The sequence below is a fragment of the Bradyrhizobium sp. P5_C12 genome (genome assembly GCF_054049735.1).
This window is the reverse complement of record NZ_JBFULU010000025.1, coordinates 1-55,704: the sequence shown is the minus strand read 5'-3', so window position 1 is coordinate 55,704 and position 55,704 is coordinate 1. Positions and strand designations below refer to the sequence as shown.

Genomic DNA, 55,704 nt, shown 5'->3' with positions numbered 1-55,704 from the left:
GCTGCTGGCATGGCCGCGGATTCAACGGCTGCGGACTTGCAAGGAGATAGATGCCGCCGAACCGGCTGCGGATGGTCTGCCCTTGTCCGCTCGCAGGAAAGAAAAAGGTTGCCATTCCAGATTGCCGGCGCAGAAATATCGACCACAACGAACAACAATCGGGAGGTCGTCATGCGTTTGGAAGGCGGATGCTATTGCGGCGAAGTGCGCTACGTGGCCGAGGGCGACCCGCTGATGCAGGCGCAATGCCATTGCCGCGAGTGCCAGTACATCTCGGGCGGCGCGCCCAACACCTTCATTGCGATGCCGGCGGCCGGCTTCAGCTACATCACCGGGCAGCCCAAGCAGTTCACGCGCAAGGACCTCGAGCGCGCGGTGACGCGCGAATTCTGCGCCGAATGCGGCACCCACCTCGTGACCAAGGTTCCCGGCCTGCCTGCTGCCGTCGTGAAGGTGGGCACGCTGGACGAGCCGTCCCAGTTCCAGCCGCAGCTGGCGATCTACACCTGCGACAAGCAGGCGTTCCACCAGATTCCGTCGGGCATGCCGGCGTTCGAGAAGCTGCCCGGGCACTGACGCCCGCGAACCAACCCCGCCGGGAACATTATCAGGCGGCGACGGCGCGGTCGTCCGCCTCGACCACCCGATCACGACCGCGACGCTTCGCGGCATAGAGCGCGCGGTCGGCGATCCGCATCAGCTCCGGCAGCCCGGCGTCGGCGCAGGATACGGTGAAGCCGAGGCTGATGGTCACGCGCTCCAGGTGGTCGCCGAGAGCAATTTCGCGCGCAGCGCAGGCGGTGCGGACCAGCTCCGCATAGTGCTCGGCCTGATCGCGTGTCACCCCGACCAGGAGGCCGGCGAATTCCTCGCCGCCATAGCGCGCAACCAGCACGCCCTCCTTGCGGGCGAGCTGCCGCAGGATTTCGGCCACTTCGACCAAAACCTTGTCTCCGGCCTCGTGGCCGAAGCGGTCGTTGATCGATTTGAAGTGGTCGATATCGCAGACAAAGACGCTGACCGGCACGCTGCGCTTGCGCGCCGAGGTCAGGGCCAGCGCCGCCGCCTCATCGAAGCCGCGCCGGTTGAACAGTCCCGTGAGCTGATCGGTCTGGGAGATGCGCGCGAGCTCGCTGCGGGTCAGCGTCAGATCCTGCATCAGCAGCGCCGAACGATAGCTGAGAGCAGCGGACAGCAAGGCCGAGATCGCCGTTGCGAGACACAGGCTGAAGCCGATGATGTAGCCGACACTCACCGTCGCGCTGAAATCGGTGCCGAGATGCAGCAGCAGCGTCGTCGCGGTCATGACGATGGTCAGCCCCGCAGCGATCGCCGCGCGCTTGCCGGCGTGGCGAAGCACATCACCATGAGTCGAGATCTGAAAGGTCACGCGCCGCCCCGTTGCCGCTGATGGTGCATAGCACCAAGGGCGATGCCGAACTGCCAATGCGTGGACGTTCTTGACGCCGTGGGTTAACAACGCCCGAGGGACTTGTCTCAAATGCCGGGTGCCGGAACCGTGACAATCCCGGGTTCGCCGCGCATCCCGTTGTTATCCGGCATGATTATTCGACTCTGGACGGGCCCGCCTGCCGATGGTTAATCGCGTCTTAACCTCGCCCTATCTATGGTGAACTGAACCGCTTCCCGCCGGTGCTTTCGTGCGACCGGCTGTTCCAAGAGTGCTGGCGTCCAGAATGGCTATAACCGCTTCATCCCGTGCGCCGCTGCTGGAAGGTGGAAGCTCCGATAGCGAACGCTCACCCTTCGTCCGGCTGAACGAGCTGCTGGCACCCCATCAGCCCGGTAAGCCCTTGATTACGCTTGCCGTCGGCGAGCCCCAGCATCCTGTACCCGACTTCGTCGGCCCGGTCCTGGCCAAGCACATCGCCGATTTCGGCCGCTACCCGATGAATCAGGGCACCGACCCGTTCCGCCATGCCGCCGGAGCCTGGCTGTCGTCGCGGTTCAAGCTGCCACGGCCGCTCGACCCCAAGAGCGAGATTCTCGTCCTCAATGGCAGCCGCGAGGGGCTGTTCCTCGCCGCGATCACGGCCGCGCGCTATGTCGGCCCGCGCCCCGGCAAGCCCGCGATCCTGATGCCGAACCCGTTCTATCCGGTCTATGGCGCCGGCGCCCGCGCAGCCGCCTGCGAGCCGGTCTATCTGCCGACCACGGTCGAGAACGGCTTCCTGCCAGATCTCGACGCCATCGACGAGACGACGCTGGCACGCACGGTGGCGTTCTATCTGGCCTCGCCGGCCAATCCGCAGGGCTCGGTCGCCAAGCCCGACTATTTCAGGCGGTTGAAGCAGCTCGCCGACCGCTATGGCTTCGTGATCCTCAGCGACGAGTGCTATTCCGAGATCTACACCCGGCAAGCACCGGGCAGCGCGCTCGAATGCGCCGGCCCCGATTTCACCCGCGTGGTTGCGTTCCAGTCGCTGTCGAAGCGCTCCAACCTGCCGGGCCTGCGCGTCGGCTTCGCCGCCGGCGACAGGAAATTCATCGGCATGTTCCTCGAGCAGCGCAACATCGCAGCGCCCCAGGTGCCTGTGCCGCTCCAGCATGTCGCGACTGTTGCCTATGGCGACGAAGCGCATGTCGAGGAGAATCGCAGGCTGTACCGGATCAAGTTCGATCTCGCCGACCAGATCATCGGCAATCGCTACGGCTATCGCCGGCCCGACGGCGGCTTCTGCGTCTGGCTCAACACGTCCGAGATCGGCGACGACGTATCGGTGTGTCTGAAACTCTTCACGGAAGCAGGCGTGCGCGTGGTGCCCGGCAGCTTTTTGGCGCGGCGCCAGCCCGACGGCTTCAATCCCGGCGCAGGCTACATTCGGCTCGCGCTGGTGCAGGATGGCGAGACCACGGCGGCGGCGCTGCACCGCCTGGTCGAGACTCTGGGTTAGGCGGGGCCCGTGAGCATGTCGACAATCGAACGTGTCATTCCCCTGGTCGGCCATCTGCCGCCCTCGATCCGCGAGGCGCTGACGCGGCGTGTGCGCGAGCTCGCCGGTCTCGGGCTGATCACGCTCTCGGGCGTCGCTTCGGCCGCGCTGATGACCTGGTCGGTCCAGGATCCCAGTCTCAGCCACGCGACCTCGCGGCCGATCCGCAACATTCTCGGCTATGCCGGCGCCATCGGCGCCGACCTCGCGATGCAGATCCTCGGGCTCGGCGCGATCATGCTGATCCTGACCGTCGCGGTGTGGGGCTGGCGCATGCTGACCCACCGCCCGTTCGACCGCGAAGCGCTGCGGCTCGGCTGCTGGATTCTCTGCACGGTGATCGCGGCGGGGTTTGCGAGCTGCTGGCCGCACGGCGGCGCCTGGCCGCTGCCGACCGGAATTGGCGGCGTGGTCGGCGACGCGCTGGTGCGCGCGCCCGCGGTGATTTTCGGACCCGCCGGCACAATCTATCGCATCGTGCTCGGCGTCATCCTGTTCGTCGCGATGGCAGCGACCTTCCTGATCGCCTGCGGTCTCGGCGCGCGCGAGCACGACGAAGAGCTTTCGCAGATCGAGGATGACGATGCGCCGCTCGACGAGGACGAGGGCAGCGAGCGCGGCTCGGTGTCGCTGGGCTGGCTGTTCCATGCGCTGATGAGCACCAAGGCGCGGCTGACCTGGCTACTCGGCACCGCCTATCGCTCGCTGGTCTCGAGCGGACCGAAGCCCCGCGCGATTGCCTTCGATCGTCAGGAGCCGAATCTCGGTGGCGGCCGCGGCGCGCCGCCGATCTCGCCGCAATCCGAGGACGAGGATTACGAGGACGGGCACGACGAGGAGGACGAGGAGGAGGAAGAGGAAGCGCCGGCCGCGCGCGCACCGCGCAAGAAGGCTGCGCCGAAGGCCGCCGCCAAGAAATCCTCCGACAAGTTCGAGCTTCCGTCCGTGTCCGTGCTGGCCGCGCCGAAGGCTGGCGATCGCCAGCCGCTCAGCAAGGCCGAGCTGGAAGCCAATTCGCGCGCGCTCGAAGGCGTGCTCCAGGATTTTGGCGTGCGCGGCGAGATCGTGAAAGCCAATCCGGGCCCGGTGGTCACGCTGTACGAGCTGGAGCCGGCACCCGGCATCAAATCGTCGCGCGTCATCGGTCTTGCCGACGACATCGCCCGCTCGATGAGCGCGCTGTCGGCGCGCGTCGCCGTCGTTCCCGGCCGCAACGCCATCGGCATCGAATTGCCGAACGCGCATCGTGAAAAGGTCTATCTGCGCGAATTGCTGGTCGCCAAGGAAACCGTCGATACGGTGGCGAAGCTGCCGCTCTGCCTCGGCAAGACCATCGGCGGCGATCCCGTCATCATCGACCTGGCGCGCACCCCGCACATGCTGATCGCCGGCACCACCGGCTCCGGCAAGTCGGTCGCGATCAACACCATGATCCTCAGCCTGGTCTACCGGCTGCGCCCGGACCAGTGCCGGCTGATCATGGTCGATCCGAAGATGCTCGAACTCTCCGTCTATGACGGCATCCCCCATCTGCTCACGCCGGTCGTAACCGACCCGAAGAAGGCCGTGGTCGCGCTGAAATGGGCCGTGCGCGAGATGGAAGAGCGCTACAAGAACATGGCCAAGCTCGGCGTGCGCAACATCGACGGCTACAATGCGCGCCTGCTCGAGGTGAAGGCCAAGGGCGAGGAGCCGACGCGCACGGTGCATACCGGCTTCGACAAGGAGACCGGCAAGGCGATCTACGAGGAAGAGAAGCTCTCGCTCGAGCCGCTGCCCTACATCGTCATCATCGTCGACGAAATGGCCGACCTGATGATGGTCGCCGGCAAGGACATCGAAGGCGCGGTGCAGCGTCTCGCGCAGATGGCGCGCGCCGCCGGCCTGCACGTGATCCTCGCCACGCAGCGTCCGTCGGTCGACGTCATCACCGGCACCATCAAGGCGAACTTTCCGACCCGCATCGCCTTCCAGGTCACCTCCAAGATCGACAGCCGCACCATCCTGGGCGAGATGGGCGCCGAGCAGCTGCTGGGCCAGGGCGACATGCTCTACATGGCCGGCGGCGGCCGCATCAGCCGCGTGCACGGGCCTTTCGCCTCGGACGAGGAAGTCGAGAAGGTCGTGCGCCACCTCAAGACGCAGGGACAGCCGGAATATCTCGAAGCGGTCACGGCCGAGGAGCCCACCGAGGACGAGGACGGCGGCGCCGTGTTCGACGCCAGCGGCATGGGCGCCGATGGCGGTGGCGATCTCTTCCAACAGGCCGTTGCCATCGTCAAACGCGACCGCAAGGCGTCGACCAGCTACATCCAGCGCCGCCTGCAAATCGGCTACAACCGGGCCGCCTCGCTGATGGAGCGCATGGAACTGGAAGGCATTGTCGGCCCCGCCAACCACGCCGGCAAACGCGAGATTCTGGTCGAGGAAGAAGACAGCCATATGTGAGGCGGGGGCCTCAGAACACTATTTCACGCAAAAACGTTATCTGCTTTTGGCCGAAATCACGCTAAAAAGGCGGCCAGCCACACAGGACGACGCGTTGATCAGACATCCGGACATTCGATTCGCTGCCTCCATCGCCGCGCGAAGCGCGCGCGTGGCCGGCGTGCTTCTCGTCACCGCCGCGATGGTGACCGCGACGTCCTTCGCACAGGTCGTTTTTGCACAGACCGTGCCGGTGCCGAAGCCCGCGCCGAAGGGCCGTGACGGTGCTCCGCCCTCGGGGGGGCCGTCGATCACGGGCGCGACCCAGGCGCCGCCCAATCCGGTGATTCCGGATCCGCGCCGCAACGTGCCGAGCAGCATCTTCCAGACCTTCGATGCCAACCAGAAAGCACAGGCCGCCAAGGTCAGCGCCTATCTGTCCTCGCTTCAGACGCTGGTCGGGAATTTCGTCCAGGTCGGTCCCGACGGCAGCAAGACGCAGGGCGACTTCTACATCCAGAAGCCGGGCAAGGTGCGCTTCGAATATGATCCGCCGAGCCCGATCGATATCGTCGCCGACGGATCGTCGGTCGTGGTGCGCGACCGCAAGCTCGCCACCCAGGACGTCTATCCGCTGTCGCAGACGCCGCTGCGCTTCCTGCTGTCGGACCGGATCGACCTGATGAAGGACACCAACGTCGTCAACGTCACCGCCGACGACGTCTTCGTCAGCGTCACCATCGAGGAAAAGCAGGCGCTGGTCGGCACCAGCCGCCTGATGCTGATGTTCGGCGCCAAGGACGGCCAGCTCAAGCAATGGACCGTCACCGACCCGCAGGGCTACGACACCACGATTGCGGTCTACAATCTCGATGCGGGCAAGAAGCTCGACCCGAGCATGTTCAAGATCGATTTCACCAATTACGGCCCGTCGCCGGGATAAGCGCTCCGCTGCCGTAGGGTGGGCAAAGGCGCACTTGCGCCGTGCCCACCATCTCTCCTCCTCGCGGTAGGCATGGTGGGCACGCTTCGCTTTGCCCACCCTACGAGAGCTCGCTGTGGACAAGCATTTTCCCGACGCCAATCCATGCTAAGACGCATCTCCATGCGTCTTTCCCTGACAACCTGGAACATCAACTCGGTGCGGCTGCGCATCGATCTGGTCGCGAAGTTTCTCAAGAGCGCGCGGCCCGACGTGTTGTGCCTCCAGGAGACCAAGTGCATCGACGATGCCTTTCCGCTGAAGCGCTTCAAGCGGCTCGGCTACGAGCACGTCGCGCTGAACGGGCAGAAGGGCTATCACGGCGTCGCCATCGTCTCGAAGATTCCGTTCGAGTCCAAGGACATCCGCACCTTCTGCGACAAGGTGGATTCGCGCCACATTTCTGTATCTTTCGGGACGCAGGCGAACATCGCAAAGCCGCTGGTGCTGCATAATTTCTACGTGCCCGCCGGCGGCGACATTCCCGATCCGGCGCTGAACGAGAAATTCGATCACAAGCTTCGCTTCCTCGACGAGATGACGGCCTGCGAGCCGCTGCATCCGCGCGGCGAGGACCGCCACATCCTGGTCGGCGATCTCAACGTCGCCCCGCACGAGAACGACGTCTGGTCGCACAAGCAGCTGCTGAAGGTGGTGTCGCACACCCCGATCGAAACCGAGAAGCTGCAGGCCGCCCTGAACGCCGGCGAATGGATCGACGTCGCGCGCGAGCGCATTCCGATGTCGGAGAAGGTCTACACCTGGTGGAGCTACCGCTCCGCCGACTGGACCGTCGGCGACCGTGGCCGCCGGCTCGATCACATCTGGGTCTCGCGGGCGCTGAAGGATGCGGTCAGCGATTTCAGGATCTTGCGCGACGCGCGGAGCTGGGAGCGGCCGTCGGACCACGTGCCGGTGACGGTGACGCTGGACGTTTGATAAGCCTGCGGAGAAGACGATGGGCACGCCGGCGCCGCCAGAGCACAGAGAACCACCGGTTGGTGCTTGGTGGAATTCCCGTCTCGTCGTCCCGGGACTGATGTTGCTGAGCACGATCCCCTTCTGGTTCGTGCGGACGCCGCCGCTGATCGACTTCCTGGGACATATCGGTCGCTACCACGTGCAGCTTCATCTGGCGGACTCGCCGGCGCTGCAGCGAAACTGGGATTTTCACTGGCACGTGGTTGGCAATCTCGGTGTTGAGCTGCTGATCGTGCCGCTCGCGGGCCTTCTCGGTTTCGACCGCGCCGTTTGGCTGATTGCGCTCGCGCTTCCTCCGCTCATGATCTGGGGAATCGCGCGGATCAGCCGGGCGATGTACGGACAGCTCACGCCTTTCGCCATCGCGGCCGTCTGGTTCACGATGTCCTATCCGTTCCAGCTTGGCTTCGTGAACTATTGGCTGGGCTGTGCCCTGGCATTTCACGTGTTCGCATCCTGGGTCCAGGGAGCACAAAGGAATGGTTCGGCACTACGCGCCGCGCTGTTCGCGGCGGCCTCCTGCCTGGTCTGGTTGGCCCATGCCTATGGCTGGGTCGTTCTGGTCGTTCTCGTCGGCGCCTTTGAGCTCTGCCGGAACTGGCGTCGCGAGCCAAGGGCATGGCCCTCCATGGCGCTTGTCATTCTGCGACGCAGTTGGCCCGTCATGATTCCGGCCGTCCTCATGATCGTTTGGCGCCAAGGCACCGGCGCGGCTTCGACGGGCCATTTCCTTGATATGAGCGCAAAGCTCCTCGGATTGGTGTGGACGCTGCGCGATCAGAATATCGGGCTGGACACGCTGACCCTGCTGCTGGCCATCGGCTTGCTTTATTTTGCAATACGAAGTCGCGACGTTCGGCTGAACCCAGCTCTGCTCGTCGGAGCGGCGATCTTCCTCGTTCTGATCCTGTTGATGCCGGGCCTGATGTTCGGCGCGGTCTATGCCGATGTCCGGCTATGGCCGATCTTCTTCATCGTCGGCCTCACCGCCATCGCGCCCACCGACCGACCGTGGCGTGGCTCCGCCATCGTAGCAGGCATGGCGCTGGCCGTTTTTGGCATCAGGATCGTCGCCATGGCTGTCGGGTTCGCGGCCTATGACGCCAGTTTCGCGCAGCATCTGCAGGCGCTGAATGACGTTCCGCGGGGCGCGAGCATTGCGGTCCTGACACGGCCGCCCTCCTGCGAGCCATGGCGTGCACCGCGTGTGGCGCATCTCGGGTCGCTCGCCATCGTGCAACGGGACGCCTTCGTCAATTCGCAATGGGATGCGTCGGCCGGCCAGCAACTCCTTACGCCGCTCCGTGCGCGCGGCACCGAGTTCAATGCGGATCCATCTCAGTACATCCAGCCGCTTCCGGGCGGCTGCGAGGGCGACCTGAGTGCTGCGCTGGCGCACAGGATCGCGCAAATTCCTCGCGATCGTTTCGAATATGTATGGCTGCTCGACGTCGACGCAGCGCACGTGACGGCCCTGCCGCGATTGCGGCGCCTGTACCAGGGCGGCCGCAGCGCACTGTATCAATTGAACGGCGGATGAGATCTGCGGCGAGGAGAGGGAGGAGGGGTCATCAACTGCGATGCGCGACCACGAACGCAGGACGACGGCTACGTTGTCAGCTTCGCACCGGCCATCAGGATATCGCTGGCGATCTGGCTGGAGCGGATGGCGAATTCGTCGCGGAGGCGCACCGCAGCAGCCGGGTCGCTTTCGAGCACGCGCTGAAACAGGCTGCGCGCGACGCGGATGACCGACGAGTGCTCGATCGCGATCGCGCTCGAGGGCCGCTTCATCGGCACCACCAGCGCGAGTTCGCCGATCAGCGCGCCGGGACCTGCGATCATTTCGGCGCCGGCGCCGTCATCGACCCGAAAGGCGCCGCGCTGGACCACGTAGCCGGCATCGGCGTCGTCGCCGAGATTGAACAGGACGTCGCCGCGAACGAAGTCGCGCTGCTCGGAGCCGATCGCCAGCATGCGCAACGAGGCATCTCCCAACAGGCGCAATGTCGGGACACGCTCGAGAAGCGCTACGTCGTCGTCGATTGACATTCAGGTCCGAGGCTCAAAGGCATGCGATCTAAAACGATTCGCACGCCGCTCAAGCGTATCACGGCACCAGCTTGTAGCCACCGGCTTCCGTCACCAGGATTTCCGGGTTGGCGGCATCCTTCTCGATCTTCTGGCGAAGACGGTAGATGTGGGTTTCCAGCGTGTGGGTGGTGACGCCGGAATTGTAGCCCCAGACCTCCTGGAGCAGGGTCTCGCGCGAGACCGGCATCTGGCCGGCCCGGTAGAGGAAGCGCAGGATCGCCGTCTCCTTCTCCGTCAGCCGCACCTTGCGCGCATTGGCGGCGGTCAGCATTTTGGAGCCCGGGCGGAAGCTGTAGGGCCCGACCGAGAACACGGCATCCTCGCTGGCTTCGTGCTGGCGGAGCTGGGCGCGGATGCGGGCGAGCAGCACGGCGAAGCGGAAGGGTTTTGCGACATAATCGTTGGCGCCGGATTCCAGGCCCAAAATCGTGTCGGAATCGGTGTCGTGCCCGGTCAGCATGATGATCGGGGCCTTGAACCCGCCCTTGCGCAGGGAGCGGACCACCTCGCGGCCGTCGGTGTCGGGCAGGCCGACATCCATCAGGACGAGATCAGGGGAGTTGGCCTTGGCGGCGCTTGCGCCCTTGGCGCCGGTATCGACGGCGGAGGCTTCAAATTCTTCGTGCAGCGATAATTGCTCCACCAACGTATCGCGCAGATCGGTATCGTCATCCACGATCAGGATCTTGCGGGCATTGGCCATAGGGGATCATCCTTTTGGGTCCGGCTCGGCGCGCATACATCCCGCGCCCGGCCGTGATGGGAAAGTTAGGGGTCGCCGTTATTATTGTTGTTCGTGTTGAAGTAGTGGGCTGTTACCGATTCACAAGCCAGAAGCACTCTAACCTAGAATAGCAGGGCGCTTTGATGAATGTCCTGTAATGAATTCGGCATCGCACGTTCACATGAAAAATGAAGTTACTTCAATTGGTTACACGAGGAAACGGCGCTCCGGCCCGCTGGTCGCGATCCGCGTTAAGCCTGCCGCCGGTAATCCGCGCCGGGGCTGGCTGACGGCGGGACAGCTGACAATTCCGGTCGCGTTGGGCCGGGGCGGCATTTTGGCCAACAAACGCGAGGGCGACGGCGGCACCCCAAGGGGCAGCTTCCGGCCGCGGCAATTGTGGTGGCGGGGCGACCGCCACAGCCGCCCGCAGACATTTTTGCCGGCGCGGGCCATCACCGGTGAGGACGGCTGGTGCGAGGACCCCAAAGATCGTCACTACAACCAGCCGATCCGGCTCGGGCGGGAGCAGGGCGGCGACCGACTCAAGCGGACCGACCATCTCTATGACTTCATCATCGAGATCGACCACAACACCAGGCCGCGCATCGCCGGCCGCGGCAGCGCCGTGTTCCTGCATCTGGCCCGCGACAATTTCGGGCCGACTGCGGGCTGCGTCTCCATGACAAGAGGGGCGATGCTACAAGTGCTGCGGCGGATGGGACCGCGGACAAAAATCATCATCGGGTGAGGATACATGCTCGACAGGGATCAGATCGCGGCCGCATCGCGCGTCCTCGTGCAGCATTGGCGCGACGGCAGCAAGCTCGATGCGCTGGAGGCATCCTTGCGGCCGCGGAGCCGCGCCGCGGGTTACGCCGTTCAGGCCGCGCTCGAAATGCAATCGACCGGACAATTGTTCGGCTGGAAGATCGCGGCTACCAGCGAATCCGGACAGAGGCACATCAATGTCGCAGGCCCGATGGCCGGACGCATCTTGAGCGACACCGTCATCGCCGATGGCGGCACAGCTTCGATGCAGGGCAACAGGATGCGCGTCGGCGAACCTGAATTCGCCTTCCGCATGGGGCGCGATCTTCCGCCGCGGTCTGCGCCTTACAGCGTGGAAGAGGTCCTCGCCGCCGTCGATACCTTCCATCCCGCAATCGAGATTCCGGATTCGCGCTTTACCGATTTCGCCAGCGCCGGCGAGGCGCAGCTCATCGCCGACAATGCCTGTGCCCATTTGTTCGTGCTGGGTGCGCCGGCCAAGGCCGATTGGCGCGCGATGGATCTCGTCGAGGAGCGACCCGTGACCATGCTGCGCGATCAGCGCTATGTCGGCCACGGCAAGAACGTGCTCGGCGACCCCCGTGTCGCACTGGCCTGGCTTGCCAACGAGCTGCGCGGGCTCGGCCTTACCTTGAGGGCAGGGGAGGTGGTGACGACTGGCACGTGTCACCCACCGCTGCCGATCCAGGCGGGCGATCATTTCGCGGTGGATTTTGGCGTGTTGGGGAAGGTGTCGGTGGGGTTCGCGTAATCACTGCTGTCGTCCTGGCGAAAGCCAGGACTCACGACCGATCTTCGCTAAACCACTCCCTGGGGTAATGGGTCCTGGCTTTCGCCAGGACGACCAAAATAGACGACAGCGATCACCGATGCCCGAAGATCGCCGACCCCACGCGCACATGCGTGGCGCCGAGCATGATGGCGGTGGCGAAATCGGCGCTCATGCCCATCGAGAGATTCTTCAATCCGTTGCGCGCGGCGATCTTGGCGGTCAGCGCGAAATGCGCGGCCGGCGGCTCGTCGACCGGCGGGATGCACATCAACCCGGTGATGGTCAGCCCATAGCTGTCACGGCAGCGCGCGAGGAACGCGTCGGCCTCGCCGGGCGCGATGCCGGCCTTCTGCGGCTCCTCGCCGGTGTTGATCTGGACGAAGAGCTCGGGATGCTTTTTCTGGGATTCGATTTCCTTGGCTAACGCCTGGCAAATGCTCGGGCGGTCAACCGAATGGATGGCATCGAACAGCGCGACCGCCTCTTTCGCCTTGTTGGATTGCAGCGGCCCGATCAGATGCAGTGCGATATCGGGGTAGGCGGAAGTTAACGACGGCCACTTGCCCTTGGCCTCCTGGACGCGATTCTCGCCGAATACGCGCTGTCCGGCGACGATAACCGGCGTAATTGCATCCGCGGCGAAGGTCTTGGACACCGCGATCAGCGTTACGGAGGTGCGATCGCGCCGCGCCTCCTTGCAGGCACGCGCGATTTCCGCCTCGACGGCGGCGAGCCCGTTTGGTGAATGCCCGGTTAGCGGCGCGGCGTTGGCTTCGGTCATGATGTCGGTCAGCACTGCTTGTTGCGGAGGTAGGTCCAATTTTACCGAGTTCAAGAAAGAGTTTTTGAACCCTTCGCTTTACCTTGCCCGATGGGGTGGGCAGCGAAGATGGCAAGCGTCAGTTTCAACCGCAAACGAGCAAAACTCAAGCAGGTCCTCGGAATCAGGGCGCGGCTTGCGTTGCTCGCGGTGATTCTGGTGGCCCCCTTGATGCTCGAGCGCATCCGTTCGCTCGAAGACACGCGAACGAAGCAGATTGCGCAGGCCGCGGCCGAATTCACCACCGTCGCAAGGCACAGCGCCGACGCGCAGCGTGAAGTGATCTCGTCGGTCGAGACCATACTGAAATCGGAAGCCTTCATCCGCGCCTCCGTCGGCGGCATCAGCAAGAGCTGCGACGTGCTGCGCGCGAGCCTGCCGTCGAACCTTCCATGGATCCGCACGCTTCTGATCGCCGGTCAGGACGGACGCATCCAGTGTGCCACCAACAACATGTATGTCGGCCTCGACCTCAGTGACCGGCCTTACTTCCAGCAGGCCCAGGAAACCGGCCGCTTCGTGCTGAGCGACTTCATCCTGTCGCGGCCGGTGCCGACGCCGACCGTCATGGCGGTTTATCCGGTGTCCGCGTTCAGCGGCGTAGCTGACGCCGTCGTGCTGGCAACGGTCAATCTCGACTGGATGTCGAAGGTCATGAGCAATCTCGGCGGCCGCGCCGGCATCACCGCCGTGCTGGTCGACAGCGCCGGCACCGTGCTGGCCGCGCCGGCCGACCAGCACAGCGCGATCGGCCGTCCGCTCGACAACATGCCGCTGATGTCGGCGATCGCCGACAGGGCGCTGCGTTCGGACCAGGACGAGGGCTCACTCTCTTTCCTCGCCGCCGACGGCTCCCGCCGCGCGGTCAGCTACATCCGCATCGCCGGCACCAACGCCCGCCTGATCGCCAGCATCGACGAGGACAAGGTGTCCGCGGCGGTCAGCCGCGACATCCGCACCGCCTATCTCCAGCTCGCTTTCGTCGTCATGTTCGTCCTGCTCGGCGCGCTGATCGCCGCCGAGAAGCTCGTGATCAAGCCGATCGAGATGCTCGCGGACATGGCCAAGCGTCTCGGCGAGGGTGATTTGTCGGCCCGCGCGGCGCGCAATCGCCTGCCGTCCGAATTCGTGCCGCTGGCGCGCGCGTTCAATGCGATGGCCGCGCAACTGAGCCAGCGCGAACGCGAGCTGATCGCGAGCAACGATCGGCTGACGGTGATGGCATCGATCGACATGCTGTCGGGGCTCGCCAACCGCCGCGGCTTCCAGAGCCGGCTCGATTTCGAATGGATGCGCGCGCAGCAATATGGCAGCGACCTCGCGCTGCTGATGATCGACGTCGACCACTTCAAGCTCTTCAACGACACCTACGGCCACCTCGAAGGCGATTCCTGCCTGACCCGGCTCGGCGAATCGCTGTCCGGCATCGCCGCCGACACGATGGGCTTTGCGGCACGCTATGGCGGCGAGGAATTCTGCCTGCTGCTGCCGAACACCGACGTGACGCGCGCCGTCGAGATCGGCGAACAGGTGCGCGCGGCGGTGCTGAGGCTTTGCCTGCCGCACATCACCTCCGCCCACATGATCGTCACCGTCTCGATCGGCGTCGCCGCGACAAAGCCCAACGAGACCTTGCGGCCCGGCGACCTGATCGAGGCGGCCGACGCCGCGCTCTACGCCGCCAAACACCGCGGCCGCAACAATGTCGTCGAGCACGGCATCATGGTGATCGATAACGGTGCAGCCGCGATCGCGATGGCGGGCTAGCTGGCCGCCAACGCGTTCACGCGTCGAAAGCATTGGCGATGATGGTGGGATTCCCGGTTCCAGCACCCGCACGATTGGCGCCCACGCGTCAATTGGGCACCAAAATGGACCCATCTCCGCAGTGAACCGGACGGCCGGAGCGCGGGACGGGGGAATCTGTCCCAATCCGGCAACCCATTGACCCGTTACAGGCTTTTATGGCCTAGTCCGCCCTCTTTAAGGCGGCCCGAACTCACGAAAACCCAACGATTCCATGACCTCCGAACGCTATAACGCCCGCGACGCCGAACCGCGCTGGCAGGCTGCCTGGGACGAACAGGCGATCTTCGTCTCCAAGAACGACGATTCGCGGCCGAAATACTACGTGCTCGAGATGTTCCCCTACCCGTCCGGGCGCATCCATATCGGCCATGTCCGGAATTACACGCTCGGCGACGTGCTGGCCCGCTTCATGCGCGCCAAGGGGTTCAACGTGCTGCACCCGATGGGCTGGGACGCCTTCGGCCTGCCGGCCGAGAACGCCGCCATCGAGCGCAAGGTCGCGCCGAAAGCCTGGACCTACGACAACATCGCCGCGATGAAGAAGCAGCTCCGCTCGATCGGGCTGTCGCTGGACTGGAGCCGCGAGATCGCGACCTGCGATCCCTCCTACTACAAGCACCAGCAGAAGATGTTCCTGGACTTCCTCCGCGCCGGCCTCGCCGAGCGCGAGAAGCGCAAGGTCAACTGGGACCCCGTCGACATGACCGTGCTCGCCAACGAGCAGGTGATCGACGGCCGCGGCTGGCGTTCGGGCGCCGTTGTCGAACAGCGGGAAATGAACCAGTGGGTCTTCAAGATCACGAAGTATTCGCAGGAGCTGCTCGCCGCGCTGGACGGGTTGGACCGCTGGCCCGACAAGGTGCGGCTGATGCAGCGCAACTGGATCGGCCGCTCCGAAGGCCTGCTGGTCCGCTTCGCGCTGGACCAGGCCACAACGCCGGCCGGCGAGACCGAGCTGAAGATCTTCACGACGCGCCCCGACACGCTGTTCGGCGCCAAGTTCATGGCGATCTCGGCCGATCATCCGCTGGCACAGGCGGCCGCCGCCAAAAATCCCAAGCTCGCCGAGTTCATCGGCGAGATCAAGAAGATCGGCACCGCGCAGGAAGTCATCGACACCGCGGAGAAGCAGGGTTTCGACACCGGCATCCGCGCGGTCCATCCGTTCGACCCGAGCTGGAAGCTGCCGGTCTATGTCGCCAACTTCGTGCTGATGGAATACGGCACGGGCGCCATCTTCGGCTGTCCCGCGCATGACCAGCGCGACCTCGACTTCGTCAACAAGTACAGGCTCGGCAACACGCCGGTGGTGTGCCCCGAAGGCCAGGATCCGAAATCGTTCGTCATCACCGACACCGCCTATGACGGTGACGGCCGCATGATCAATTCGCGCTTCCTCGACGGCATGACCATCGAGCAGGCGAAGGATGAGGTCGCGAAACGTCTTGAAAACGAGCTGCGCGGCAATGCGCCCGTTGGCGAGCGGCAGGTGAATTTCCGCCTGCGCGACTGGGGCATTTCGCGGCAGCGCTATTGGGGCTGCCCGATCCCCGTCATCCATTGCCCGAAATGCGATGTCGTGCCGGTGCCGGATGCCGACCTGCCGGTGAAGCTGCCGGACGACGCGACCTTCGACAAGCCGGGCAATGCGCTCGATCATCACCCGACCTGGAAGCACGTCACCTGCCCCAAATGCGGCGGCAAGGCGCAGCGCGAAACCGACACCATGGACACCTTCGTGGATTCGTCCTGGTACTTTGCGCGCTTCACCGATCCCTGGAACGAGAACGCGCCGACGACGCCCGCGGTCGCCAACCGGATGATGCCGGTCGACCAGTATATCGGCGGCGTCGAGCACGCGATCCTGCATCTGCTCTACAGCCGCTTCTTCGTGCGCGCGATGAAGGCGACCGGCCATATCGCCATGGATGAGCCGTTCGCCGGCATGTTCACCCAGGGCATGGTGGTTCACGAGACCTACCAGAAGGCGGACGGCACCTACGTCCAGCCGGTCGAGGTCAAGATCGACACCGGCGGCAATGGCCGCCGCGCCACGTTGCTGGCCACGGGCGAAGACATCCAGATCGGCGCGATCGAGAAGATGTCGAAGTCGAAGAAGAACACGGTCGACCCCGACGACATCATCGAGACCTACGGTGYCGACGTCGCGCGCTGGTTCATGCTGTCGGACTCCCCGCCGGACCGCGACGTGATCTGGAGCGACGAGCGCGTCCAGGGCGCCTCCCGGTTCGTGCAGCGGCTGTGGCGGCTGGTGAACGAGGCGGCGGAACTCGGCAACGGCGCGCCCGCGGCGCGGCCGGCCTCGTTCGGCCCGGATGCGACCGCCTTGCGCAAGGCCGCCCATGGCGCCCTGGACAAGGTCACCACGGGCATCGAGCGGCTGCACTTCAACGTCTGCCTCGCCCACATCCGCGAATTCGCCAATGCCCTGTCCGAGGCCTTGCAGCGCCCCGGCCAGCCTACCCCGGACCTCGCCTGGGCGATCCGCGAAGCCGGCCAGATCCTGGTCCAGCTGTTCTCCCCGATGATGCCGCATCTGGCCGAGGAGTGCTGGCAGGTGTTGGGCCATGGCGGGCTGGTTTCGGAGGCCAATTGGCCGCAAATCGAACGCGATTTGCTGGTTGAAGACAGCGTGACCCTGGTGGTCCAGGTCAACGGCAAGAAGCGGGGTGAGGTCACGGTTGCAACAGCGGCCCAGAATCCGGAAATCGAGGCTGCCGTTTTGGCCCTCGATGCGGTAAAGCTGGCGCTGGACGGCAAGCCCGTCCGCAAGGTGATCATCGTCCCCAAGAGGATCGTGAATGTTGTCGGCTAGGATCCGCATCGCAGCCCGCCTGCTGGCGGTCGCCGCATTGGCGGCGCTGACGGCCGGCTGCTTCCAGCCGATGTATGCCGATCGTGGCGACGGCACCCCTGGCCTGCGCGACAAGCTGATGGGGGTCGAGCTCCCCCCGATCGCCAAGCCCAATGCCTCCCGCGAAGCCCGGGTCGGCGTGGAAGTCCGCAATGCCCTGGCTTTCAAGCTGTACGGCACGGCCACGGGCATGCCGCCGACCCACCGCCTGGAGATCCGCTTCAACTCCGGCCGGTCGTCCCTGATCGTCAGCCAGGCAACGGGACTGCCGACCAGCGAGAATTACGGCATCGACGCCCAGTACAATTTGATCAACCTGGCGACGGGCCAGTCGGTGATGACCGGCACGACGTTCTCGCGGGTGTCCTATGACATGCCCGGCTCCTACCAGCGCTTCTCCCGCAGCCGCGCCATCCGCGATGCGGAGGATCGTGCCGCCAACGAGATCGCCGAGAACATCAATACCCGGCTCGCCGCGTTCTTCACCGCGGGCACCTGATTCAATTCCGTCATTCCGGGGCATGCGAAGCATGAACCCGGAATCTCGATCTCCAATCTCCGGATTCTCAGGTGCGCAATTGCGCACCGTAGTTCGCCTCTGACGAGGCGCCCCGGAATGACGGGTATCAGACAACATGGTCGCGCTGCGCGGAAAAGAGATCGACGCCTTCCTGGCCCGGCCCGATGCGGGGCGACCGATCATCCTGCTCTATGGTCCTGATGCCGGTCTCGTGCGCGAACGCGCCGATGCGCTGATCGCCTCCGCCGTCGACGACCCCAACGATCCCTTCTCGCTGGTGAAGCTCGACGGCGACGAGCTCTCCGCCGAGCCGTCGCGTCTCGTCGACGAAGCCATGACGGTGCCGCTGTTCGGCGGCCGCCGCGCCATCCGCGTGCGGGCCGGCTCGCGCAGCTTTGCCAGCGGTGTCGACACGCTGGCCGAGATGAGCGTGAAGGATTGCCGCATCGTGATCGAGGCCGGCGAGCTGCGCCCGGAATCGCCGCTGCGCAAAGCCTGCGAGCGCGCCAAGGCCGCCGTGGCGATCGGCTGCTACCCCGACACCGAGCGCGATCTGGCGAAGCTGATGGAGGACGAGCTCCGCATCGCGAATTTGCGCATCGCGCAGGACGCCCGCGCCGCGCTGATGTCCTTTCTCGGCGGCGACCGCCAGGCCTCGCGCAACGAGCTGCGCAAGCTCACGCTCTACGCCCACGGCAAGGGCGAGATCACGCTGGACGACGTGATGGCCGTGGTGGCCGATGCCTCCGAGCTGAAGCTCGACCCGATCGTCGACGGCGCTTTCGCCGGCCGGCCCGACATCGTCGAGACCGAATTCGCAAAGGCCATGATCGCCGGCACCTATCCCGGCGTGATCATCTCGGCTGCGCAACGCCAGGCCGCATGGCTGCACAAATCCGCGCTCGCCATCGCCGATGGCACACCCGCCTCCGCCGTGCTCGATGGCGGATTTCCGCGGCTGCATTTTTCACGAAAGCCGGCGGTCGAAACCGCGTTGCGCAATTTCAGCGTGACGCGGCTTGCCGCCATCATCGAGCAGCTCGCGACCGCCGCGCTCGATACCCGCAAGCAATCCACGCTCGCCGCGGCGATCGCCCAGCGCACGCTGATGGCGATCGCCGCGAACGCAAAGCGGCGGGGGTAAGGCTCGGCTCTCTCCACGTCATTGCGAGCGTAGCGAAACAATCCAGAGTCTCTCCGCGGAAAGATTCTGGATTGCTTCGCTGCGCTCGCAATGACGATGTGGAAGCAGATGTGCGCCACACACTCAGCTGTCGTCCTGGCGAAAGCCAGGACCCATTACCCCAACGAGAGGTTTTGCGAAGATTGTTGGTCCGGTACTGCGACCGGCTCCCATCGAGAGATCACGCGGTATGGGTCCCGGCCTTCGCCGGGACGACCGCGAGGGTCGGCTAAATCGCGCCCTTCGCCAGCCGCTTCATCACTTCGTCGAGCTGGTCGAGGTTGCGGTAGTTGATCTGCACGGAGCCGCCGGGGTCGCGGTGGTTGACGGTGACCTTGAGACCGAGCGCGTCGCTGACGCGCTTTTCCAGATCGATCGTGTCAGGGTCCTTCTCCTTCGCACCGGCGCGCGCCTTTTGCGGCTTGCGTTCCGGCACGCCCTCCTCGTGCGCCAGCGCCTCGGCCTGGCGGACGTTGAGGCCCTCCTCGACGATGCGCTTGGCGGCCGCGAGCGGATCCGGCACGCCGATCAGCGCGCGCGCATGGCCTGCCGACAATTCGCCGGTCGCGATCAAGGCCTGCACCTCGGCCGGCAGCTTGGTCAGCCGCATCATGTTGGCGACGTGGCTGCGGCTCTTGCCGACGGCCTTTGCGATGTCGTCCTGGCTGCGTTTGAACTCGCCCGCGAGCGCGTGATAGCCCTGCGCCTCTTCCATCGGGTTGAGGTCTTCGCGCTGCACGTTCTCGATGATCGCGAATTCCAGCGCATCGCTGTCGCTGATGTCGACCGGCACGATCGGCACTTCATGCAGGCCGGCCATTTGCGAGGCGCGCCAGCGCCGCTCGCCGGCGATGATCTCAAAGCGATCCTGCGCGCCCTTCACCGGACGCACCACGATCGGCTGGATCACGCCGTGCTGCTTGATGGATTCGGACAGCTCCTTGAGCTCGGCCTCCGAAAAGGTCCGGCGCGGATTGCGCGGATTGGGCTTGATGAATTCGATCGGCACCTTGCGCTGCGCGCGCGGCCGGTCGACATGCGCGGCCTCTCCGCCGACGTCGCCGATCAGACTCGCAAGACCCCGGCCCAGTCGCGAACGCGCTTCGTCGGCCATCGCCAGCTCCCTTGGATTCACCAGCAGCACTCCAGAACTGAATTTCGAATTTTCGATCGTAGGGTGGGTTAGCGCAGCGTAACCCACCATTGGCTTGTTCGAGGCGGTACAATTGGTGGGTTACGCCTTCGGCCAACCCACCCTACGGCAGCTTCAATGCGTCGTGCGCAGCTCGCGCTCGCGCTGGATCACTTCGGTGGCGAGCCGCAAATACGCTTCGCTGCCGACGCATTTGAGATCGTAGACCAGCACCGGCTTGCCGTAGGACGGCGCCTCCGAGATGCGCACGTTGCGCGGGATCATGGTCTTGTAGACCTTCTCGCCCATGAACTGCCGGACGTCGGCGACGACCTGGTTCGAGAGGTTGTTGCGCGAGTCGAACATGGTCAGCACGATGCCGTGGATCGACAGGTTCGGATTGAGCGTCGAACGCACCTGCTCGACGGTCTGGAGCAATTGCGACAGACCTTCGAGCGCGAAGAACTCGCATTGCAGCGGCACCAGGATCGCGTCCGACGCCGCCATCGCGTTGACCGTGAGCAGATTGAGCGAGGGCGGACAGTCGATCAGCACATAGGTGTAGTCGGCGTCCGGCGAGACGTTGTTGTTGAGCGAAGAGATCGCATCGCGCAGCTTGAAGGCGCGGCCGGGCGTGGTGCCGAGCTCGAGCTCGAGGCCGGAGAGATCCATGGTCGAGGGCGCGATGTGCAGCCGCGGCACCGCGGTGGCGACCACCGCCTCGCGCAAGGCCGCTTCACCAATCAGCACGTCATAGGTCGAGCAGGAGCGGTTGCGGCGATCAATGCCGAGTCCGGTCGAGGCGTTGCCCTGCGGATCGAGATCGACGATCAGGACACGCTCACCGATCGCTGCGAGCGCCGTGCCGAGATTGATCGCTGTGGTTGTTTTTCCCACGCCGCCCTTCTGATTCGCCAGCGCCAGGATGCGCGGGTGGCCCTGCGGGACCACAGCCTGTTCCTGGGCGGTCTGCTCTTGCTGCGGCTCGTCAATCACGCTCATCGCAATTCCCCATTCGCCCCTGAACGTCTCAGCTGCGCCGTTCGGCGGCATTGAGCTCCACGATCCAGCCGTCTCCGGTACGGCTTTGGTGGAGCTGCGGCTGAATATTCCAATATTTAGCGGCTTCGGTCAATTCAGCCTCTACATCTTGACCCTTCGGAAACAGCGCCTTTGCGCCCTGGCGCATCAGCGGCTCCGCAAAGCCGATGAGTTGATGTAGCGGAGCGAGTGCACGCGCGGTGACGCAATCGACGGGGCCGGTGATTCTATCCACATTATCCCCGATCTCAGCGAGATGTACGACTCCCGGAGATGTGGTGATGCGAATTGCTTCGCGCAGGAACGCCGCCTTCTTGGCGATTCGCTCGACGAGGTGGACGCTGGCGCCCGACGTCCCGGCCATGGCGCAAGCGAGGACGACGCCGGGGAAGCCGCCGCCGCTGCCGAGATCGGCCCAGCGCCTTGCCGATGGCGCGAGGTCAACGAGCTGAAGCGAATCGGCGATGTGCCGGGTCCAGAGATGCGGCAGGGTCGAGGGCGCGACCAGATTGGTCTTCGCCTGCCACTCCCGCAGCAGCGCGATGTAGCGATCGAGCCGGGCCTCGGTTTCACGTGAAACGGATGCGAGCTTCAGCGCTGCGATCTTGTCGGCGGCGATGACGGAGTCCAACGACGGATCGTTGGCGCTGGCCTTGTCGATCTTCGATGTGATCGGTGCAGGTTCGGCTCGGCGCCGGGCGCCCTCACCCGCCGACGGTTTCCCTGATGACGGTCTGCCGCCGGCCGGTCCGCGCTGTTTCACGTGAAACGCCTATGCAATTGCTTTGGAAGTCTTCCGTGCTTCGCGGCGAAGGTACGCCRCAAGGATGCCGAGCGCCGCCGGCGTCATGCCGTCGATCCGGCCGGCCTGGCCGACGGTGAACGGCCGCGCCTTCTCCAGCTTGGCACGGACCTCATTGGAGAGCCCGGGGACCAGCTGGTAGTCGACCTCTGACAGCACCAGCCCCTCGTCGCGCCGGAAGGCTTCGACGTCGGCGCTCTGGCGCTCCAGATAGACATCGTACTTGGCGTCGATCTCCAGATGGGTGGCGATCACAGGGTCGATCGCCGACAGCTCCGGCCAGATCGTGCGGACCTGCTCCCAGCCGATCTCCGGATAGGCCATCAGCTCGAAGGCCGAGCGACGCTGACCATCCCGGTTCAGGGACAGTCCGTGCTTGATCGCCTCGTTCGGGGTGATGGTCAGGGACTTGGAGAGCGCCCGGGCCGCATTCAGGGCGTCCATCTTGGCGCGGTGATGCCGGGTTCGGGCCCCGCCGACGCATCGGAGCGCGACCCCCTTCTCGGTCAGGCGCTGGTCGGCATTGTCGGCCCGCAGGGTCAGCCGGTATTCGGCTCGCGAGGTGAACATCCGATACGGCTCGCTGATCCCGCGGGTGACGAGGTCGTCGATCATCACCCCGAGATAGCCATCGGCGCGGTCGAACACCGTCAACGCGGCGCCACTCGCCGCCAGCGCGGCGTTCAGGCCGGCGACGATGCCCTGGCCGGCGGCCTCCTCGTATCCGGTGGTGCCGTTGATCTGCCCAGCCAGGAACAGGCCGCGCAGACGCTTGGTCTGGAGCGTCGGGTCGAGTTCGCGCGGGTCGACGTGATCGTATTCGATGGCGTAGCCCGGACGGACCATCCTCACCCGCTCCAGGCCGGGAATGCTGGCCAGGATCGCGAGCTGGACCTCCTCCGGCAGCGACGTCGAGATGCCGTTGGGATAGACCGTCGTATCGTCCAGCCCTTCCGGCTCCAGGAAGATCTGGTGGCCGTCACGGTCGCCGAAGCGGACGATCTTGTCCTCGATGGAGGGGCAATAGCGCGGTCCGGAGCTCTTGATCTGGCCGGAGTACATCGGAGAGCGATGAACGTTGGACCGGATCACCTCGTGGGTCGCGGACGTGGTCCGGGTGATCCCGCACTGGATCTGTGGTGTGGTGATCCGCTCCGTCATCACCGAGAACGGCTCCGGCGGCTCGTCTCCGGGTTGCATCTCGACCGCCGACCAGTCGATCGTGGTACCGTCCAGACGGGGCGGAGTGCCGGTCTTGAGCCGTCCAAGAGTGAAGCCGGCGCGCTCAAAGGAGGCCGAAAGACCCATTGCGGGGGCCTCCCCGACACGGCCGGCGGGCCAGTTCTTCTCACCGAGATGGATCAGACCGCGCAGGAAGGTGCCGGTGGTGACGACAACAGCCCCCGCCCCAAGCTCCCGCCCGTCTGCCAGGCGCAAACCAGTCACCCGGCCACCGACCACGATCAGCTCATCGGCCTCGCCTTCGATGACCGAAAGACCCTCGGTCTCGCGGATCGCAGCCTGCATCGCAGCCGCATAGAGCTTGCGATCCGCCTGGGCCCGCGGACCACGGACAGCGGGACCCTTGCGCCGATTAAGAACGCGGAACTGGATGCCGCCGGCGTCCGCGACCCGTCCCATCAGGCCGTCGAGCGCATCGACCTCGCGAACCAGATGGCCTTTCCCGAGACCGCCGATGGCGGGATTGCAGGACATCGCGCCGACGGTCGAGAAACGGTGCGTCACCAGAGCCGTCGTCGCGCCCATCCGGGCAGCAGCAGAAGCGGCTTCACAGCCGGCATGGCCGCCGCCAATCACGATGACGTCGAAGTTCTCTCGCCCTGTACGCATGGGCGGACTTCTAGCTCAGAGTGGAAAAAGCCGGAAGTCAAAACTCGGCGGGCGGTTGTTTCACGTGAAACAGGATACCTCGGAGGACTCCCACGCATTTTTCGCAAAACAACCCCATGCACAGTAGAAGGCGCCTTGAAATGCCTTCTGTTTCACGTGAAACAAATTGGGTCGCGGGAGAAAGATGAGGCGCGAAGGGTTGTTACCTCGGCGCGCGGCCCCGACGAACGACGGCGGCGCCATACTCCGTCATTGCGAGCCACCGGGTCCGCGCGAACGCGCGGCCCGATGACAGGCTCAGCGAAGCAATCCAGAATCCTTCCGCGGAGCTAGCCTGGATTGCTTCGTCGCAAGAGCTCCTCGCAATGACGAGATTGGGGCGCTCATGACTGTCACCGCCGGCATAGCGCGTGTTCCACGTGAAACGGCTTGGAACCCGGCTCAGCCTGTTTCACGTGAAACAACCAAGAAGCGGAACAAGCGCTAATCCTACAATGAAGAACTAGCGCTACTTTCCGATGCAGAATTTCTGGAAAATGGCGCCAAGGACGTCCTCGACGTCCACCCGGCCCAACAGCCGGCCCAGGGCATAGGCTGCGGCGCGCAGCTCTTCGGCGGCGAGTTCCTCGCCCTCTTCTACAAGCTCCAGACTCCGGCGCAAGCTGTCTGACGCCTGGCGCAGCAGGTCCCGCTGGCGCGCCCGGGTCACCAACGCACCCTCGCTTGTTCCAAAGAACTCCGAGGCGAATTTCACCAGCGCGTCGACCAGCTCGGGAATGCCATCGCCCCGGCTGGCCGAGATCCCGAACTCGCCGCCTGGCCCGCCGCCGGCGTCAACGAGGTCGATCTTGTTGCGCACGATCCAGACCGAGCCGCCGGACCGATCGATCTTGCCGGACGCCTTCCGCAGCGATCGCATTGCCTCGGGATCGATGGCCTGCCGTCCTTCCGCCAGCCACAGCACCAGGTCGGCGTCCTCGGCCCGCGCCCGGGCCCGCCGCACACCCTCCTGCTCTACCGGATCATCGGTCTCGCGAATGCCGGCGGTGTCGATCACCGTGACGGGATAACCGTCGAGATCGAGCTGCACCTCGATCACGTCGCGCGTCGTGCCGGCATGCGGCGAAACGATCGCGACGTCGCGGCGCGCGAGCTGGTTGATCAGCGTCGACTTGCCGACATTCGGCTCGCCCGCGATCGCAACCACCAGGCCGTCACGCAGGCGTTCAGAATGTCCCTGCGCCGCAAGGACTTTTGTGATTTCTTCATGCAGCGCTTTGATCGCCTTCACGGCCGGCGCCCTCAGCTCCGCGGGCACATCGCCCTCATCGGAAAAATCGATGCCGGCCTCGATCAGCGCCGAGGCCTCGATGATACGCTCGCGCCAGTCGCGCGCACGATCGCCCAGCAGGCCCTGCAACTGCCGCAGCGCTTGGCGCCGCTGCCGGTCGGTGTCGGCGTGGATGAGATCGTCGAGGCCCTCGGCCTCGGTCAGATCGAGCTTGCCGTTCTCGAAGGCGCGCCGCGTGAACTCGCCGGGCTCGGCCGCCCGGACATTCTGAATTTCAGAAATTGCGGCGAGGAGCGCCGACAGCACGGCACGGCCGCCATGGACGTGAAATTCGGCGACGTCCTCGCCGGTCGCGCTAGCCGGCCCCGGAAACCACAGCACGACCGCATCGTCGATCGGCTGCCCTTTCCGGTCCCGGAGCAGCCGGCGGCCCGCGAGCCTGGGCGCAGGCAGCTTCCCCGCGAGTGTCGTCAGCGCGGGCCCTGCCTGCGGGCCGGAGACCCGCACGACGGCGATCGCGCTCGGAGGCCTGCCTGACGACAGCGCAAAGATGGTCTGGTCCCGCGGGTGCATGGCCTATTTGTCCGGCTACCGGCGAAAAGGCAAATATCGTTTCATGACCGCGAGACCTTCGTTTGCTGCGATTATCCCGCAGCAAACGCTCTATGTTGCGTTGCAGCATAAGGACGCTGCATTTTGCTGCGGGTTTTCCCAGCTCAACCCACCCAGGCGTGGCCGATAAAGAATATCAGTGAGTAAAACCAAATACTTGATTGACATCCCGAGAACCTGTCGGGCGCTCCTTTTGCTGCACTTTGCTGCAGCAAAGCCGCACAAAACGAAAAGGGCGCCCGAAGGCGCCCTCTGATCCCTTGCTGCGGCCAGCTCAGGTGTTCATCGAGTCGAAGAACTCGGAATTGCTCTTGGTCGAGCGCAGCTTGTCGAGCAGGAAGTCGATCGCATCCATCGTCCCCATCGGGTTCAGGATGCGGCGGAGCACGTACATCTTCTTGAGCACCTGCGGATCGGTGATGAGCTCCTCCTTGCGGGTGCCGGAGCGGGAGATGTCGATCGCCGGGAAGGTCCGCTTGTCCGAGACCTTGCGGTCCAGGATCAGCTCCGAGTTGCCGGTGCCCTTGAACTCTTCGAAGATGACTTCGTCCATGCGGCTGCCGGTATCGACCAGCGCGGTCGCGATGATGGTCAACGAGCCGCCCTCCTCGATGTTACGGGCGGCACCGAAGAAGCGCTTCGGGCGCTGGAGCGCGTTGGCGTCGACACCGCCGGTCAGCACCTTGCCGGATGACGGCACCACGGTGTTGTAGGCGCGGCCCAGACGCGTGATCGAGTCGAGCAGGATCACCACGTCGCGGCCGTGTTCGACCAGGCGCTTGGCTTTCTCGATCACCATCTCGGCGACCTGGACGTGGCGCACGGCCGGTTCGTCGAAGGTCGATGACACGACCTCGCCCTTCACCGAACGCTGCATGTCCGTGACTTCTTCCGGACGTTCGTCGATCAGCAGCACGATCAGATAGCATTCGGGATGATTGTGCGTGATCGAGTGCGCGATGTTCTGCATCAGCACGGTCTTGCCGGTGCGCGGCGGCGCGACGATCAGTGCGCGCTGGCCCTTGCCGATCGGCGCGACGATGTCGATCACCCTTGCAGAAAGGTCTTTTCGCGTCGGATCGTCGATCTCCATGCGAAAGCGCTGATTGGGAAACAGCGGCGTGAGGTTGTCGAAATTGACCTTGTGCTTGGCCTTTTCCGGATCCTCGAAGTTGAGCGTGTTGACCTTCAGCAACGCGAAATAGCGCTCGCCCTCTTTCGGGCTGCGGATGTGACCTTCGATGGTGTCGCCAGTGCGCAGGCCGAAGCGGCGGATCTGCGAGGGCGAGACGTAGATGTCGTCCGGGCCCGGCAGATAATTGGCGTCAGGCGAGCGGAGGAAGCCGAAGCCGTCGGACAGCACCTCGACGACGCCTTCGCCGACGATGTCGGTTTCCGCCAGCGCAAGCTGCTTGAGGATGGCGAACAGCAGCTCCTGCTTGCGCATGGTGCTGGCATTCTCGACCCCGTTCTCTTCCGCGAACGAGACAAGCTCGGCCGGCGTCTTCGACTTGAGGTCCTGGAGTTTAATTTCCCGCATTGGGGTGGTCCTGTGGGGTAACCTTGGGAGGGGGTGCGAGGAGGCTCGGAAATGCGGACGTGAGAAGGTAAGGTCCGCAGGTCTGGCAAGGTGAGCGCCGGGTGAGGCTTCAAACCTGATGCGGTGTCCGGCCTCTGGAAAGCTCAGACACAACCACATCCGCCTGCGTTGGGTGGGATATCGCCAATATAGAAAATCGCTCCTCACTCCGCAAGCCGAAGCGCTGAGCGATCGTTCACGATCCTTGCCTAGAACGGCTTCACGATCACCATGATGACGATGAGAATCATCAGGACGGTCGGCACCTCATTGATAATCCGATAGAATTTCTGGGTCCGCAGGCGCCGGTCGGCGGCGAAATCCTTTAGCCAGCGCGAAAAAAAGCCGTGGACCGCGGACAGCGCCAGGACCAGTGCAAGTTTTACGTGCAGCCAGGGCGACGCGAACCAGTGGCCGGACCAGGCGAGGTAGAGCCCGGCGAGCCAGGTGACGGTCATGGCGGGATTGATGATCGCCTTGAGCAGCCGCCGTTCCATGACCTTGAACGTCTCCGACTGCTTCGAGCCGACCTCCGCGTCGCAGTGATAGACGAACAGCCGCGGCAGATAGAGCATGCCGGCCATCCAGGAGATGACGGCGATCACGTGCAGCGCCTTGATCCAGAGATAGACGTTTTCAAACATTCCCAGCATCCAAATTTGCGCCCGGCCTTCCGGTGGCTGGGGATAGTAAGAACTCGTTAAGGTCTTCCAGCGCACAGATATCCATCTGGAGCGCCCTTCTCCAATAAAGAATCTTAGAATCTTAAGGTTTGAGTCTTAGTGACGGTGGATTGGACTCACGCAATGCCGTCCGCCGCTTCACGCGCGCTTGTTCACATCCATCAACATGTCCCGCGAAGGTCCGGCCTGCCCGGATAAGTCGTCCGGCCTCAAGGGCTTGCGCGCGGCTGTCGGCAGCTTATCAAGGGGGTTGTCCGCGCAATCCCGTTTCTGCTTTGCCCGGGCGTCGAAGTTGTTCTGACGGGCAGTGGTGTGAAGAAAATTGGCACTTGTCCCGCCCCTGGTGTCGCGCAACCCTTTCCGAGGGGTTAAGGTCCACAGAAATCCACAAACCACACCGCCTCCATACAAAGAGTTTTTGTGCCGACTTCGAGCAATTATTTCCATCTCCACCTCGTCTCCGACTCAACCGGTGAGACGCTGATCACCGTGGCGCGCGCGGTCGCGGCGCAATACGCCGCCGTGACGCCGGTCGAGCATGTCTATCCGCTGGTACGCAGCCAGAAGCAGCTCGATCGCGTGCTCGACGAGATCGAGGAAGCGCCGGGAATCGTGCTGTTCACGCTGCTCGAGAAGGATCTGGTCTCGAGGCTCGAGGACAAGTGCAAGGGGATCAATGTCCCGAGCCTGTCGATCATCGGTCCGGTGATGCAGTTGTTCGAAGCCTATCTCGGGGCGGCGACGACCGGCCGGGTCGGCGCCCAGCACGTCCTCAATGCAGAATATTTCAAGCGCATCGATGCGCTGAACTACACGATGATCCATGACGACGGCCAGCATGTCGAAGGACTTGACGATGCGGACGTCGTGCTCGTCGGTGTCTCCCGCACCTCGAAGACGCCGACGTCGATCTATCTCGCCAATCGCGGCATCCGCACCGCCAACGTGCCGCTGGTGCCRGGCATTCCGGTGCCGCCGCAACTGGAGACGTTGACGCGGCCGCTGGTGGTGAGCCTGCACGCAACGCCGGAACGCCTGATCCAGGTTCGTCAGAACCGTCTGCTGTCGATGGGCGCCAGCTCCGGCAGCGACACCTATACCGACAGGCAGGCGGTTGCCGACGAGGTCGCGTTTGCCCGCAAGCTGAGCGCCAAGCACGATTGGCCGCTGCTCGACGTCACCCGTCGCTCGATCGAGGAAACCGCCGCGGCGATCATGAAGCTGTACACCGACCGGCAACGCAACCGCCCTTCCGAATAAGTGCTGGCGATGGGTCTCTGGCGCAGCAAATCTCCGTTGATCCTCGCCTCGCAAAGTGCGGCGCGCAAAATGTTGCTGGCCAATGCCGGGCTGGAGTTCAAGGCGATTACGGCCGATATCGACGAGCGCGGCATCCAGGCCGCCTCCAGGCTTTCGGCACCGCGCGACATCGGCCTGTTGCTGGCGTGCGAAAAGGCCAAGGCTGTTTCAGTGCATCATCCCGGCAGCTATGTGATCGGCGCCGACCAGACGTTGGCTCTCGGCGATCGTCTGTTCAACAAGCCCGCAGGCCGCGCCCAGGCCATGACGCAATTGCGCGAGCTCGCCGGCAAGAGCCACGAGTTGAATTCGGCCGTGGCCGTGGCGCGCGACGGCCAGATTATTTTCGAGGACGTCGCGGTGGCCCGCATGACCATGCGCCAAATGTCCGAGCCGGAGCTTTCGGCCTATCTCGATGTCGCCGGCGATGCCGTGACGTCAAGCGTCGGCGCCTATCAGCTCGAGGGCGTGGGAATCCACTTGTTCGAGCGAATCGAGGGCGATCACTTCACCATTCTCGGCCTGCCGCTGCTGCCGCTGCTTGCGTTCCTGCGGCGTGAGCGGCTAGTTGCGGTGTGAATGGCAGAGATGGCTGTGCGCTGATGCGGATTTTGGGACTGACCGGCTCGATCGGGATGGGAAAATCCACCACCGCGAAACTGTTCGCGGAGGCCGGTGTGCCCGTCTACGACGCCGATGCCGCCGTCCATCAACTCTACGAAGGTGAGGCCGCTCCCGCGATCGAAGCCGCATTCCCGGGTACCACCGCCAACGGCAAGGTCGATCGGCCGAAACTGTCCGCGCGCGTGGTGCACGATCCCGCCGCGATCAAGCAGCTGGAGCAGATCGTCCACCCGATGCTCGGTGCTTCCCGCCAGAAATTCTTCGCCGACGCGGAAGCCGCCAAGGCGCCGGTCGTGGTCCTCGACATTCCGCTGCTGTTCGAGACCGGCGGTGAAAAACGCGTCGACGCCGTGGTCGTGGTGTCGACCTCGCCGGAACTTCAGCGCGAGCGCGTGCTGGCGCGGGGCACCATGGACGCGGCGAAGCTCGACGCCATCATCGCCAAGCAGACGCCCGATGCAGAGAAGCGCAAGCGCGCCGATTTCGTGGTGGATACGTCACACGGACTCGAGCCGGTGCGCGCGCAAATCAGGGACATTCTGGCCGAGGTCGTTAAGATGCCGCAGCGGCGAGCCTGATTCGCCGCCTCACACGGCCTCCTAGATTCTCAGATCATGCGTGAAATCGTTCTCGACACCGAAACCACCGGCCTCGATCCGCTGCGCGGCGATCGTCTGGTCGAAATCGGCTGCGTCGAGATCTTCAACCGCATGCCGACGGGGCAGAGCTTCCACGTTTACATCAATCCCGAAAGGGACATGCCGGCGGAAGCCTTTGCGGTGCACGGTCTGTCGGCCGAATTTCTGGCGACGAAGCCGCTGTTCCACGAGGTGGTCGACGAATTCATCGAGTTCATCGGCGATGCGCCGCTGGTGATCCACAACGCCTCGTTCGACATCAGCTTCATCAATGCCGAGCTAGACCGCATCAAGCGCGCGGCGATTCCGCGCGAGCGGCTGGTCGACACATTGCTGCTGGCGCGGCGCAAGCATCCCGGCGTGTCCAACCGGCTCGACGATCTCTGCTCGCGCTATGCGATCGACAATTCGCACCGCACCAAGCACGGCGCGCTGCTCGACGCCGAGCTGCTGGCGGAAGTCTATATCGATCTGATCGGGGCCCGGCAGTCGCAACTGATCCTGGCTTCCGACGGCGAGGATAGCCGCGTCAATGCGGCAGGCGATACACCGCGGCGGCAGCGGCTGGTGCCGCTTGCGCCGCGGGTGACAGATGCCGAGCGCGAGGCCCACCGGGCCTTCATTGCAACGCTCGGCGACAAGGCGATCTGGAACGAGTTCCTTCCCGCCCCAGCCGTCAGTCCGGCCGGTTAGGCCTGACCGCTCGGCTGAGCGGCCATTTGCCGCTCCATGTTCTGACGGTAGAGACCGACGAAATCGACCGGATCCAGCATCAGGGGCGGGAACCCGCCGTCGCGAACCGCGGTCGCGATGATCTCGCGGGCGAACGGGAACAACAGCCGCGGGCACTCGATCATGACCAGCGGATGCAGATTCTCCTTCGGCACGTTGGTGATCCGGAACACGCCGGCATAAGCGAGCTCGAACGAGAACATCACCTTGCCCGCGGTCTCGGCCTTGCCTTCGACCGACAGCGTCACCTCGAACTCCTGTTCGCTGAGGTTATTGGCGCTGACGTTGATCTGGATGTTGATCTGGGGCGGCTGGCCCTGTGACTGGAGCGAACTCGGCGCGTTCGGATTTTCGAACGAGAGGTCCTTGGTATATTGCGCCAGCACGTTGAGCTGGGGAGCCTGGGCCGCCTCGGGAGGGGTGCCGTTACCGTTGGTCATGAAAGTCTCTCCTTAACCCGATTTGGGCTGAATTTCGCGGCGGTTGGCTAACATAGGGCCGCCTCATTCCACAAGGACGAACGGTCCCGGATGAGGAATCCGGGCCGCGCCCACAACTGTGACGTTCACCCCGCCTTCCCAACGAAATTGGGCCTTAAACGATTGAAGATGCGCGATTTCCGGTCAGGATCGGGTTTCCCCTTAAGCATAAAACGCGCTACACTTCCCTCTGTGCCAAAAGGCGCCATTGGCCGGGCAAGGTTTCGTGCCTACATCCGACGGACCCGATGCCGGTCTGCGGAGCCGGTCCTAAAATGGTGATGGAGTCTTGCCGTTCCGGTATGGAACGGTCTACTGGCCGGATCGATTTTCCCCGGCAGAACCTCTGAGAAGACCAGAAAGCGGATACCACGTGGACATCTACACCATCATCTTCCTAGCGCTCGCGGTCTTCATTTTCTTGCGGCTGCGCAGCGTGCTGGGGCAGCGCACGGGGAGCGAGCGGCCGCCGTTCGACCGCACCGCCCGCAATGCGCTCCAGGGCGCCCAGGACAAGAATGTCGTGACCATGCCGGGCAAGGTGATCGACCAGGCCCCGCTGGCGCCGACGGCCGAGCCGACGCCGCCTTCCGATCGCTGGAAGGGCCTGACCGAGCCGGGCACGCCGCTGGCGCAGGGCCTCGACGCCATCGTCGAGAAGGACTCCACCTTCGATCCCCGCCACTTCCTGTCCGGCGCCCGCGGCGCCTACGAGATGATCGTGCTGGCGTTTGCCAATGGCGACCGCCGCGCATTGCGCGACCTGTTGTCGTCGGAGGTCTATGAAAGCTTCGACGCCGCGATCAAGGAGCGCGAGAGGAACGAGCAGAAGACGGAGACGCGGTTCGTCTCGATCGACAAGGCCGAGCTCGCCGGCGCCGAGCTGCGCGATCGCAACGCGCAGCTGACCGTGCGCTTCGTGTCGCAGATGATTTCGGCCACCCGCGACAAGGCCGGCAACATCGTCGACGGCAGCGCCGACACGGTCGCCGACATTACCGACGTCTGGACTTTCGCCCGCGACATCACCTCTCGCGATCCGAACTGGAAGCTGGTTGGCACCGGAAGCGCGAATTAAGGCATTCATCAAGACCAGCGCGACGGCGCTTTGCGCAGGTGTCGTCGCGCTGTCGTCGTTTTCGCTCGGCGCCGAAGCGGCGCGGCGTCACTACCGCAGCCACCACCACCATCTTCCACAAGTGGCCGCACTGCCTCCGCGGGCCTTGCCCTATCCCCAGCTCCCCCTGCCGTTCGAAATTCCCGGCGCGCAATATCTGCCGCTGGCCTGGGCGGACGTGAAGGGCTGGAGCGATGACGATCATCTCGCCGCCTACAAGACGTTTCGCGCCAGCTGCCGCTCGATCAATGCGCAGACAGGCGCGGTCGAACCCAAGGCCTTGGGCGCCTCGCTGAGCGAGCCCTGCCGCGTCGTCAAATCGCTCGAGCTCACCGACGACGCCAGGGCCAAAACCTTCTTCGAGGAAAATTTCGCGCCGCTGCGGATCTCGCGGCTCGGCGAGCCCGACGGGTTCGTGACCGGCTATTACGAGCCGGTGCTGGACGGCTCGCGCACCCAGACCGATGTCTACAACGTGCCGGTCTATCGCCGCCCTTCGAACCTGTTCGTGCGCGGCTACAAGCAGGATTCGGTCAGCCTGCCCAACAAGGGTCCGGTCTACCGCAAGATCGGCCGCCGCAAGCTCGTGCCCTATTACGATCGCGGCGAGATCGAGGACGGCAAGATCGCCGGCCGCGGGCTGGAGATCGCCTGGCTGAAAGACCCGACCGATCTGCTGTTCGCCCAGATCCAGGGCTCGGCACGGATCAAGTTCGACGACGGCACCACCCTCCGGCTCAACTACGACGCCTATAACGGCTACCCCTACACGGCGGTGGGGCGCATCCTGATCGAGCGCGGCATCATTCCGAAGGAGGAGATGTCGATGCAGAAGATCAGGGAGTGGATGGCGCAGAACCCTGACGGCGCCAAGGAGCTGCGGCGCCAGAACCGCTCCTACATCTTCTTCCGCGAGGTCAACCTGTCCGACAAGGACGAGGCGGTGGGCGCGCAGGGCATTCCGCTGACGGCCGGCCGCTCGATCGCGGTCGACAAATCGCTGCATGTTTACGGCACGCCGTTCTTCATCGAGGGCGAGCTGCCGATCGATTCCGAACGGTCCAAGACGGCGTTCCATCGCCTGATGATCGCGCAGGACACCGGCTCGGCCATCATTGGACCCGCGCGCGCCGATCTCTATTTCGGCGCCGGCCAGGACGCCGGCCGGGTCTCGGGGCGGCTGCGCCACCCCATGCACTTTGTCATGTTGGTGCCGAAGGGCCTCGATCCCTCGTTGCGCGGCGCGAAGTTGCCGGTGCCGGACCCGCGTCCCTCGGAGAAGATCGCAAAGCTGTTTCCGCAAACCGATCCTGCCAAGGATTCGGGCAAGGATCAGACCAAGCCGGCGGCTCCAGCCGCAGCCGTGGCACAAGGTAAAGGTGAGACAGTCGCCGTTGCCAATCCGGTCCCATTGCCGGTGCCGCGTCCCGTGATAGAGCCCGTTCAGGAACCGCGGCGGCCAGCCAAGAATCGTCCCCATCGGCAGCAATGAAGCGATCGTCCCGTCCGCCCGTGCTGGAGCCTCGTCCCTCGCCGCGCCGCCGTGCGCTGAGCGAGGAGGAGCGCGCGCTGTGGGACCTCGTTGCAAAGCACGTCAAACCGTTGAAGAAGCTTCGCGTGGCAAAGGCGCAAGCTGCGCCGCGCGCCGAGCCTTCGCCAGCGGCGCCAGTCACCAGGCCTCCGCCACCGGCAAGGCCGGTCGCTGCTGCGCCGGCACCGCGCGCGGCAAAGCCGCCCGTGCCACCCTTGGCGCCGCTCGGCAAACGCGAGCGCACAAAACTGTCGCGCGGCCGCAGCGAGATCGAGGCCCGGCTCGATCTGCACGGCATGACCCAGATGCGGGCCCACCGCGCCTTGGCTGGCTTCCTGCAACGCGCCCATCATGACGGCCTGACCTTCGTGCTCGTCATCACCGGCAAGGGCCGCAGCGGCGGCGAGAGCGGCGTCCTGCGCCGCCACGTGCCGGAGTGGCTGAGCCTGCCGGAATTCCGCACCTTCGTCGTCGGCTTCGAGGAGGCCGGCATCGGCCATGGCGGCGAGGGCGCGCTTTACGTCCGCATTCGCCGGGCCAGATTCTAAAACGGCCGCACGATCCCGACGCGCGGGATCAGCGTGATGATCAGGCCGAAGATGTTTGTGTTGCGATCCTCGGCCGGAATCAGCGGCGCTTGCTGTTTGGCCGGCAGCATCTTCACCGCATGCAGGATCAGGAACATGCAGACCGCCCAGTTCGAGATCCAGCGCGAATAGTCGAACACCATCGCGAACATCACGAGATAGGCGAGGCTGACGCCGACCAGCGCTGCGGTCACGAGACGGCGGTGCATGTCGCCGGCGAGCGCGCCGATCAGGCCGGCAAAATAGCGCCACAGCGGCGTGTGCAGCCAGATCAGCAGCGCGAACACGGGCACGCCGAGGATGTTGTGCGGCAGGCGTCCCCAGGTGTCCGAAATCTCCTTCGCCAGCGGCTGATACCAGATGTAGCTGAATTGCAGCAGGTCGGTCCGCGCCGGATCGGCCATCCGGGTCTTCAGATATTGGACGAAATCCGCCTCCGGAATCGGCATCGTTCCCAGGAACTGGGCTGCGAAGAACAAGGCGGAGACGGTGAGCAAGGCGACAACGCCGAACGCGAAATTGGTACGATTGCAGCCGTGCGCCAGGTAGTGCCTGATCACGACGATGGTGATGATCGTGGGGACATACATCAGCAGATGGATGTGATGGATCAGCACCAGAACGATCGAGAACAGCCCGGCTGTCGCCACGAACAGGAGTGAGCCGGCCGGCATCAGCAGCAGGATGATCGCCAGCGCACAGCCATAGATGTCGAAATGGCCGAGCGTGTGCATGAAGTTCTTCAGGAAGAACGGCGAGCCCGCGATGAAGACGAACAGCGGCAGCGTCTTCGCGCTGAAGCCGAACGTCTTCTGAAACAGTTTTGCGTACAGCCCAAGCGTCACCAGCCACGTCGCGCCGCCGAGCGCGAACACCAGCCACACCGGCACCTTCGCCGTGAACAGCCCGACCACCGCCCCGATCAGCGCGCGCTTGATGAAGCCGAAATGATAATCGACGATGAGGTGGATGTAGGGAACGTAAGGCGGCAGCTGGATCTTGTGGACGAACACGCCGGCGATGATCGCGGCATTGATCGCGAGCAGGAGCCGCCAGGGGTTTTTCTGGACGTTAGCGAGCATGTGGCACTCGACGTGCACAAAACTCCGCCGTCGTCCTGGCGAAAGCCGGGACCCATAGCCACGAATGTTCGTTTTGATCCAACGCTGGGGCCGCCATCTTTTCCAACAAGACCCACTCGTGGTTTTGGGTCCCGGCCTTCGCCGGGACGACGGCCAATTGATAGCGCGGGCCTGGCGAATTACAAAATGAACCGGCTCAGATCGGCGTTCTTGGCGAGGTCGCCGACGTGCTTCTGCACGTAGTCGGCGTCGACCCGGATGGTCTCGCCGTTGCGATCGGGGGCGCTGAAGGAGATCTCGTCGAGCACCCGCTCCATCACGGTCTGCAGCCGCCGCGCGCCGATGTTCTCGACCGTCGAATTGACGGCGACCGCGACGTCGGCCAGCGCGTCGATGGCGTCATCGGTGATGTCCAACGTGACGCCCTCGGTCAGCAGCAGCGCGACATATTGCTTGATCAGCGAGGCCTCGGGCTCGGTCAGGATGCGCCGCATGTCGTCGCGGGTCAGCGCCTGCAACTCGACGCGGATCGGCAGGCGGCCCTGCAATTCCGGCAGCAGGTCGGACGGCTTGGCGACATGGAAGGCGCCCGATGCGATGAACAGGATGTGGTCGGTCTTGACCGCGCCGTGCTTGGTCGAGACCGTGGTGCCCTCGATCAGCGGCAGCAGGTCGCGCTGCACGCCCTCGCGGGAGACGTCGCCGCCGACGCGGCCGTCGCGCGCGCAGATCTTGTCGATCTCGTCCAGGAACACGATGCCGTTGTTCTCGACCGCGCTGATCGCCTCCTGGGTCAGCTGCTCGGTGTCCAGCAGCTTGTCGGATTCCTCGTTGACGAGGATCTCGTGCGAGCTCTCCACCGTCAGCCGCCGCGTCTTGCTGCGGCCGCCGAGCTTGCCGAAAATGTCGCCGATCGAGACCGCGCCCATCTGTGCGCCCGGCATGCCCGGGATCTCGAACATCGGAAAGCCGCTGCCGGAAGACTGCGTCTCGATCTCGATTTCCTTTTCGTTCATTTCGCCCGCGCGCAGCTTCTTGCGGAAGGATTCCCGCGTGGCCGCGCTTGAATTGGCGCCGACAAGCGCATCGAGCACGCGCTCCTCGGCGGCGAGCTGGGCGCGCGCCTGCACGTCCTTGCGCTTGCGCTCGCGCACCTGGGCGATCGCGACCTCGACGAGATCGCGCACGATCTGCTCGACGTCGCGGCCGACATAGCCGACCTCGGTGAACTTCGTCGCCTCGACCTTGAGGAACGGCGCATTGGCGAGCTTGGCGAGCCGCCGCGCGATTTCCGTCTTGCCGACGCCGGTCGGGCCGATCATCAGGATGTTCTTCGGCAGCACTTCCTCGCGCAGCGAGCCCTCGAGCTGCTGCCGGCGCCAGCGGTTGCGCAGCGCGATCGAGACCGCGCGCTTGGCATCGGCCTGGCCGACGATGAAACGGTCGAGTTCGGAAACGATTTCGCGGGGAGAGAAGTCTGTCATGGGACCTTAGCTAGGATCAGAGGCCGGCTGTAACAAGCCGCTTTTTTGGCGATCAGATGATCGGCGGACCGGATTGCCAAAGTTTCACGGCCTCGATCGGATGGATCAGCATCAGGATGTTCAGCGTCAGATTGTCGCGAATGTGGAGCGCCATCATGATCTCGAAGGCGAGGCCGATGGCGACGGTCGCCGGGACCGGCAGCAGGCGCGCGGCGAGAAACCCCAGCACCATGGACAGCGTGTCCGAGATCGAATTGACGATGCTGTCGCCGTAATAATCCAGCGAGATCGTGCCGGCGCGGTAGCGCTCGATGATGAACGGCGAGTTCTCGACGATCTCCCAGGCGCCCTCGATCAGCATGGCGATGATCAGCCGGGCCGGCCAGGACAAACTTAGAAAAGACAGGGTCAGGAACGGCAGGCGCGTGAACAGCAGCCAGGTCAGGCCGTAGAACAGGAAGCCGTGAAGCACATGCGAGAAGGTGTACCAATCGGCGATGTGCTGGGAGTTCTCCGAGCTGTTCACCACGCCATGCCAGAATTTAACATAGCCGCAGGTGCAGATCGGCACCCGCCCCATCGCGAACAGGATCGAGGCCTGCAGCGCCAGCAGCAGCAACGCGATGCCGACCCAGGCGAGCGGCGGAAACGCGGCCTTGCTCGCATGCGTGGTTGCCAGCGTCATGGCTCGCGCACCATCAAGAGCGCCGGTCCGTCGGGCGTCTCGACCATGCGGTCGCGGACGAAGCCGGCCTTCTCATAGGCGTGCACGGCGCGCAGGTTGCGCGGGTCCGGATCGGTGACGATGCGCGGCAGGCCGTGCCGCAGCTGCTCGTCGGCAAACGCGCGGATGAACGCCGAGCCGTGACCGCGCGCGATCATGTCGCCCTCCCCGATGAACTGGTCGATCCCACGCGTGCGCTCCGGTTGCGGCCCGAAGCCCGTATTCCAGGCCGTCAGGCTGTAGCATTGAAGATAGCCGAACGGCCGCATCCCGGCCAATACGATGAACTGGTCCATCGCGGGCTCAATGAGGTCGCCGCTCACGAGCGCAAACTGCTCGTCCGGATCGCCCCACCATTCCCGCACATGCGCCTCGCCGAGCCACCGCCGGACCAGCGGCAGGTCGGCCACGGTCATCGGGCGGAAGGTGTAGGCGAGCGCCATGGGCCTAACCGGCCGACAGGGCTTCGATGGTCACGTTGCGGTTGGTGTAGACGCAGATGTCGGCGGCGATGTCGAGCGAGCGGCGGACGATGGTCTCGGCGTCCTTGTCGGTGTCGAGCAGGGCGCGTGCCGCGGCCAGCGCATAGTTGCCGCCGGAGCCGATCGCCATCACCCCGGCCTCGGGCTCCAGCACGTCGCCGGTGCCGGTCAGGACCAGGGAGACGTCCTTGTCGGCCACGATCATCATGGCCTCCAGCCGCCGCAGATAGCGGTCGGTGCGCCAGTCCTTGGCGAGCTCGACCGCGGCCCGGGTCAGTTGCCCCGGATATTGCTCGAGCTTGGATTCCAACCGCTCAAACAGCGTGAAGGCGTCGGCGGTGGCGCCGGCGAAGCCGCCGATGACGTCGCCCTTGCCGAGCTTGCGGACCTTTTTGGCGTTGGACTTGATCACGGTCTGGCCGATCGAGACCTGGCCGTCGCCGCCGACCACCACCTTGCCGCCCTTGCGGACGGTCAAAATCGTGGTGCCGTGCCAGCCCGGCGAGCTGTTCTGGGAATCCTGCATCAAATACCTCGTTGTCCGGCCTGATTTAGGTGGTCGGGGCCCCCGGCACAACGGGCCGCTCCGGCCCCAAATTCGCTCACCATAGACCGAACTGCCGCCCTGTTAGGGCGATCCCGCAGTAGCGAAGGTGTCATTTGGCTGTTAAAAGACCGGCGTTTTCGGCCCGAAGGGGCATGATCCGGAAAAGTGGGCACCGGTTTTCCGAGAAGATCATGCTCAACTAAATGCGAAAGCTTTCAATGCGCACCGCGACGATCAAGCGCAAGACCAAGGAGACCGACATCGAGGTGACCGTGAACCTCGATGGATCCGGCGTGGCCAAAATCGCGACCGGAATCGGCTTTTTCGACCATATGCTCGATCTCCTCGCCCGCCATTCCCGCATCGACCTCACGGTCAAGGCGGTGGGCGATCTGCACATTGATCATCACCACACCACCGAAGACACCGGCATCGCGCTTGGCCAGGCGGTCAAGCAGGCGCTCGGTACCATGGCCGGCATCACCCGCTATGCCGGCGTCCACATGCCCATGGACGAGACGCTGTCGCGCGTCGTGATCGACATCTCGGGCCGCCCGGTCCTGGTGTTCAAGGTCGATTTCCCCCGCGACAAGATCGGCGAGTTCGACACCGAGCTGGTGCGCGAATGGTTCCAGGCCTTCGCCATGAATGCCGGCGTGACTCTCCACGTCGAGACCCTATATGGCGATAACAGCCACCATATCGCCGAGTCCTGCTTCAAGGGTCTGGCGCGGGCGCTGCGGGCGGCGGTCGCGATCGATCCGAAGGCGGCGGGCGAGGTGCCCTCCACCAAGGGCTCGCTCGGCGGCTGACAACTCCCGCCGCCGGCACGCGCCGCTTGCGGTTTCACTGAATTCGAAGAACGGGGCATCGCCATGCCTGTCTATACAGTTCATGCTCCCTCTCCTGCCGGAGCCGACCTGCGTGCGACCGACAAATTCGTGTTCGTGCGCGACGGCTTCCGTTTCTGGGCGATGGTGCTCGGCCCGTTCTGGCTGCTCTGGCATCGGCTCTGGCTGGCGCTGATCGGCTGGGTGGTTTTCCTGGCTGCGTTCGATGCCGGGCTGTCTCGCCTTGGTGTCGGCCGCAGCGCGATCCTCTTCGCCAATATCATCATCGCGCTGCTGATGGGCCTTGAGGCCTCGAGCCTGCGCCGCTGGACGCTGTCGCGCGGCAAGTGGAAGCAGCTCGACATCGTCGTTGCCGACGACGAGGACACCGCCGAGCGCCGCTTCTTCGAGCGCTGGAGCCAGAAGCAGCGCGGCATCGTCAATGACCAATGGGCCGTCGATCGCGGCGGCCCGCCGCCGACCCGCAACGTGCCGGGTCAGCAATTCTCAAATCCGCCGCCGCTGCCGGCGGGCGGCATCATTGGTTTGTTTCCAGAACCGGGAGGGTCACGATGAGCGTCGCCATCATCGATTACGGTTCCGGCAATCTGCATTCCGCCGCCAAGGCGTTCGAGCGCGCCGCGCGCAGCATGGAGAACCCGCAGAAGGTCTTCGTCACCAGCGATCCGGACCAGGCCTACGGCGCTGATCGTCTGGTGCTGCCGGGCGTCGGCGCATTCGCCGATTGCCGGCGAGGGCTAGACGCCGTCAACGGCATGGTCGAGGCGATCACTGAAGCGGTGCGCGTCAAGGCGCGGCCGATGTTCGGCATCTGCGTCGGCATGCAGCTGTTCGCCACCCGCGGCAAGGAGCATGTCATCACACAAGGCCTGAACTGGATCGGCGGCGACGTCGAGAAGATCACGCCACGCGACGAAAGCCTCAAGATCCCGCACATGGGCTGGAATACGCTCGACGTGCTGCGCGAGCATCCGGTGCTGGAGAGGCTGCCGCTCGGCCCCAAGGGCCAGCACGCCTATTTCGTGCACTCCTACCACCTCAACGCCGCCAATGAGGCGGATGTGCTCGCGCGCGCCGATTACGGCGGGCCGGTGACCGCGATCGTCGCGAAGGACACCGCCATCGGCACGCAATTCCACCCCGAGAAGAGCCAGCGCTTCGGCCTCGCCCTGATCTCGAACTTTTTGCGATGGAAGCCGTGATTCTCTTTCCCGCGATCGACCTCAAGAACGGCCAGTGCGTGCGCCTCGAGCAAGGCGACATGGCGCGCGCGACCGTGTTCAACCTCGATCCCGCAGCTCAGGCGCAGAGCTTCGTGACGCAGGGTTTTGAGTATCTCCACGTCGTCGATCTCGACGGTGCCTTTGCCGGCAAGCCGGTGAACGCGCAGGCCGTCGAGGGCATGCTGAAGACGATCAGGATTCCCGTGCAGCTCGGCGGCGGCATTCGCGATCTCGCCACCGTCGAAGCCTGGCTCGAAAAGGGCATCAGCCGCGTCATCATCGGCACCGCCGCGGTGCGCGACCCTGAATTGGTGAAAGCTGCAGCCAAGAAATTCCCCGGCCGCGTTGCGGTCGGGCTGGATGCGCGCGACGGCAAGGTCGCGGTCGAAGGCTGGGCCGAGACCTCGCAGGTGACGGTGCTGGAGATCGCGCAGCGCTTCGAGGATGCCGGCGTTGCCGCCATCATCTTCACCGACATCGCCCGCGACGGCCTGCTCAAGGGCCTGAACCTCGACGCGACCATTGCTTTGGCCGACGCCATCTCCATTCCCGTGATCGCCTCCGGCGGCCTCGCCTCGATCGAGGACGTCAAGGCGATGCTGACGCCGCGGGCGAAAAAGCTCGCCGGCGCCATCGCCGGCCGTGCGCTCTATGATGGCCGTCTCGATCCGACTTCTGCCCTCACCTTGATCCGCAATGCGCGCGCTGCCTAAAGCGCGATGAGATTAAGATGAGTCGTCATCGCGCTTTAGATTTTTGTTTGAGCATGATCTTTTCGGAAAACCGCTTCGCACTTTTCCGGATCATGCTGTAGGAGCCGACACATGTTCAAGGTGCGCGTGATCCCCTGCCTCGATGTCAAGGACGGCCGGGTCGTCAAGGGCGTCAACTTCGTCGACCTGCGCGATGCCGGCGACCCCGTCGAAGCGGCGATCGCCTACGACGCCGCCGGTGCCGACGAGCTCACCTTCCTCGACATCACCGCGACCCACGAGAACCGCGGCATCATGCTCGACGTGGTCCGGCGTACCGCGGAAGCCTGTTTCATGCCGGTGACCGTCGGGGGCGGCGTGCGCAAGGTTGACGATATCAAGACGCTGCTGCGCGCCGGCGCCGACAAGGTCTCGATCAACAGCGCCGCGGTGTCGCGGCGCGAGTTCGTCAAGGAAGCCGCGGAAAAGTTCGGCGAGCAGTGCGTGGTGGTCGCGATCGACGCCAAGCGGGTCAAGCGCCCGGGCGGCGGCGACCGCTGGGAGATCTTTACCCATGGCGGCCGCAACTCGACCGGCATCGACGCCATCGAATATGCCCAGGAAGTGGTCTCGCTCGGGGCTGGTGAAATTTTGCTCACCTCGATGGACCGCGACGGCACCAGGCAGGGTTTCGACATCCCGCTGACCCGGGCGATCGCCGACAGCGTTCCCGTTCCCGTGATCGCCTCGGGCGGCGTCGGCAATCTCGATCATCTCGTCGACGGCATTCGCGACGGCCATGCCACGGCCGTGCTGGCCGCCTCGATCTTCCACTTCGGGGAATTCACCATCCGCGAGGCCAAGGAGCACATGGCCCGGCGCGGACTGGCCATGCGCCTCGATGCCTGACGACTCCCGCTCATAAAAATGCTACATCAGCCGGTGGAGACCGGCGTAACCCGCCGGTCGCGTTTCGAGTATTCTGTATGCCGCGGTTCACGATCCACGATCTGGCCCAGACCATCGACGCCCGCGCGGCGGCCGGTGGCGAAGGCTCCTATACCCGCAAGCTTCTGGACAAGGGTGCCGAGCATTGCGCCAAGAAGTTCGGTGAGGAAGCAGTCGAAACCGTAATCGCAGCAGTCGAAAACGATCGCGATCATCTGATCGCCGAAGGTGCCGACGTGCTCTACCATTTCCTTGTGTTGCTGAAGGCCCGCGGCGTAAAGCTGGAAGAGGTCGAGGCGGCGCTGGAGAAGCGGACCACGATGTCAGGGTTGGAAGAAAAGGCGTCGCGCAAGGGCGGCTAACGGAAAGGTGGCGTCATGGATATCCGCGCACCCGAGCAGCAGTATAATCCATACCGCGTCTATACGCGCGAGCAGTGGTCGCGACTGCGCGACGACACGCCGATGACGCTGGAGCCGGGCGAGTTCGACCGGCTGCGCTCGCTGCATGACCGCCTGGACTTGCAGGAGGTCGAGGACATCTACCTGCCGCTGTCGCGATTGCTGTCGATCTATGTCGATGCGATGCAGCGCCTGTATTACGCCGAGCGCCAGTTCCTCAACATCCGCGACCGCAAGATGCCCTATATCATCGGCGTCGCCGGCTCGGTCGCGGTCGGAAAGTCCACCACGGCCCGCGTGCTCCAGGCGCTGCTGGCGCGCTGGTCGCCGCGCCCGAAGGTCGACCTGATCACGACCGACGGTTTTCTGTATCCGAATGCGGTGCTCGAGCGGCAGGGCATCATGCAGAAGAAGGGCTTTCCGGAAAGCTACGATCTGCCGCTGCTGCTCGGCTTCCTCTCCGACATCAAGGCCGGCCGTCGCCATGTGCGCGCGCCGGTCTATTCGCATCTGACCTACGACATCGTGCCGAGCCAGTGGGTCGAGATCGACCAGCCGGACATCCTGATCGTCGAGGGCGTCAACGTGCTGCAAACCGGCAAATTGCCGCGCGACGGCAAGGCGGTGCCCGTCGTTTCCGACTTCTTCGATTTCTCGGTCTATATCGACGCCGACGAGGCGGCGCTGCGGCAATGGTACATCAGGCGCTTCCTGTCGCTGCGCGACACCGCGTTCACCAATCCCAAATCCTATTTCAACCGCTATGCGCTGCTGTCCGACGAGGAAGCGACCGCGACCGCGATCGCGATCTGGGAGCGCACCAACCTCGCCAATCTCGAGGACAACATCCTGCCGACCCGCCCCCGCGCGACCCTGATCCTGAAGAAGGCCTCCGACCACACTGTGGCGAGCGTGGCGCTGCGAAGGCTGTAGTTGCGAGCCATTTAGTTGGGTCAGGGACCTGTCCGCCGAAGCTGCACGAGCGGACGCTATCGGTCAGGCCAGCCCCGCAGTTCACTGCAGCGTCACTTGCCGACGCTTGCGGTCCAATCCGCAGGCTTGATGCGGCCCACGAAAGTCGCCGCACCAGTGGCGCTTGCCCGGTAGACGAAGGCTTCGCCTTCCTGCACGTCGCCCGCGTCCTTGCCGAAGGCGTCGGCGATGTTCGTCTTGTGCGTGACGAGAAACGTGTTGGCGCCGGCCTTCGGAGACGCATCGACGAGCTGACGTACGGCCAGTCCAGCCTTTGCGTTTGCGCCGGTCGGGTTTGCCATTCCGGATGCGCTGGCGTTGCTGCTGTCCGTCAAAGCATCGACCGGCTTGACCTCGCGGCCTGAGAGTAGCTTGCCGGCCTCGATCGCGCGGTTCAGCCGGCTGGTGTAGACATCGCCGATTGGAATCGCGAGCTCCTTGATCGCCGTCCCGATCTGCCGCGCCGTATCCCTGCCCTTTTCACTGAGTTGACGCTGGACGCTCATGTCGTCGAACTTGAAGGGGTAGACGTCCTTCTGGCTGTCGTCGGTGGCGGTGTGCCGAAAGACCAGGACGTAGCCGCCTTGCTTGAGCGATGAGATCAGCTCCGGCGTATCGCCTGCGGCGTATCCGGAGAACCCGGCGAAAAGAACAACGACTGCGAGGCGGCAAAGCAAGTTCATGCTCGAAATCCTCTATTGCAAATGCCCCCGAGGATGGTGACGCGCAATGCGGTCGATTTCAATTATCGATTGCCGGCCGGGATGAGGTTCCCGTGAAATTGTGGATCAGACTGGCAGATGCCGCGCGGCCGCCAGTCCGGCCAGCGCCTCGTCGAGCTTCTCGCGGTCGAGCGGCTTGATCAGAAATCCGTTCATGCCGGCTTCGAAGCAGGCGTAGCGATCCTCCACCAGCGTATTCGCCGTCAGCGCCAGGATCGGCGTATGGCGGCCGCCGGCGGCGGCCTCATGCGCGCGGATGCGCTTGGTCGCCTCGATGCCGTCGAGCTGCGGCATCTGGATGTCCATCAGCACGAGATCATAGGGCGTGCCGGCCGACGAAGCGGCGAGCCAGGATTCCAGCGCCGCCTCGCCATGGACCGCGATCACGACGCGGTGGCCAAGCTTTGTCAGCAGCGACCGCATCAACAGCGCGTTGATCTCGTTGTCCTCGGCGACCAGGATCGAGAGGCCCTTCGCCGGCGTTCCGCTGGCTGCGGGTTCGGCAGGCTCCGGGGCGAGATCGGGCGAGGCGATTTCCGGCGCCAGCGCCAGGCGTGCGGCGAGCGAGGCCGCGCGCAGTGGCTTCACCAGAAAGCCGGTGAAAGCCGGTGAGAGCTTTTCATGACGCGAGCTCGATGTCAGCAGCACCAGGCGCTGCGTCGCATGTGCGCGGGCCGCTTCGCCCAGGCGGTCGGCGACGCCGGCGCCGAGCGCACGGTCGATCAGCACCGCGTGCCACGAGCGTTCCGGCAGCAGCGCCTCGGCCACGGCGGCATCCGAGACTGTGCAGGTCTGGCCGCCCCAGCGCTCCAGCCTCAGTGCGATCAGCGAGGCCTCGATGCCGTCGGCGATCAGCAGGATCGACTTGCCGGCGAGGTCGGGGCTCGGGAATGCCGTCTGTCCCGCGCCTCCTTGCGATGGCACGAGCGGGATCGCGACCTCGAAGGTCGAGCCCTTGCCCGGCTCGCTCGTGAGCGTGATGCGGCCGCCCATGCGCTTGACGATGCGCTCGCTGATGGCCAGCCCAAGCCCGGTGCCGCCATAGGTGCGCGCGACGCGGTCGTCGGCCTGCTCGAATTCACGGAAGATGCGCGACTGTGCTTCGGGCGCGATCCCGATGCCGGTATCGCGCACCAGAAAACTGATCTCGTTCGGCCAGATCCCGGGCTCGACGATCAGCGCGACGCCGCCGCTCGCGGTGAATTTGATGGCGTTGCCGGCAAGGTTGAGCAGCACCTGGCGCAGCCGCGCGGCGTCGCCGACGACTTCCAGCGGCAGGCGTTCGTCGACATAGGCGGCGATCTCGAGAGTCTTGGCCTGCGCGCGCGGCGCCAGCAGCTCGGTGATTTCCTCGATCAGCGTCGAGAGCGCGAAGGGGCGCTGGTCGAGATCGAGCTTGCCGGCCTCGATCTTGGAATAGTCGAGCAGTTCCTCGATCAGCGCCATCAGCGCTTCGCCCGAAGTTTTCACCGCCCTGGCATAGGTCGTCTGCTCCGGCGTCAGCGTGGTGTCGAGCAGCAGTCCGCCCATGCCGATGATGCCGTTGAGGGGGGTGCGGATCTCGTGCGAGGCCATCGCGAGGAAGCGCGATTTGGCGCGGTTGGCGGCGTTGGCCTGGTCGCGCGCCTCCGACAGCGCCCGCTCGGTCTCGGTGCGGTCGGTGACGTCGCGCCCGACGCTCTGCAATTCGGCCGGCTGGCCGGCATCGAGCCGCACAAAGCCCTCGCGCCAGGCGATCCAGCGCCCGCCGACCGGCGTCGCAATCTTCTGGTCATGGATGCGCGTGCCGTTGCTCTCGCGTGCGCTCTCGCCCTGCTCCAGCACGTCGAAATCAAAGCGCGTGCCGACCAGCGCGCCGCGTGGCTGTCCTGCCAGCGCGCAATAGGCATCGTTGGCGAAGGTGATGCGGCCCTGATGGTCGCGCAGCACGATCAAATCGCCTTGCGACTCGAACAGGCTGCGGGCGCGCTCTTCGGCTTCCTTCAGCTCCCAATTGCGGTCGATCAGCGCTTCATTGTGGGCCGCCAGCGTGCGCAGCCGCTTGTTGACGAAGCGCAGCCGCATGCTCAGCGTCGCCAGGCCAAGGCAGGCGAGCGCGAACAGGAAGCTTGCGCCGATCGCGAATGCATTGGGGTCGTAACCGGAATTCTCGGACCGGCTGCCGGCGATGAATCCGAAGGCGCCGCCGAACGTCGCCGAGAAGATGATGAACGAGCGGATGGCGAAGGCGATCTTGGGATAGCGGCGCCTGAAGCGGCGCATGCGCACCTTGATCCGGAACGTCCGACCCATCGCCACCGACCCTTACCCGAAACCCTGTGAGCGCCCGCTGCGACGATGTGCCTATCGACCTTGCGAACAGTTTGAGGTTTTGGCGCCGCCTCCAAACAGGGTTGACGAGGTGTTAACGGCTCACAGCGAAGCGGCCTGGAGGTGGCGCTGGCCGCCGCGGGCGCCGACGATCAGGGCCGCAGCATCGCGCTGCGAGAAGGTCTTCGAGCGCACATAGATGCGGTAATCCGCAGGTCCCTCGGTGGAGAGATAGATCACCGGACCGCCATCGACGGGCTGCGCGGCAATCGTGACAAGGCGTGTCGACGGATTGGCCTGGCAGGAGTCCGGCTCCGAACCGAGGCCGTCGTCCACCACCGCAAAGTCCGCGGCGTCGGCATCGTCGGTGATCTGGACCCGCACCGTGGCCCGTGCCGGATCTTCGGTGAAGGCGACATGCACGCCGGCGGTCCAGAACAGCGACGTGAGCTCGACCGAGGTCTCGCCCAGCGCGATGCAGGGATGCGAGACCGATCCGATCTCTGCGCGGGCGAACACCGCGGCCGCCAACAGGGGAACAACCGAGGCCAGGATCTTGAAACGCAACATGACACGCTACTCGCCGGGCCCGAGGGAACTCGTGGCGGGGACTTGTGGGCCTTATGGTTTGCAGAGCGTAAAGGAAACTCGTTACCGCCGGGTTGATGCGCGGAAGGATCAGACCAACTGCCGCACATCCTCCGCGAGTGCGCGGTAGGACAGCGCTTCGGCGAGATGCAGCCGGCCGATCTTGTCGGCACCGTCGAGGTCGGCGAGCGTGCGCGCCACCCGCAGCACGCGGTGATAGCCGCGTGCCGACAGCCGCATGGTCTCGGCCGCATCGCGCAGCAGTTTTTGCCCCTGCGCGTCGGGCTTGGCGATCTCCTCCAGCACCGAGGCAGGGGCCTCGGCATTGGTGCGGACGTTGGGCATGCCCGCATCCGCGTAGCGCGCAAGCTGGATGTCGCGCGCCGCCGCGACGCGCGCGGCGACCTCGGCCGAGCCTTCCGCCGGCGGCGGCAGGATCAAATCCGCCGCGGTCACCGCAGGCACCTCGATGCGCAGATCGATGCGGTCCATCAACGGGCCGGAGATGCGCGCCTGGTAATCGCCGGTGCAGCGGTCGATGCGGCCGCGCTTGCAGGCATAGCCCGGCTCGAACGCATTGCCGCAACGGCACGGATTCATCGCGGCGACCAGCATGAAGCGCGCCGGATAGGTGACGCGGTGATTGGCGCGGGAGACCGAGACCTCGCCGTTCTCCAGCGGCTGGCGCAGCGAATCCAGCACGCGCGGATCGAATTCGGGCAGCTCGTCGAGGAACAGCACGCCCTGATGCGCGAGCGAGATTTCGCCGGGCTTGGCCCGCATGCCGCCGCCGGTGAGCGCGGCCATGCTGGCGGAATGATGCGGCGAGCGGAACGGTCGCCGCGCCGTCAACGCGCCGCCTTCGATTTCGCCGGCAACGGACGCGATCATCGAGACTTCCAACAATTCGCCCGGCGACAGCGGCGGCAGGATCGAGGGCAGCCGCGCCGCCAGCATCGACTTGCCCGCGCCGGGCGCGCCGATCATCAGCAGATGATGGCCGCCGGCGGCTGCGATCTCCAGCGCCCGCTTGGCGCTCTCCTGGCCCTTGATGTCGCGCAGGTCGAGCGGCGAGGCGGCGGCTTCATGCACCTTGGGCGAGGGCCGCGACAACACCTGCGTGCCCTTGAAATGGTTGGCGATCTGGATCAGCGAACGTGCCGCAACGATCTGGATGTCCGGGCTCGCCCACGCGGCTTCCGAGCCGCACGCCGCCGGGCAGATCAATCCTTCCTCGCGCACATTGGCGCCGATCGCGGCGGGAAGAACGCCGGCAACGGGCGCGATCGAGCCGTCGAGGCCGAGCTCGCCGAGCACCGTGAAGCCCGTCAGCGCATCCGGCGGAATAGCCCCGATCGCCGCCATCAGCCCGAGCGCGATCGGCAGGTCGTAATGGCTGCCTTCCTTCGGGACGTCGGCCGGCGCCAGATTGACGATGATCCGCCGCGCCGGCAGCGCCAGGCCTGATGCGATCAGCGCCGAGCGGACCCGCTCGCGCGCCTCGGACACCGCCTTGTCGGGCAGGCCGACGATGGCAAAGGCCGGCAGGCCCGGCGCAACCTGCACCTGCACGTCGACCGCGCGGGCCTCGATCCCCTCAAAGGCGACGGTAGAAACCCGCTGAACCATGCCCGAACCAGCCCTGCCTCTCGCACAATCGAGGGTAGCAGAGCATGGCGGCCTTCGCAAGAACAATACGGGAACATCAGCGGCGGCCCGGCAAACCCTAACCACTCGTAAACGCGGTGCCGACACTACGCCTCGAATGCGAACGGCCCCGCTCAGCACATCCCAACGAATGTTCGCTATTGCTAGGGGTGCGGGATGGGCCGTGGTCTAACGGGTGAACAATTCAAATGCTTGCAAATCGCCGGAGAACCGAACGTCGGGTGTGCAGCCGGCTCGCCAAGATTCATTTTGGTGCGGGCTCGCTGCCACGGGACTGCACGATCACGGATATCTCGGACGGGGGCGTGAAAGTGGTGGCGGAATTTCTGGAAGTGCCGCCGCAATTCACCATCATCTTCGCGCCGGATTATTCCCGCCAATGCCGCCTGCGCTGGCGCATCGGCTGCGAATTCGGTGCCGAATTCACCGATTGAGACGCGGGCAACCGCGTCCTTAACGGGACTTTAGCGTTAATCGGTAAGCATCCCTGATCAGTCGCCGAGTGATCAGAGTATGTCCAAGCGTTCGTCCCTTGCCTCTCCCCCGGCGAGATTGCTGCTTCCCGCGCTCCTGGTGCTTGTCCTCGGCGGTTGCCAGACCATGAGCCTGGACGACGTGACCGGCGCGCTCGGCGGCAAGTCCGAACCGGCGGCCAAGGCGGATCCGAAGCCGGACATGGACGCATTGCGCGAGCGCTATCGCGCCAGGCCGAGCGATCCCAACGTCGCGCTCGAATACGGCAAGGCGCTGCGCGAGACCGGCCAGCGTGCGCAGGCGGTCGCGGTGCTGGAACAGGCCGTGCTCGCCCATTCCAGCAACAAGGCGCTGCTCGCCGGCTATGGCCGAGCGCTCGCCGACAGCGGCAATTTCCAGCAGGCATTCGACGTGCTGAGCCGCGCGCACACGCCGGAGGATCCCGACTGGCACATCCTGTCGGCGCAGGGCGCGGCGCTCGACCAGCTCGGCCGCAACGAGGAAGCGCAGCAATACTACGCCGCCGCGCTCAAGATCGTGCCCGACGAGCCGCAGGTGCTGTCCAATCTCGGCCTGTCCTACATGCTCCAGAACAATCTGCCCCGGGCCGAGGAGACGCTGCGCCGCGCGCATGAACGCAACCCTGCCGCTGCGCGCGTCCGGGCCAATCTGGCCCTCGTGCTGGGACTGCAAGGAAAGCTGGCCGAGGCCGAGACCATCGTGAAGGCCGATCTGCCGCCGGCCGAGGCCGCGGCGAAGGTGACGGCGCTACGCCAATTGCTGGCGAAGCAGCAGCAGCGGGCGGAGAAATAACCCGCCGCCGGTCTGCGCCTACGACGCCTTGCGATGCGGGGCGGAGCCGCGTCCCGTCCTGCCCTTCAGCTTCTTCAACAGCGGTCCGAACAGCGAGCGCTTCGGCTTCTTCACCTCGCCGCGTCCGGCGAGGCGGTTCGCCATGTTCTGGAACAGCCCGGTGGTGCGGTGGCTCTTCGAGACCTCGGCGATCATCTGGCCGTTGTTGGCCGCGGTGGAGAACAGCTTCGAATCGAACGGGATCACCGCGAGTGGCGGGCTTTCCATCGTCTTGACGAACGCCTTGACCTCGATCTCCGCCCGCTTGTGCATGCCGACCTGGTTGATGCAGTAGAGCGGCGGACGGTCGTTCGGCCGCGCCGCCTTCAGCACGTTGAGCATGTTCTTGGTGTTGCGCAAGTTCGCGAGATCGGGCTCGGCCACGATCACGATGTCGTCGGCATTGACCAGCGCGCGCCGCGTCCATCCCGACCATTGATGGGGGACGTCGAGCACGATGCAGGGTGTGGTCATGCGCAGGGTGTCGAACACGGCGTCGAATGCTTCGGCGCCGAAATCGTAGACACGGTCAAGGGTGGCAGGCGCAGCAAGGAGGCTGAGGCGCTCGGTGCATTTGGCGAGCAGGCGCTCCATCAGCGCCGTATCCGGCCGGTCCTGCGACAGCACCGCGTTGGCGATGCCCTGCACCGGATCCTGGTTGTAGTCGAGGCTCGCGGTGCCGAAGGCGAGATCGAGATCGATCACGACGGAATCGAGCGCGAGGTCGCGCGCGATGGTCCAGGCCACGTTGTGCGCGACCGTGGAGGCGCCGACGCCGCCCTTGGCGCCGACCACGGCGATGACGCGGCCGGTGATGATGGCTTCGGACGCCGAGAACAGGCTGCAGATCGAGCGCACCACGTCGATGGTCTCGACCGGCCCGATCACGTAGTCGTTGACGCCGCGGCGCACCAGCTCGCGATAGGGCGCGGTGTCATTGGGATTGCCGATCACGACGACGCGGGTGCCGGGATCGCAGACGCCGGCGAGGTCGTCGAGGCCCTCGAGGATGTCGCGGGTGCCGTCGGATTCGATCACGATGACGTTCGGCGTCGGCATCGTGTCATAGACTTCGATCGCCGCGGCGAGGCCGCCGCTCTTGGCGGTGAGATGCGCCTTGGCGAGCCGGCGGTCCTGCCCCGCCGCGGTCACCGCGGCGAGCGTCTGCTCGGTCTCGCAAAAGGCCTGCACCGAGATGCGAGGAACCGGCGCAATGTGTTCCTCGGGGTGCTGCGGATCGTCCGCTTCTTCGTCGTGGACGCTTGTCATTTGCCGGTGTCGCTGAGTTTGGCCTTGTCGGCTTCGGGTGAGGGGGTCGCGATCGGCGTGCCCTTGCGATAGCGCTCGAAGGCGATGTCGCGCCGTGCGGTATAGGCCGGCGTCTCGGCGCGCGGCTGCTCGAGGTCGGCGGGATTGTCGATCATGGCCGCGAGGTTGCGCTGGCTGGCGCAGCCCAGATTGAAATACGGCCGGTTCTCGTTGTAGCCGGGGTCGAGAATGGATGGGCCGATGTCTTCCGGCCACAGCCCGCAGGGCCCGGCGACCGCGGCGATCCTGGAATAGCTCAGCCGGATGGTGGGCAGCAGCGCGGCATCCTCGGGCCGGTAGGGATGCTGGACGATGGCGCGCGACGGCACGCCGCCGGCCGCGAGCACGGAGCGGATTTCGTGATAGGTCGCCGCCGCGGCTCTGGAATTCGCGGTGTCGATCGGCACGTCGACGATGACGGAGCCGGTGCCTTCGCTCACCCAGTCCCGGGCAATGCCGGAGACGTCCGAGTGCTGCGCGGCCGAGAGGCCGCCGCGGGCCTTGCCGACGAAGATCACGATCGACCGCTTGGCTTCCTGCACCGCGATCGGGTGACGCTGGCGATAGTCGGTCGGCACCGTCTGGGTGACGATCTCGCCGGTGGTGTTGCACGCGCCGAGCATGACGGAGAGCCCCGTCAGCGCAAGCGCGAGACGCAGGTTGCGACGTCGATCGGCCATGGTCTTCGTCATCGCTTCATCCCCCTCTAGCCCCTTGCCCCGTTCCCCAAGCCGTCCGTCGGTCTCAGTCGATGATGAAGCCGAAATCGCCGCGGGCGCCGTCGATCGGATCGACGCGGCGCGCGATGCCATAGAGGCGGTTCATGCGGCCGAGCAGCGCCGTCTGCGCATCCGAGGCCGGCGCAAAGCCGTCGTCGGGCCGCGACAAGTCCTTCTGGGCGACCGCGCGCACCACATAGGGCGTCACGATCACCATCAGTTCGGTCTCGTTGTTGACGAAGTCCTGGCTGCGGAACAGCGCGCCGATGATCGGCACCTGGTCGACGCCGGGCAGGCCGTTGATCGCCTGCTTGGTCTGCTGCTGGATCAGGCCGGCCATCGCCATCGAGCCGCCGGAGGGAATCTCGAGCGTGGTCTCGGCGCGGCGGGTCTGGATCGAGGGGATGGTGATCGAGCTGGTCTGGCCCGCGGACACCGCCTGCGTCACGGAGATGGCGTTCTGATTCGACAGCTCCGAGACTTCGGTCATCACGCGCAGGCTGATGCGTCCCTCGCTCAACACGACCGGCGTGAAGTTCAGGGAGATGCCGAACTTCTTGTAGGTGATCTGGGTGGTACAGACGTGGGTGACCGGATCGCAGGAATAGCCCGCAGGGATCGGGAATTCGCCGCCGGCGATGAAGGTGGCGGACTCGCCGGAGATCGCCGTCAGGCTCGGCTCGGCCAGCGTCCGCATCACGCCGGCGCTTTCCATCGCGCGCATCGTGGCGTTGACGGTGGCCACGCCTTTTGCGAGCCCGGTAATACCGAGCCCGTTGCTGCTGACGAGCGGGCCGCCGGAGACCGAGAACGGGTTGGAATTGTTGAAGTTCACGACCGCGGTGCCGGCGTTCAGGCTGGCGCTGAGATCGACGCCCAATTGCTTGACGATGTCGCGGCGCACTTCGCCGACGACGACCTTGAGCATCACCTGGTCGCGGCCGCGCACAACGATGTTGTTGACCACCTTCTCGGAGCCGCCGACCAGCTTTGCGGCGACGTCGCCGGCCTGCTGCGCCTCGACCGGGCTCGACACCGAGCCGGTCAGCATCACGCTGTCGCCGACGCCTTCAATTTGCACGCCCGGCAGCGACTGACGCAGTGCCGTGCGCATGCCGTTGAGGTCGCGCTTCACCGCGATGTCGTAAGCGGCGACCTGCTGGCCGTCGGCGGTGAAGAACACGACATTGGTCTGGCCGACCTGGCCGCCGATGATATAGGCGCGCTGCGCCGAGCGGATCACCGCATTGGCGATCTTGGGATCGGCCACCAGCACGTCCTTGACCTCGCGCGGCAGGTCGATGACGACGGACTTGCCGACGCCGAGCGACAGCGAACGCGTCCTCGCCGGCGCGATGCTGGCGACCGGCGCCACGCCGAGATCGGGCGCCTGGATCGGCGCCTGGTCGCCGACCGGCGCATCCGCAGCCTTCGCCAGGTCTGGCGCTGCGACCAGCCCCAGCATCAGCATCACCCCCGCCCGGAACGTGCGCGCGCCATTCCCCCGAATGCGCAGCGCCGTCCGATAGTCCCCATGTCTCATCTTGGGTATCCCCATCACTTCTGTGACGTTAGTTGCCGCGCCGGGACGCCGTAGCGGATCACGTTGACGCCGCCGGGACGCTTGACTGTCTGGTCTTCGGAGCTGTCGTCCGACGCCTTGGCATCGACGATGCTCCGCAATGCGAGCTGCAGCGTGCCGCCCTGGCGCGCGGCTGCGAGGGTCGCCACCTGGTCCGGCCGGAGCTCGAGCGTGACGGTCTTGCCGAGGACGGCGTTCTGGCCGTCCTTTTCCTTCGGCGCCTGGTCGATCGCCAGCACGCGGATGTTGCTCAGGATGGCCTCGGACACGATGAGGTCGTTGCCGCCGGTGGCGCCATCGGGATTCTTCAAACGGCGCGTCAGGATGATGTCGACGCGGTCGTTCGGCAGGATGAAGCCGCCGGCGCCGGTCTCGGCGGAAATTTCGGTGGAGATGGCCCGCATGCCGGTCGGCAGGATCGCGGCCATGAAGCCGGAGCCATCGGCCCTGACCAGCTTCTGCTCGCGGATCGGCTCGCCCTGCATCAACGGCACGCGCGCGATCGAGCCGGCGATCTGGGTCTGCGCTTCCGGCCGGCTGTCGCGGCGGATGAAGGCGCTGCTCGCGGTCGTCGCGGGCCAGGACTGCCATTGCAGGTCCTCGGGCTTCACGGCCTGGCCGAGCTGGATGTCGTTTTTCGCGACGAGAACCTCGACCGTCGGCAGCTTCTCGGCGACGGGAAGGGCAGGCGTGGGCTTGTTGTCATAGCCGCTCGCCAGATAAGCGGCGACGCCGCCGGCGCCCAGCGCGATGACGAGAACGACAATGCGTGCGGTATTCATACGCCTCTACTCTTACGCGGGACACGCGAACCGCACCTGGCGGGTTCCCCGGTCTCGATGAGTAGGGAGTAAAAGTATAAGGGGTGTTGCGAGGCCGAATGTGATCGCCGGTCACGATGCGAGTTCTGGCCGGATGGTGAATGCCCCGTTATTCGGCAGGCCAGCGGCCCCCGTAGATTCACGCACCGCGGCTCATGCGTTCGCACGAGGCGCGCGGCGTCATGGTGAACGGGTGGTTAGTGATGTTCGGGCTTGAAGCCGCATCGTCTTGGCCGCGGTGAGACAGAAACAATTGGCAACATCATCGGTGTCGTCCCGGCGAAGGCCGGGACCCATACCGCGTGATCTCTCGAGTGTAGAAG

At 65.0% G+C, this 55,704-nt stretch carries 54 protein-coding genes (1 of these 54 only partly in view); 29 read left to right on the top strand and 25 right to left on the bottom strand.

Annotated features, from left to right (window positions below):
* Together ACXJMY_RS22250 and ACXJMY_RS22245 are read left to right on the top strand one after the other, a co-directional pair.
* Positions 1 to 50: the final stretch of a caspase family protein gene (locus ACXJMY_RS22250; protein ID WP_456621488.1), read on the top strand. 1,546 nt of this gene lie to the left of the window's left edge; 50 of the gene's 1,596 nt are visible here — the last part of the coding sequence; its start codon lies beyond the left edge, outside the window; it ends in the stop codon at positions 48 to 50.
* Between the two features lie 121 nt (positions 51 to 171).
* Entirely contained in the window at positions 172 to 576 is a 405-nt protein-coding gene (locus tag ACXJMY_RS22245; RefSeq protein WP_456621487.1) for a GFA family protein, read from the top strand.
* Positions 577 to 607: 31 nt separating this feature from the next.
* Here ACXJMY_RS22245 and ACXJMY_RS22240 read toward each other — a convergent pair whose 3' ends face one another.
* Positions 608 to 1,390, bottom strand: a complete 783-nt coding sequence (locus tag ACXJMY_RS22240) for a GGDEF domain-containing protein (RefSeq protein WP_456621486.1) — start codon at positions 1,388 to 1,390, stop codon at positions 608 to 610.
* A 307-nt stretch (positions 1,391 to 1,697) separates the two neighbouring features.
* On the opposite strand from ACXJMY_RS22240, the gene ACXJMY_RS22235 reads away from it, so the two are divergent.
* From ACXJMY_RS22235 to ACXJMY_RS22215, 5 genes are all read left to right on the top strand, one after another.
* The gene (locus ACXJMY_RS22235; RefSeq protein WP_456621485.1) at positions 1,698 to 2,915 is read left to right on the top strand and encodes an aminotransferase class I/II-fold pyridoxal phosphate-dependent enzyme; all 1,218 of its coding nucleotides are present in this window, start codon (positions 1,698 to 1,700) and stop codon (positions 2,913 to 2,915) included.
* Between the two features lie 9 nt (positions 2,916 to 2,924).
* A complete protein-coding gene (locus tag ACXJMY_RS22230) occupies positions 2,925 to 5,402 on the top strand; it encodes a DNA translocase FtsK (protein ID WP_456621484.1) in 2,478 nt (825 codons plus the stop codon).
* A 151-nt stretch (positions 5,403 to 5,553) separates the two neighbouring features.
* Entirely contained in the window at positions 5,554 to 6,324 is a 771-nt protein-coding gene (locus ACXJMY_RS22225; RefSeq protein WP_456621535.1) for an outer-membrane lipoprotein carrier protein LolA, read from the top strand.
* Between the two features lie 162 nt (positions 6,325 to 6,486).
* Positions 6,487 to 7,302 (top strand): exodeoxyribonuclease III, encoded by an 816-nt coding sequence (gene xth / locus ACXJMY_RS22220; RefSeq protein WP_456621483.1) that lies wholly within the window; start codon positions 6,487 to 6,489, stop codon positions 7,300 to 7,302.
* A gap of 19 nt (positions 7,303 to 7,321) precedes the next feature.
* A complete protein-coding gene (locus tag ACXJMY_RS22215; RefSeq protein WP_456621482.1) occupies positions 7,322 to 8,884 on the top strand; it encodes a hypothetical protein in 1,563 nt (520 codons plus the stop codon).
* A 68-nt stretch (positions 8,885 to 8,952) separates the two neighbouring features.
* Here ACXJMY_RS22215 and ACXJMY_RS22210 read toward each other — a convergent pair whose 3' ends face one another.
* Both ACXJMY_RS22210 and ACXJMY_RS22205 read right to left on the bottom strand, forming a co-directional pair.
* Positions 8,953 to 9,396 (bottom strand): cyclic nucleotide-binding domain-containing protein, encoded by a 444-nt coding sequence (locus ACXJMY_RS22210; protein ID WP_456621481.1) that lies wholly within the window; start codon positions 9,394 to 9,396, stop codon positions 8,953 to 8,955.
* A gap of 58 nt (positions 9,397 to 9,454) precedes the next feature.
* Positions 9,455 to 10,141: a response regulator transcription factor gene (locus ACXJMY_RS22205; RefSeq protein WP_008142830.1), complete on the bottom strand. Its 687-nt coding sequence runs from the start codon at positions 10,139 to 10,141 to the stop codon at positions 9,455 to 9,457.
* Positions 10,142 to 10,343: 202 nt separating this feature from the next.
* Between ACXJMY_RS22205 and ACXJMY_RS22200 the strand changes: the two genes are divergently transcribed.
* Together ACXJMY_RS22200 and ACXJMY_RS22195 are read left to right on the top strand one after the other, a co-directional pair.
* On the top strand, positions 10,344 to 10,913 hold the full coding sequence (locus tag ACXJMY_RS22200) for a L,D-transpeptidase family protein (RefSeq protein WP_456621534.1): 570 nt from the start codon (positions 10,344 to 10,346) through the stop codon (positions 10,911 to 10,913).
* 6 nt (positions 10,914 to 10,919) lie between these two features.
* Complete coding sequence (locus ACXJMY_RS22195; protein ID WP_456621480.1) at positions 10,920 to 11,705, top strand: 2-keto-4-pentenoate hydratase; 786 nt, start codon at positions 10,920 to 10,922, stop codon at positions 11,703 to 11,705.
* 112 nt (positions 11,706 to 11,817) lie between these two features.
* Here ACXJMY_RS22195 and ACXJMY_RS22190 read toward each other — a convergent pair whose 3' ends face one another.
* Positions 11,818 to 12,507 (bottom strand): YggS family pyridoxal phosphate-dependent enzyme, encoded by a 690-nt coding sequence (locus ACXJMY_RS22190; RefSeq protein WP_456621533.1) that lies wholly within the window; start codon positions 12,505 to 12,507, stop codon positions 11,818 to 11,820.
* 108 nt (positions 12,508 to 12,615) lie between these two features.
* Here ACXJMY_RS22190 and ACXJMY_RS22185 point away from each other — a divergent pair, with 108 nt between their 5' ends.
* The 4 genes from ACXJMY_RS22185 (at position 12,616) to holA (ending at position 18,894) form a co-directional block, all read left to right on the top strand.
* A complete protein-coding gene (locus tag ACXJMY_RS22185; protein ID WP_456621479.1) occupies positions 12,616 to 14,313 on the top strand; it encodes a diguanylate cyclase domain-containing protein in 1,698 nt (565 codons plus the stop codon).
* A gap of 253 nt (positions 14,314 to 14,566) precedes the next feature.
* Positions 14,567 to 17,191 carry a leucine--tRNA ligase gene (gene leuS / locus ACXJMY_RS22180; protein WP_456621478.1) on the top strand — a complete coding sequence of 875 codons (2,625 nt, stop codon included), beginning with the start codon at positions 14,567 to 14,569 and terminating at the stop codon, positions 17,189 to 17,191.
* Complete coding sequence (gene lptE, locus ACXJMY_RS22175) at positions 17,178 to 17,729, top strand: LPS assembly lipoprotein LptE (protein ID WP_456621477.1); 552 nt, start codon at positions 17,178 to 17,180, stop codon at positions 17,727 to 17,729. The genes leuS and lptE overlap by 14 nt, the downstream gene beginning before the upstream one ends.
* Before the next feature lie 136 nt (positions 17,730 to 17,865).
* The gene (gene holA, locus ACXJMY_RS22170) at positions 17,866 to 18,894 is read left to right on the top strand and encodes a DNA polymerase III subunit delta (RefSeq protein WP_456621476.1); all 1,029 of its coding nucleotides are present in this window, start codon (positions 17,866 to 17,868) and stop codon (positions 18,892 to 18,894) included.
* 268 nt (positions 18,895 to 19,162) lie between these two features.
* Here the strand turns inward: holA and ACXJMY_RS22165 are convergent, their stop codons facing one another.
* The 7 genes from ACXJMY_RS22165 to hemJ all read right to left on the bottom strand — a co-directional run bounded on the left by ACXJMY_RS22165 (position 19,163) and on the right by hemJ (position 27,885).
* Complete coding sequence (locus tag ACXJMY_RS22165; RefSeq protein ID WP_456621475.1) at positions 19,163 to 20,047, bottom strand: ParB/RepB/Spo0J family partition protein; 885 nt, start codon at positions 20,045 to 20,047, stop codon at positions 19,163 to 19,165.
* Positions 20,048 to 20,200: 153 nt separating this feature from the next.
* Positions 20,201 to 21,067, bottom strand: a complete 867-nt coding sequence (locus ACXJMY_RS22160; protein WP_456621474.1) for a ParA family protein — start codon at positions 21,065 to 21,067, stop codon at positions 20,201 to 20,203.
* 28 nt (positions 21,068 to 21,095) lie between these two features.
* Complete coding sequence (gene rsmG / locus ACXJMY_RS22155) at positions 21,096 to 21,737, bottom strand: 16S rRNA (guanine(527)-N(7))-methyltransferase RsmG (protein ID WP_456621473.1); 642 nt, start codon at positions 21,735 to 21,737, stop codon at positions 21,096 to 21,098.
* A 141-nt stretch (positions 21,738 to 21,878) separates the two neighbouring features.
* Entirely contained in the window at positions 21,879 to 23,759 is a 1,881-nt protein-coding gene (mnmG, locus tag ACXJMY_RS22150; protein ID WP_456621472.1) for a tRNA uridine-5-carboxymethylaminomethyl(34) synthesis enzyme MnmG, read from the bottom strand.
* A 508-nt stretch (positions 23,760 to 24,267) separates the two neighbouring features.
* On the bottom strand, positions 24,268 to 25,623 hold the full coding sequence (gene mnmE, locus ACXJMY_RS22145; protein WP_456621471.1) for a tRNA uridine-5-carboxymethylaminomethyl(34) synthesis GTPase MnmE: 1,356 nt from the start codon (positions 25,621 to 25,623) through the stop codon (positions 24,268 to 24,270).
* Between the two features lie 313 nt (positions 25,624 to 25,936).
* Positions 25,937 to 27,202: a transcription termination factor Rho gene (gene rho, locus ACXJMY_RS22140; protein WP_166811593.1), complete on the bottom strand. Its 1,266-nt coding sequence runs from the start codon at positions 27,200 to 27,202 to the stop codon at positions 25,937 to 25,939.
* A 248-nt stretch (positions 27,203 to 27,450) separates the two neighbouring features.
* Positions 27,451 to 27,885: a protoporphyrinogen oxidase HemJ gene (gene hemJ, locus ACXJMY_RS22135; RefSeq protein WP_456621470.1), complete on the bottom strand. Its 435-nt coding sequence runs from the start codon at positions 27,883 to 27,885 to the stop codon at positions 27,451 to 27,453.
* A gap of 459 nt (positions 27,886 to 28,344) precedes the next feature.
* Here hemJ and ACXJMY_RS22130 point away from each other — a divergent pair, with 459 nt between their 5' ends.
* From ACXJMY_RS22130 to dnaQ, 4 genes are read left to right on the top strand one after another with little or no spacing between them, the layout of a single operon-like run.
* Positions 28,345 to 29,184 carry a pyruvate, water dikinase regulatory protein gene (locus ACXJMY_RS22130; RefSeq protein ID WP_456621469.1) on the top strand — a complete coding sequence of 280 codons (840 nt, stop codon included), beginning with the start codon at positions 28,345 to 28,347 and terminating at the stop codon, positions 29,182 to 29,184.
* A gap of 9 nt (positions 29,185 to 29,193) precedes the next feature.
* Positions 29,194 to 29,802 (top strand): Maf family protein, encoded by a 609-nt coding sequence (locus ACXJMY_RS22125; RefSeq protein ID WP_456621468.1) that lies wholly within the window; start codon positions 29,194 to 29,196, stop codon positions 29,800 to 29,802.
* A 23-nt stretch (positions 29,803 to 29,825) separates the two neighbouring features.
* Positions 29,826 to 30,425, top strand: coding sequence for a dephospho-CoA kinase (gene coaE / locus ACXJMY_RS22120; protein WP_456621467.1), 600 nt, complete (start codon positions 29,826 to 29,828; stop codon positions 30,423 to 30,425).
* Between the two features lie 36 nt (positions 30,426 to 30,461).
* Positions 30,462 to 31,178: a DNA polymerase III subunit epsilon gene (dnaQ, locus tag ACXJMY_RS22115; RefSeq protein WP_456621466.1), complete on the top strand. Its 717-nt coding sequence runs from the start codon at positions 30,462 to 30,464 to the stop codon at positions 31,176 to 31,178.
* Here dnaQ and secB read toward each other — a convergent pair.
* Complete coding sequence (gene secB, locus ACXJMY_RS22110) at positions 31,175 to 31,657, bottom strand: protein-export chaperone SecB (protein ID WP_456621465.1); 483 nt, start codon at positions 31,655 to 31,657, stop codon at positions 31,175 to 31,177. The genes dnaQ and secB overlap by 4 nt on opposite strands.
* Before the next feature lie 412 nt (positions 31,658 to 32,069).
* On the opposite strand from secB, the gene ACXJMY_RS22105 reads away from it, so the two are divergent.
* The 3 genes from ACXJMY_RS22105 to ACXJMY_RS22095 are packed head-to-tail and all read left to right on the top strand — an operon-like array spanning position 32,070 to position 34,892.
* Complete coding sequence (locus ACXJMY_RS22105; protein WP_456621464.1) at positions 32,070 to 32,774, top strand: Tim44/TimA family putative adaptor protein; 705 nt, start codon at positions 32,070 to 32,072, stop codon at positions 32,772 to 32,774.
* Complete coding sequence (mltA, locus tag ACXJMY_RS22100; protein ID WP_456621463.1) at positions 32,752 to 34,305, top strand: murein transglycosylase A; 1,554 nt, start codon at positions 32,752 to 32,754, stop codon at positions 34,303 to 34,305. Before ACXJMY_RS22105 ends, mltA begins: the two co-directional genes overlap by 23 nt.
* Positions 34,302 to 34,892: a Smr/MutS family protein gene (locus ACXJMY_RS22095; protein WP_456621462.1), complete on the top strand. Its 591-nt coding sequence runs from the start codon at positions 34,302 to 34,304 to the stop codon at positions 34,890 to 34,892. Before mltA ends, ACXJMY_RS22095 begins: the two co-directional genes overlap by 4 nt.
* Here the strand turns inward: ACXJMY_RS22095 and ACXJMY_RS22090 are convergent.
* The 5 genes from ACXJMY_RS22090 to hslV all read right to left on the bottom strand — a co-directional run bounded on the left by ACXJMY_RS22090 (position 34,889) and on the right by hslV (position 39,229).
* Entirely contained in the window at positions 34,889 to 36,013 is a 1,125-nt protein-coding gene (locus tag ACXJMY_RS22090; protein ID WP_456621461.1) for a hypothetical protein, read from the bottom strand. The genes ACXJMY_RS22095 and ACXJMY_RS22090 overlap by 4 nt on opposite strands.
* Positions 36,014 to 36,192: 179 nt before the next feature.
* Positions 36,193 to 37,497: an ATP-dependent protease ATPase subunit HslU gene (gene hslU, locus ACXJMY_RS22085; protein WP_456621460.1), complete on the bottom strand. Its 1,305-nt coding sequence runs from the start codon at positions 37,495 to 37,497 to the stop codon at positions 36,193 to 36,195.
* A 52-nt stretch (positions 37,498 to 37,549) separates the two neighbouring features.
* The gene (locus ACXJMY_RS22080) at positions 37,550 to 38,182 is read right to left on the bottom strand and encodes a DUF2585 domain-containing protein (protein WP_456621459.1); all 633 of its coding nucleotides are present in this window, start codon (positions 38,180 to 38,182) and stop codon (positions 37,550 to 37,552) included.
* The gene (locus tag ACXJMY_RS22075; RefSeq protein WP_456621458.1) at positions 38,179 to 38,664 is read right to left on the bottom strand and encodes a GNAT family N-acetyltransferase; all 486 of its coding nucleotides are present in this window, start codon (positions 38,662 to 38,664) and stop codon (positions 38,179 to 38,181) included. The genes ACXJMY_RS22080 and ACXJMY_RS22075 overlap by 4 nt, the downstream gene beginning before the upstream one ends.
* A gap of 4 nt (positions 38,665 to 38,668) precedes the next feature.
* Entirely contained in the window at positions 38,669 to 39,229 is a 561-nt protein-coding gene (gene hslV / locus ACXJMY_RS22070) for an ATP-dependent protease subunit HslV (protein WP_456621457.1), read from the bottom strand.
* 239 nt (positions 39,230 to 39,468) lie between these two features.
* Here hslV and hisB point away from each other — a divergent pair, with 239 nt between their 5' ends.
* The 7 genes from hisB to coaA all read left to right on the top strand — a co-directional run bounded on the left by hisB (position 39,469) and on the right by coaA (position 44,298).
* Complete coding sequence (hisB, locus tag ACXJMY_RS22065) at positions 39,469 to 40,062, top strand: imidazoleglycerol-phosphate dehydratase HisB (protein WP_456621532.1); 594 nt, start codon at positions 39,469 to 39,471, stop codon at positions 40,060 to 40,062.
* A gap of 63 nt (positions 40,063 to 40,125) precedes the next feature.
* Positions 40,126 to 40,656, top strand: a complete 531-nt coding sequence (locus ACXJMY_RS22060; RefSeq protein ID WP_456621456.1) for a DUF2628 domain-containing protein — start codon at positions 40,126 to 40,128, stop codon at positions 40,654 to 40,656.
* On the top strand, positions 40,653 to 41,303 hold the full coding sequence (gene hisH / locus ACXJMY_RS22055) for an imidazole glycerol phosphate synthase subunit HisH (protein WP_279660170.1): 651 nt from the start codon (positions 40,653 to 40,655) through the stop codon (positions 41,301 to 41,303). Before ACXJMY_RS22060 ends, hisH begins: the two co-directional genes overlap by 4 nt.
* A complete protein-coding gene (hisA, locus tag ACXJMY_RS22050; RefSeq protein ID WP_456621455.1) occupies positions 41,291 to 42,037 on the top strand; it encodes a 1-(5-phosphoribosyl)-5-[(5-phosphoribosylamino)methylideneamino]imidazole-4-carboxamide isomerase in 747 nt (248 codons plus the stop codon). Before hisH ends, hisA begins: the two co-directional genes overlap by 13 nt.
* Positions 42,038 to 42,148: 111 nt before the next feature.
* Positions 42,149 to 42,925: an imidazole glycerol phosphate synthase subunit HisF gene (gene hisF / locus ACXJMY_RS22045; RefSeq protein ID WP_456621454.1), complete on the top strand. Its 777-nt coding sequence runs from the start codon at positions 42,149 to 42,151 to the stop codon at positions 42,923 to 42,925.
* A gap of 77 nt (positions 42,926 to 43,002) precedes the next feature.
* A complete protein-coding gene (locus ACXJMY_RS22040) occupies positions 43,003 to 43,326 on the top strand; it encodes a phosphoribosyl-ATP diphosphatase (protein WP_456621453.1) in 324 nt (107 codons plus the stop codon).
* A gap of 15 nt (positions 43,327 to 43,341) precedes the next feature.
* A complete protein-coding gene (gene coaA / locus ACXJMY_RS22035; RefSeq protein ID WP_456621452.1) occupies positions 43,342 to 44,298 on the top strand; it encodes a type I pantothenate kinase in 957 nt (318 codons plus the stop codon).
* A 92-nt stretch (positions 44,299 to 44,390) separates the two neighbouring features.
* Here the strand turns inward: coaA and ACXJMY_RS22030 are convergent, their stop codons facing one another.
* The 4 genes from ACXJMY_RS22030 to ACXJMY_RS22015 all read right to left on the bottom strand — a co-directional run bounded on the left by ACXJMY_RS22030 (position 44,391) and on the right by ACXJMY_RS22015 (position 49,586).
* A complete protein-coding gene (locus tag ACXJMY_RS22030; RefSeq protein WP_456621451.1) occupies positions 44,391 to 45,020 on the bottom strand; it encodes a histidine phosphatase family protein in 630 nt (209 codons plus the stop codon).
* A 105-nt stretch (positions 45,021 to 45,125) separates the two neighbouring features.
* Positions 45,126 to 47,351 (bottom strand): ATP-binding protein, encoded by a 2,226-nt coding sequence (locus ACXJMY_RS22025; protein WP_456621450.1) that lies wholly within the window; start codon positions 47,349 to 47,351, stop codon positions 45,126 to 45,128.
* A gap of 120 nt (positions 47,352 to 47,471) precedes the next feature.
* Complete coding sequence (locus tag ACXJMY_RS22020; RefSeq protein ID WP_456621449.1) at positions 47,472 to 47,939, bottom strand: hypothetical protein; 468 nt, start codon at positions 47,937 to 47,939, stop codon at positions 47,472 to 47,474.
* A 108-nt stretch (positions 47,940 to 48,047) separates the two neighbouring features.
* Positions 48,048 to 49,586: a YifB family Mg chelatase-like AAA ATPase gene (locus ACXJMY_RS22015; RefSeq protein ID WP_456621448.1), complete on the bottom strand. Its 1,539-nt coding sequence runs from the start codon at positions 49,584 to 49,586 to the stop codon at positions 48,048 to 48,050.
* Positions 49,587 to 49,813: 227 nt separating this feature from the next.
* Here ACXJMY_RS22015 and ACXJMY_RS22010 point away from each other — a divergent pair, with 227 nt between their 5' ends.
* Together ACXJMY_RS22010 and ACXJMY_RS22005 are read left to right on the top strand one after the other, a co-directional pair.
* A complete protein-coding gene (locus tag ACXJMY_RS22010; RefSeq protein ID WP_456621447.1) occupies positions 49,814 to 50,059 on the top strand; it encodes a PilZ domain-containing protein in 246 nt (81 codons plus the stop codon).
* 79 nt (positions 50,060 to 50,138) lie between these two features.
* The gene (locus ACXJMY_RS22005; protein WP_456621446.1) at positions 50,139 to 50,912 is read left to right on the top strand and encodes a tetratricopeptide repeat protein; all 774 of its coding nucleotides are present in this window, start codon (positions 50,139 to 50,141) and stop codon (positions 50,910 to 50,912) included.
* An 18-nt stretch (positions 50,913 to 50,930) separates the two neighbouring features.
* Here ACXJMY_RS22005 and ACXJMY_RS22000 read toward each other — a convergent pair whose 3' ends face one another.
* The 4 genes from ACXJMY_RS22000 to cpaB are packed head-to-tail and all read right to left on the bottom strand — an operon-like array spanning position 50,931 to position 55,342.
* Positions 50,931 to 52,220 (bottom strand): AAA family ATPase, encoded by a 1,290-nt coding sequence (locus ACXJMY_RS22000; RefSeq protein WP_456621445.1) that lies wholly within the window; start codon positions 52,218 to 52,220, stop codon positions 50,931 to 50,933.
* Positions 52,217 to 52,951 carry a CpaD family pilus assembly protein gene (locus ACXJMY_RS21995; RefSeq protein ID WP_456621444.1) on the bottom strand — a complete coding sequence of 245 codons (735 nt, stop codon included), beginning with the start codon at positions 52,949 to 52,951 and terminating at the stop codon, positions 52,217 to 52,219. Before ACXJMY_RS21995 ends, ACXJMY_RS22000 begins: the two co-directional genes overlap by 4 nt.
* A gap of 52 nt (positions 52,952 to 53,003) precedes the next feature.
* Positions 53,004 to 54,521, bottom strand: coding sequence for a type II and III secretion system protein family protein (locus ACXJMY_RS21990; RefSeq protein ID WP_456621443.1), 1,518 nt, complete (start codon positions 54,519 to 54,521; stop codon positions 53,004 to 53,006).
* Positions 54,522 to 54,535: 14 nt separating this feature from the next.
* Positions 54,536 to 55,342: a Flp pilus assembly protein CpaB gene (gene cpaB, locus ACXJMY_RS21985; RefSeq protein ID WP_456621442.1), complete on the bottom strand. Its 807-nt coding sequence runs from the start codon at positions 55,340 to 55,342 to the stop codon at positions 54,536 to 54,538.
* Between the last annotated feature and the right edge of the window lie 362 nt (positions 55,343 to 55,704).

Excerpts from the sequence above, each read along its gene's own strand:
- ACXJMY_RS22245 (WP_456621487.1), top strand. The coding sequence starts at position 172 with ATGCGTTTGGAAGGCGGATGCTATTGCGGCGAAGTGCGCTACGTGGCC.
- ACXJMY_RS22235 (WP_456621485.1), top strand. The coding sequence starts at position 1,698 with ATGGCTATAACCGCTTCATCCCGTGCGCCGCTGCTGGAAGGTGGAAGC.
- xth (WP_456621483.1), top strand. The coding sequence starts at position 6,487 with ATGCGTCTTTCCCTGACAACCTGGAACATCAACTCGGTGCGGCTGCGC.
- ACXJMY_RS22215 (WP_456621482.1), top strand. The coding sequence starts at position 7,322 with ATGGGCACGCCGGCGCCGCCAGAGCACAGAGAACCACCGGTTGGTGCT.
- ACXJMY_RS22210 (WP_456621481.1), bottom strand. The coding sequence starts at position 9,396 with ATGTCAATCGACGACGACGTAGCGCTTCTCGAGCGTGTCCCGACATTG.
- ACXJMY_RS22205 (WP_008142830.1), bottom strand. The coding sequence starts at position 10,141 with ATGGCCAATGCCCGCAAGATCCTGATCGTGGATGACGATACCGATCTG.
- ACXJMY_RS22200 (WP_456621534.1), top strand. The coding sequence starts at position 10,344 with ATGAAAAATGAAGTTACTTCAATTGGTTACACGAGGAAACGGCGCTCC.
- ACXJMY_RS22195 (WP_456621480.1), top strand. The coding sequence starts at position 10,920 with ATGCTCGACAGGGATCAGATCGCGGCCGCATCGCGCGTCCTCGTGCAG.
- ACXJMY_RS22190 (WP_456621533.1), bottom strand. The coding sequence starts at position 12,507 with ATGACCGAAGCCAACGCCGCGCCGCTAACCGGGCATTCACCAAACGGG.
- ACXJMY_RS22185 (WP_456621479.1), top strand. The coding sequence starts at position 12,616 with ATGGCAAGCGTCAGTTTCAACCGCAAACGAGCAAAACTCAAGCAGGTC.
- lptE (WP_456621477.1), top strand. The coding sequence starts at position 17,178 with ATGTTGTCGGCTAGGATCCGCATCGCAGCCCGCCTGCTGGCGGTCGCC.
- holA (WP_456621476.1), top strand. The coding sequence starts at position 17,866 with ATGGTCGCGCTGCGCGGAAAAGAGATCGACGCCTTCCTGGCCCGGCCC.
- ACXJMY_RS22165 (WP_456621475.1), bottom strand. The coding sequence starts at position 20,047 with ATGGCCGACGAAGCGCGTTCGCGACTGGGCCGGGGTCTTGCGAGTCTG.
- ACXJMY_RS22160 (WP_456621474.1), bottom strand. The coding sequence starts at position 21,067 with ATGAGCGTGATTGACGAGCCGCAGCAAGAGCAGACCGCCCAGGAACAG.
- mnmE (WP_456621471.1), bottom strand. The coding sequence starts at position 25,623 with ATGCACCCGCGGGACCAGACCATCTTTGCGCTGTCGTCAGGCAGGCCT.
- rho (WP_166811593.1), bottom strand. The coding sequence starts at position 27,202 with ATGCGGGAAATTAAACTCCAGGACCTCAAGTCGAAGACGCCGGCCGAG.
- hemJ (WP_456621470.1), bottom strand. The coding sequence starts at position 27,885 with ATGTTTGAAAACGTCTATCTCTGGATCAAGGCGCTGCACGTGATCGCC.
- ACXJMY_RS22125 (WP_456621468.1), top strand. The coding sequence starts at position 29,194 with ATGGGTCTCTGGCGCAGCAAATCTCCGTTGATCCTCGCCTCGCAAAGT.
- coaE (WP_456621467.1), top strand. The coding sequence starts at position 29,826 with ATGCGGATTTTGGGACTGACCGGCTCGATCGGGATGGGAAAATCCACC.
- dnaQ (WP_456621466.1), top strand. The coding sequence starts at position 30,462 with ATGCGTGAAATCGTTCTCGACACCGAAACCACCGGCCTCGATCCGCTG.
- secB (WP_456621465.1), bottom strand. The coding sequence starts at position 31,657 with ATGACCAACGGTAACGGCACCCCTCCCGAGGCGGCCCAGGCTCCCCAG.
- ACXJMY_RS22095 (WP_456621462.1), top strand. The coding sequence starts at position 34,302 with ATGAAGCGATCGTCCCGTCCGCCCGTGCTGGAGCCTCGTCCCTCGCCG.
- ACXJMY_RS22090 (WP_456621461.1), bottom strand. The coding sequence starts at position 36,013 with ATGCTCGCTAACGTCCAGAAAAACCCCTGGCGGCTCCTGCTCGCGATC.
- hslU (WP_456621460.1), bottom strand. The coding sequence starts at position 37,497 with ATGACAGACTTCTCTCCCCGCGAAATCGTTTCCGAACTCGACCGTTTC.
- ACXJMY_RS22080 (WP_456621459.1), bottom strand. The coding sequence starts at position 38,182 with ATGACGCTGGCAACCACGCATGCGAGCAAGGCCGCGTTTCCGCCGCTC.
- ACXJMY_RS22075 (WP_456621458.1), bottom strand. The coding sequence starts at position 38,664 with ATGGCGCTCGCCTACACCTTCCGCCCGATGACCGTGGCCGACCTGCCG.
- hslV (WP_456621457.1), bottom strand. The coding sequence starts at position 39,229 with ATGCAGGATTCCCAGAACAGCTCGCCGGGCTGGCACGGCACCACGATT.
- hisB (WP_456621532.1), top strand. The coding sequence starts at position 39,469 with ATGCGCACCGCGACGATCAAGCGCAAGACCAAGGAGACCGACATCGAG.
- ACXJMY_RS22060 (WP_456621456.1), top strand. The coding sequence starts at position 40,126 with ATGCCTGTCTATACAGTTCATGCTCCCTCTCCTGCCGGAGCCGACCTG.
- hisH (WP_279660170.1), top strand. The coding sequence starts at position 40,653 with ATGAGCGTCGCCATCATCGATTACGGTTCCGGCAATCTGCATTCCGCC.
- hisA (WP_456621455.1), top strand. The coding sequence starts at position 41,291 with ATGGAAGCCGTGATTCTCTTTCCCGCGATCGACCTCAAGAACGGCCAG.
- hisF (WP_456621454.1), top strand. The coding sequence starts at position 42,149 with ATGTTCAAGGTGCGCGTGATCCCCTGCCTCGATGTCAAGGACGGCCGG.
- ACXJMY_RS22040 (WP_456621453.1), top strand. The coding sequence starts at position 43,003 with ATGCCGCGGTTCACGATCCACGATCTGGCCCAGACCATCGACGCCCGC.
- coaA (WP_456621452.1), top strand. The coding sequence starts at position 43,342 with ATGGATATCCGCGCACCCGAGCAGCAGTATAATCCATACCGCGTCTAT.
- ACXJMY_RS22030 (WP_456621451.1), bottom strand. The coding sequence starts at position 45,020 with ATGAACTTGCTTTGCCGCCTCGCAGTCGTTGTTCTTTTCGCCGGGTTC.
- ACXJMY_RS22025 (WP_456621450.1), bottom strand. The coding sequence starts at position 47,351 with ATGGGTCGGACGTTCCGGATCAAGGTGCGCATGCGCCGCTTCAGGCGC.
- ACXJMY_RS22020 (WP_456621449.1), bottom strand. The coding sequence starts at position 47,939 with ATGTTGCGTTTCAAGATCCTGGCCTCGGTTGTTCCCCTGTTGGCGGCC.
- ACXJMY_RS22015 (WP_456621448.1), bottom strand. The coding sequence starts at position 49,586 with ATGGTTCAGCGGGTTTCTACCGTCGCCTTTGAGGGGATCGAGGCCCGC.
- ACXJMY_RS22010 (WP_456621447.1), top strand. The coding sequence starts at position 49,814 with ATGCTTGCAAATCGCCGGAGAACCGAACGTCGGGTGTGCAGCCGGCTC.
- ACXJMY_RS22005 (WP_456621446.1), top strand. The coding sequence starts at position 50,139 with ATGTCCAAGCGTTCGTCCCTTGCCTCTCCCCCGGCGAGATTGCTGCTT.
- ACXJMY_RS22000 (WP_456621445.1), bottom strand. The coding sequence starts at position 52,220 with ATGACAAGCGTCCACGACGAAGAAGCGGACGATCCGCAGCACCCCGAG.
- ACXJMY_RS21995 (WP_456621444.1), bottom strand. The coding sequence starts at position 52,951 with ATGACGAAGACCATGGCCGATCGACGTCGCAACCTGCGTCTCGCGCTT.
- ACXJMY_RS21990 (WP_456621443.1), bottom strand. The coding sequence starts at position 54,521 with ATGAGACATGGGGACTATCGGACGGCGCTGCGCATTCGGGGGAATGGC.
- cpaB (WP_456621442.1), bottom strand. The coding sequence starts at position 55,342 with ATGAATACCGCACGCATTGTCGTTCTCGTCATCGCGCTGGGCGCCGGC.